At 41.1% G+C, this 57,671-nt stretch carries 54 protein-coding genes (2 of these 54 only partly in view); 38 read left to right on the forward strand and 16 right to left on the reverse strand.

Annotated features, from left to right (window positions below; genetic code table 11):
• Positions 1 to 896 carry the end of a DUF6449 domain-containing protein gene (locus ABC374_RS05630; protein ID WP_413016438.1) on the forward strand. 1,072 nt of this gene lie to the left of the window's left edge, so only the last 896 of its 1,968 coding nucleotides appear in the window; its start codon lies beyond the left edge, outside the window; its stop codon occupies positions 894 to 896.
• Between the two features lie 81 nt (positions 897 to 977).
• Here ABC374_RS05630 and ABC374_RS05635 read toward each other — a convergent pair whose 3' ends face one another.
• Entirely contained in the window at positions 978 to 1,181 is a 204-nt protein-coding gene (locus tag ABC374_RS05635; protein WP_061462203.1) for a cold-shock protein, read from the reverse strand.
• An 882-nt stretch (positions 1,182 to 2,063) separates the two neighbouring features.
• Between ABC374_RS05635 and ABC374_RS05640 the strand changes: the two genes are divergently transcribed.
• On the forward strand, positions 2,064 to 3,638 hold the full coding sequence (locus tag ABC374_RS05640) for a peptide chain release factor 3 (RefSeq protein WP_350301856.1): 1,575 nt from the start codon (positions 2,064 to 2,066) through the stop codon (positions 3,636 to 3,638).
• 1,378 nt (positions 3,639 to 5,016) lie between these two features.
• Positions 5,017 to 6,396 (forward strand): Na+/H+ antiporter NhaC, encoded by a 1,380-nt coding sequence (gene nhaC, locus ABC374_RS05645; RefSeq protein WP_413016440.1) that lies wholly within the window; start codon positions 5,017 to 5,019, stop codon positions 6,394 to 6,396.
• 111 nt (positions 6,397 to 6,507) lie between these two features.
• Here nhaC and ABC374_RS05650 read toward each other — a convergent pair whose 3' ends face one another.
• Entirely contained in the window at positions 6,508 to 7,701 is a 1,194-nt protein-coding gene (locus tag ABC374_RS05650; protein ID WP_350301858.1) for an FtsW/RodA/SpoVE family cell cycle protein, read from the reverse strand.
• Positions 7,702 to 8,326: 625 nt separating this feature from the next.
• Between ABC374_RS05650 and ABC374_RS05655 the strand changes: the two genes are divergently transcribed.
• The 4 genes from ABC374_RS05655 to ABC374_RS05670 all read left to right on the forward strand — a co-directional run bounded on the left by ABC374_RS05655 (position 8,327) and on the right by ABC374_RS05670 (position 13,511).
• A complete protein-coding gene (locus ABC374_RS05655; RefSeq protein ID WP_413016441.1) occupies positions 8,327 to 9,886 on the forward strand; it encodes an aldehyde dehydrogenase family protein in 1,560 nt (519 codons plus the stop codon).
• 259 nt (positions 9,887 to 10,145) lie between these two features.
• Positions 10,146 to 10,928 carry a TerC family protein gene (locus tag ABC374_RS05660; protein ID WP_350301860.1) on the forward strand — a complete coding sequence of 261 codons (783 nt, stop codon included), beginning with the start codon at positions 10,146 to 10,148 and terminating at the stop codon, positions 10,926 to 10,928.
• A 580-nt stretch (positions 10,929 to 11,508) separates the two neighbouring features.
• Positions 11,509 to 12,252: an RNA polymerase sigma factor SigI gene (sigI, locus tag ABC374_RS05665; RefSeq protein ID WP_241590486.1), complete on the forward strand. Its 744-nt coding sequence runs from the start codon at positions 11,509 to 11,511 to the stop codon at positions 12,250 to 12,252.
• Positions 12,249 to 13,511, forward strand: coding sequence for an anti-sigma factor domain-containing protein (locus tag ABC374_RS05670; protein WP_413016442.1), 1,263 nt, complete (start codon positions 12,249 to 12,251; stop codon positions 13,509 to 13,511). The genes sigI and ABC374_RS05670 overlap by 4 nt, the downstream gene beginning before the upstream one ends.
• 56 nt (positions 13,512 to 13,567) lie before the next feature.
• On the opposite strand, the gene ABC374_RS05675 is transcribed toward ABC374_RS05670, so the two are convergent.
• Entirely contained in the window at positions 13,568 to 13,759 is a 192-nt protein-coding gene (locus ABC374_RS05675) for an alpha/beta-type small acid-soluble spore protein (protein ID WP_034314196.1), read from the reverse strand.
• Between the two features lie 234 nt (positions 13,760 to 13,993).
• On the opposite strand from ABC374_RS05675, the gene ABC374_RS05680 reads away from it, so the two are divergent.
• From ABC374_RS05680 to ABC374_RS05745, 14 genes are all read left to right on the forward strand, one after another.
• Positions 13,994 to 15,346 (forward strand): TrkH family potassium uptake protein, encoded by a 1,353-nt coding sequence (locus tag ABC374_RS05680; RefSeq protein ID WP_350301862.1) that lies wholly within the window; start codon positions 13,994 to 13,996, stop codon positions 15,344 to 15,346.
• Positions 15,347 to 15,543: 197 nt separating this feature from the next.
• On the forward strand, positions 15,544 to 16,866 hold the full coding sequence (locus tag ABC374_RS05685; RefSeq protein WP_350301863.1) for an ATP-binding protein: 1,323 nt from the start codon (positions 15,544 to 15,546) through the stop codon (positions 16,864 to 16,866).
• 103 nt (positions 16,867 to 16,969) lie between these two features.
• Positions 16,970 to 18,199 carry an acyl-CoA dehydrogenase family protein gene (locus tag ABC374_RS05690; protein ID WP_413016443.1) on the forward strand — a complete coding sequence of 410 codons (1,230 nt, stop codon included), beginning with the start codon at positions 16,970 to 16,972 and terminating at the stop codon, positions 18,197 to 18,199.
• Positions 18,196 to 18,969, forward strand: coding sequence for an SDR family oxidoreductase (locus tag ABC374_RS05695; protein WP_350301865.1), 774 nt, complete (start codon positions 18,196 to 18,198; stop codon positions 18,967 to 18,969). Before ABC374_RS05690 ends, ABC374_RS05695 begins: the two co-directional genes overlap by 4 nt.
• Positions 18,970 to 19,006: 37 nt before the next feature.
• Positions 19,007 to 20,617, forward strand: a complete 1,611-nt coding sequence (locus ABC374_RS05700) for a long-chain-fatty-acid--CoA ligase (protein WP_350302820.1) — start codon at positions 19,007 to 19,009, stop codon at positions 20,615 to 20,617.
• A 72-nt stretch (positions 20,618 to 20,689) separates the two neighbouring features.
• The gene (locus ABC374_RS05705) at positions 20,690 to 21,253 is read left to right on the forward strand and encodes a TetR/AcrR family transcriptional regulator (RefSeq protein ID WP_350301866.1); all 564 of its coding nucleotides are present in this window, start codon (positions 20,690 to 20,692) and stop codon (positions 21,251 to 21,253) included.
• A gap of 43 nt (positions 21,254 to 21,296) precedes the next feature.
• On the forward strand, positions 21,297 to 22,184 hold the full coding sequence (locus tag ABC374_RS05710; protein ID WP_413016444.1) for a 3-hydroxyacyl-CoA dehydrogenase family protein: 888 nt from the start codon (positions 21,297 to 21,299) through the stop codon (positions 22,182 to 22,184).
• The gene (locus ABC374_RS05715; protein WP_413016445.1) at positions 22,181 to 22,960 is read left to right on the forward strand and encodes an enoyl-CoA hydratase; all 780 of its coding nucleotides are present in this window, start codon (positions 22,181 to 22,183) and stop codon (positions 22,958 to 22,960) included. The genes ABC374_RS05710 and ABC374_RS05715 overlap by 4 nt, the downstream gene beginning before the upstream one ends.
• A 16-nt stretch (positions 22,961 to 22,976) precedes the next feature.
• Positions 22,977 to 23,378 carry an acyl-CoA thioesterase gene (locus ABC374_RS05720; RefSeq protein ID WP_350301869.1) on the forward strand — a complete coding sequence of 134 codons (402 nt, stop codon included), beginning with the start codon at positions 22,977 to 22,979 and terminating at the stop codon, positions 23,376 to 23,378.
• A 19-nt stretch (positions 23,379 to 23,397) separates the two neighbouring features.
• Positions 23,398 to 24,459, forward strand: a complete 1,062-nt coding sequence (locus tag ABC374_RS05725; protein WP_350301870.1) for a phosphotransferase family protein — start codon at positions 23,398 to 23,400, stop codon at positions 24,457 to 24,459.
• A 4-nt stretch (positions 24,460 to 24,463) separates the two neighbouring features.
• Positions 24,464 to 25,222, forward strand: coding sequence for a 2-phosphosulfolactate phosphatase (locus tag ABC374_RS05730; RefSeq protein WP_413016446.1), 759 nt, complete (start codon positions 24,464 to 24,466; stop codon positions 25,220 to 25,222).
• Positions 25,223 to 25,250: 28 nt separating this feature from the next.
• A complete protein-coding gene (locus ABC374_RS05735; protein ID WP_350301872.1) occupies positions 25,251 to 26,030 on the forward strand; it encodes an SDR family NAD(P)-dependent oxidoreductase in 780 nt (259 codons plus the stop codon).
• A gap of 17 nt (positions 26,031 to 26,047) precedes the next feature.
• The gene (locus tag ABC374_RS05740) at positions 26,048 to 26,827 is read left to right on the forward strand and encodes an enoyl-CoA hydratase/isomerase family protein (RefSeq protein WP_350301873.1); all 780 of its coding nucleotides are present in this window, start codon (positions 26,048 to 26,050) and stop codon (positions 26,825 to 26,827) included.
• A gap of 16 nt (positions 26,828 to 26,843) precedes the next feature.
• Positions 26,844 to 27,821: a quinone oxidoreductase family protein gene (locus ABC374_RS05745; protein ID WP_350301874.1), complete on the forward strand. Its 978-nt coding sequence runs from the start codon at positions 26,844 to 26,846 to the stop codon at positions 27,819 to 27,821.
• Between the two features lie 59 nt (positions 27,822 to 27,880).
• On the opposite strand, the gene ABC374_RS05750 is transcribed toward ABC374_RS05745, so the two are convergent.
• Positions 27,881 to 28,216, reverse strand: a complete 336-nt coding sequence (locus tag ABC374_RS05750; RefSeq protein WP_350301875.1) for a DUF3905 domain-containing protein — start codon at positions 28,214 to 28,216, stop codon at positions 27,881 to 27,883.
• A gap of 123 nt (positions 28,217 to 28,339) precedes the next feature.
• On the opposite strand from ABC374_RS05750, the gene ABC374_RS05755 reads away from it, so the two are divergent.
• Both ABC374_RS05755 and ABC374_RS05760 read left to right on the forward strand, forming a co-directional pair.
• On the forward strand, positions 28,340 to 28,498 hold the full coding sequence (locus ABC374_RS05755; protein ID WP_094246584.1) for a hypothetical protein: 159 nt from the start codon (positions 28,340 to 28,342) through the stop codon (positions 28,496 to 28,498).
• On the forward strand, positions 28,498 to 28,644 hold the full coding sequence (locus ABC374_RS05760) for a hypothetical protein (RefSeq protein ID WP_350301876.1): 147 nt from the start codon (positions 28,498 to 28,500) through the stop codon (positions 28,642 to 28,644). The genes ABC374_RS05755 and ABC374_RS05760 overlap by 1 nt, the downstream gene beginning before the upstream one ends.
• 37 nt (positions 28,645 to 28,681) lie before the next feature.
• Here the strand turns inward: ABC374_RS05760 and ABC374_RS05765 are convergent, their stop codons facing one another.
• Both ABC374_RS05765 and ABC374_RS05770 read right to left on the reverse strand, forming a co-directional pair.
• On the reverse strand, positions 28,682 to 30,442 hold the full coding sequence (locus ABC374_RS05765; RefSeq protein ID WP_413020280.1) for a B12-binding domain-containing radical SAM protein: 1,761 nt from the start codon (positions 30,440 to 30,442) through the stop codon (positions 28,682 to 28,684).
• A 194-nt stretch (positions 30,443 to 30,636) separates the two neighbouring features.
• Positions 30,637 to 31,662: an acyltransferase family protein gene (locus ABC374_RS05770; protein WP_413016447.1), complete on the reverse strand. Its 1,026-nt coding sequence runs from the start codon at positions 31,660 to 31,662 to the stop codon at positions 30,637 to 30,639.
• A gap of 267 nt (positions 31,663 to 31,929) precedes the next feature.
• Here ABC374_RS05770 and ABC374_RS05775 point away from each other — a divergent pair, with 267 nt between their 5' ends.
• Positions 31,930 to 34,089 (forward strand): PAS domain S-box protein, encoded by a 2,160-nt coding sequence (locus ABC374_RS05775; protein ID WP_413016448.1) that lies wholly within the window; start codon positions 31,930 to 31,932, stop codon positions 34,087 to 34,089.
• A gap of 632 nt (positions 34,090 to 34,721) precedes the next feature.
• Positions 34,722 to 34,961, forward strand: coding sequence for an aspartyl-phosphate phosphatase Spo0E family protein (locus ABC374_RS05780; RefSeq protein ID WP_413016449.1), 240 nt, complete (start codon positions 34,722 to 34,724; stop codon positions 34,959 to 34,961).
• A gap of 304 nt (positions 34,962 to 35,265) precedes the next feature.
• Here the strand turns inward: ABC374_RS05780 and ABC374_RS05785 are convergent, their stop codons facing one another.
• The 3 genes from ABC374_RS05785 to ABC374_RS05795 form a co-directional block, all read right to left on the reverse strand.
• Complete coding sequence (locus tag ABC374_RS05785) at positions 35,266 to 35,997, reverse strand: ZIP family metal transporter (protein WP_350301879.1); 732 nt, start codon at positions 35,995 to 35,997, stop codon at positions 35,266 to 35,268.
• A gap of 114 nt (positions 35,998 to 36,111) precedes the next feature.
• Positions 36,112 to 37,335, reverse strand: coding sequence for an MFS transporter (locus ABC374_RS05790; protein WP_413016450.1), 1,224 nt, complete (start codon positions 37,333 to 37,335; stop codon positions 36,112 to 36,114).
• A gap of 141 nt (positions 37,336 to 37,476) precedes the next feature.
• The gene (locus ABC374_RS05795) at positions 37,477 to 38,970 is read right to left on the reverse strand and encodes an ATP-binding protein (RefSeq protein WP_413016451.1); all 1,494 of its coding nucleotides are present in this window, start codon (positions 38,968 to 38,970) and stop codon (positions 37,477 to 37,479) included.
• Between the two features lie 156 nt (positions 38,971 to 39,126).
• Here ABC374_RS05795 and ABC374_RS05800 point away from each other — a divergent pair, with 156 nt between their 5' ends.
• The 3 genes from ABC374_RS05800 to ABC374_RS05810 all read left to right on the forward strand — a co-directional run bounded on the left by ABC374_RS05800 (position 39,127) and on the right by ABC374_RS05810 (position 42,780).
• Positions 39,127 to 39,564, forward strand: a complete 438-nt coding sequence (locus ABC374_RS05800; RefSeq protein WP_034314147.1) for a MarR family winged helix-turn-helix transcriptional regulator — start codon at positions 39,127 to 39,129, stop codon at positions 39,562 to 39,564.
• A gap of 217 nt (positions 39,565 to 39,781) precedes the next feature.
• Positions 39,782 to 41,476 (forward strand): M3 family oligoendopeptidase, encoded by a 1,695-nt coding sequence (locus tag ABC374_RS05805; protein WP_413016452.1) that lies wholly within the window; start codon positions 39,782 to 39,784, stop codon positions 41,474 to 41,476.
• A gap of 263 nt (positions 41,477 to 41,739) precedes the next feature.
• A complete protein-coding gene (locus ABC374_RS05810) occupies positions 41,740 to 42,780 on the forward strand; it encodes a YkvI family membrane protein (protein ID WP_350301883.1) in 1,041 nt (346 codons plus the stop codon).
• Positions 42,781 to 42,832: 52 nt separating this feature from the next.
• Here the strand turns inward: ABC374_RS05810 and ABC374_RS05815 are convergent, their stop codons facing one another.
• Both ABC374_RS05815 and ABC374_RS05820 read right to left on the reverse strand, forming a co-directional pair.
• Entirely contained in the window at positions 42,833 to 43,447 is a 615-nt protein-coding gene (locus ABC374_RS05815; RefSeq protein ID WP_413016453.1) for a hypothetical protein, read from the reverse strand.
• Between the two features lie 191 nt (positions 43,448 to 43,638).
• Positions 43,639 to 43,815: a YkvS family protein gene (locus tag ABC374_RS05820; RefSeq protein WP_064505160.1), complete on the reverse strand. Its 177-nt coding sequence runs from the start codon at positions 43,813 to 43,815 to the stop codon at positions 43,639 to 43,641.
• A 454-nt stretch (positions 43,816 to 44,269) separates the two neighbouring features.
• Between ABC374_RS05820 and ABC374_RS05825 the strand changes: the two genes are divergently transcribed.
• Entirely contained in the window at positions 44,270 to 44,464 is a 195-nt protein-coding gene (locus ABC374_RS05825; RefSeq protein WP_352921687.1) for a hypothetical protein, read from the forward strand.
• Between the two features lie 49 nt (positions 44,465 to 44,513).
• On the opposite strand, the gene ABC374_RS05830 is transcribed toward ABC374_RS05825, so the two are convergent.
• Entirely contained in the window at positions 44,514 to 45,005 is a 492-nt protein-coding gene (locus ABC374_RS05830) for a sigma-70 family RNA polymerase sigma factor (RefSeq protein ID WP_413016454.1), read from the reverse strand.
• Between the two features lie 1,047 nt (positions 45,006 to 46,052).
• On the reverse strand, positions 46,053 to 46,838 hold the full coding sequence (locus ABC374_RS05835) for a thermonuclease family protein (protein WP_413016456.1): 786 nt from the start codon (positions 46,836 to 46,838) through the stop codon (positions 46,053 to 46,055).
• A gap of 180 nt (positions 46,839 to 47,018) precedes the next feature.
• Between ABC374_RS05835 and ABC374_RS05840 the strand changes: the two genes are divergently transcribed.
• The 7 genes from ABC374_RS05840 (at position 47,019) to ABC374_RS05870 (ending at position 53,066) form a co-directional block, all read left to right on the forward strand.
• Positions 47,019 to 47,648 carry an ABC transporter ATP-binding protein gene (locus ABC374_RS05840; RefSeq protein ID WP_413020282.1) on the forward strand — a complete coding sequence of 210 codons (630 nt, stop codon included), beginning with the start codon at positions 47,019 to 47,021 and terminating at the stop codon, positions 47,646 to 47,648.
• A complete protein-coding gene (locus ABC374_RS05845) occupies positions 47,648 to 48,433 on the forward strand; it encodes an ABC transporter permease (RefSeq protein WP_413016458.1) in 786 nt (261 codons plus the stop codon). Before ABC374_RS05840 ends, ABC374_RS05845 begins: the two co-directional genes overlap by 1 nt.
• 214 nt (positions 48,434 to 48,647) lie before the next feature.
• Positions 48,648 to 48,914 carry a phosphocarrier protein HPr gene (locus ABC374_RS05850; RefSeq protein WP_034314127.1) on the forward strand — a complete coding sequence of 89 codons (267 nt, stop codon included), beginning with the start codon at positions 48,648 to 48,650 and terminating at the stop codon, positions 48,912 to 48,914.
• On the forward strand, positions 48,914 to 50,632 hold the full coding sequence (ptsP, locus tag ABC374_RS05855; protein ID WP_413016460.1) for a phosphoenolpyruvate--protein phosphotransferase: 1,719 nt from the start codon (positions 48,914 to 48,916) through the stop codon (positions 50,630 to 50,632). Before ABC374_RS05850 ends, ptsP begins: the two co-directional genes overlap by 1 nt.
• A gap of 310 nt (positions 50,633 to 50,942) precedes the next feature.
• Positions 50,943 to 51,728: an SDR family oxidoreductase gene (locus tag ABC374_RS05860; RefSeq protein ID WP_413016462.1), complete on the forward strand. Its 786-nt coding sequence runs from the start codon at positions 50,943 to 50,945 to the stop codon at positions 51,726 to 51,728.
• 38 nt (positions 51,729 to 51,766) lie between these two features.
• On the forward strand, positions 51,767 to 52,636 hold the full coding sequence (locus ABC374_RS05865) for an NAD(P)-dependent oxidoreductase (protein ID WP_413016464.1): 870 nt from the start codon (positions 51,767 to 51,769) through the stop codon (positions 52,634 to 52,636).
• Between the two features lie 64 nt (positions 52,637 to 52,700).
• Positions 52,701 to 53,066 carry a hypothetical protein gene (locus tag ABC374_RS05870; RefSeq protein ID WP_034314117.1) on the forward strand — a complete coding sequence of 122 codons (366 nt, stop codon included), beginning with the start codon at positions 52,701 to 52,703 and terminating at the stop codon, positions 53,064 to 53,066.
• Positions 53,067 to 53,159: 93 nt separating this feature from the next.
• On the opposite strand, the gene ABC374_RS05875 is transcribed toward ABC374_RS05870, so the two are convergent.
• A complete protein-coding gene (locus ABC374_RS05875) occupies positions 53,160 to 54,308 on the reverse strand; it encodes an aminotransferase A (protein ID WP_413016466.1) in 1,149 nt (382 codons plus the stop codon).
• Between the two features lie 157 nt (positions 54,309 to 54,465).
• Between ABC374_RS05875 and corA the strand changes: the two genes are divergently transcribed.
• Positions 54,466 to 55,440 (forward strand): magnesium/cobalt transporter CorA, encoded by a 975-nt coding sequence (gene corA, locus ABC374_RS05880; protein ID WP_350301893.1) that lies wholly within the window; start codon positions 54,466 to 54,468, stop codon positions 55,438 to 55,440.
• A gap of 354 nt (positions 55,441 to 55,794) precedes the next feature.
• Positions 55,795 to 56,700, forward strand: coding sequence for a chemotaxis protein (locus ABC374_RS05885; RefSeq protein WP_413016468.1), 906 nt, complete (start codon positions 55,795 to 55,797; stop codon positions 56,698 to 56,700).
• A 53-nt stretch (positions 56,701 to 56,753) separates the two neighbouring features.
• Here ABC374_RS05885 and ABC374_RS05890 read toward each other — a convergent pair whose 3' ends face one another.
• Both ABC374_RS05890 and ABC374_RS05895 read right to left on the reverse strand, forming a co-directional pair.
• Complete coding sequence (locus ABC374_RS05890) at positions 56,754 to 57,260, reverse strand: YkyB family protein (RefSeq protein WP_413020283.1); 507 nt, start codon at positions 57,258 to 57,260, stop codon at positions 56,754 to 56,756.
• Between the two features lie 290 nt (positions 57,261 to 57,550).
• Positions 57,551 to 57,671, reverse strand: partial view of a hypothetical protein gene (locus ABC374_RS05895; RefSeq protein ID WP_350301896.1) — the 3' end only. 245 nt of this gene lie beyond the right edge of the window; 121 of the gene's 366 nt are visible here — the last part of the coding sequence; its start codon lies beyond the right edge, outside the window — the gene reads right to left on this strand; its stop codon occupies positions 57,551 to 57,553.

Genomic DNA, 57,671 nt, shown 5'->3' on the forward strand with positions numbered 1-57,671 from the left:
CTGATGAAAAGATGATTAGCCAAATTTATATTGGCAATTCTCCTTTATTTTTTGAAGATGGTGACACATCGGATAACGCTTCAAATTATCTTAAAGAGAAGGAAAATATTGAGGCGATCAGGTTATTGCATCAGGAAATAATCGATAAGGGTAAAAAGGTTTCCATAGGTGAATTGAATGATGGACAATCCGTATTCCTGATGTATGAACTCAAGAATGGAAAACGGTTAGCGAGGGAGTATCATTTGCAAAACTACGACTCATACAAGCCGCTATTGGCGAAAATTTATGAGTCGAATGAATATAAAAAAATGGTTAATGAGTTATTGAATGTTACTGCTGGAGACGTATCAAAAATCAAGATAACGGCGAGCGGACAAGTGGACAAATCAATAACGATCACGGACGGTCAACAGCTGGAAGCAGCCGTAAAGGCATTGTCGGAGGATCTGAATAATCAATCGTTCGACCAAATGACATCTTCTTTTGGTGATTATGCCTCCATCGACATTCTCTTACATAATGACAAAACCATTTATATGAATTGGGACTCTTCATATACTCAGTTTTCAAAATGGATGGAAAGTACAGGACAATCGGAAAAAGCAAGGTTAATGGTTGATGATGTCTCTTATATACTGGTTGCGAAGACCGATTCAAAAGTTTATCATTCGTATTCTGAAAGTGAAATCGCACAGCAGATTGAACAACAGCCAAACCGTTTGAAAATTAAGACCGCTTCGGAAATCGAGACGGCCATTGATAATGCCCAAATCGATTGGGGCGGGGAGTACTCAGCTGCCTTTTATTATAAAGAAAGCAGAGATGTGGACATCAAGAGTTTTTCTGGCGAACATGTTCCCGGCTTCATTTTGGATCATTTTAATGAAAGATAACGTGAATAAATGAAAGGATGCCGCCCAATCTGGGCGGCATCCTTTTTCCATTGCCTATCAATATGTTTGTGTATCTATGCTTTAGAGTTTTACGACGTTTTTAGCTTGAGGTCCGCGGTTTCCTTCTTCGATTTCAAATTCAACCTCTTGACCTTCATCAAGGCTCTTGAAACCTTCTCCTTGAATGGCGGAAAAATGTACGAAAACATCGTCTTCGTTTGGTACTTCGATAAATCCAAATCCTTTGTCACTATTGAACCATTTCACTTTACCTGTTACTGTCATTCGATGAATCCTCCTAAAAAGTTAAAAAATATTAATGGTGATGATTTTACCGTGATGGAAAAATCAATTTCACACATTATCCAGCACCCTCATTCAAGTTAAAATTATCATACGAAGATGCTTGATAAAATGTGAAAGCCTACAGGAAAAATTAACCCACTCCTTTGGGGCAATTTCCATTTTTTTAGTATATACCCACCTTTATAAAGGATAAAACAAATGGAATTAATTTATACATTCCCATTTAGGAAAATATTATTAGACAGGTTTTATACGGGGAAGCATAACGGTATTGTCGCACAGGAGTTTCCTGGATTGAAATTTGACGGGGCCAATTGGAAAAGCCTTTAGAGTTGAGATTAGGAAAACAATTTGGCATTAAAGTTTTTCACGAAAATAATCGGGTATAGGATAAGAAAGAAAGGACTGATGAATAATGAAGAAATTATTAAAAAGGGCCCTCATTTTTGCTGCTCCAATCATATTCAAGGAAGTAAAAAAACGCTGGAAAAACAAGCGGAATCAAAAAGCGATTAAACCTGCAAGGTAATAAGTTAAACCATGAATAAATGAACGGTAACCATATGGATTAGATAAGGGGCGCTGATTAAGCGTCTTTTGTTTTGCCATTTGAACAAATCCCCTAATGGTGATGCATTCACCTCTACATCTTTCCTTCATATCGTGTTAAAATAGAAAGGTTGATTGAAAATGAATGATGAGTAGCCAATGCTTAAGCCTTATGATATATTTCTTCTTACATATATTGTGTATGATCAGGATTTTTGCATACAAAGAAAGGTTGCCATTCCAATGTAAAAAATACAGTAAACCTCTATAAATTTTTTTTATTGATGACTCCAATAATGAAAGGAACATATTATGACTAATTTAAAAGACGAGGTTCAATCCCGACGGACCTTCGCAATCATCTCTCACCCGGATGCCGGGAAAACGACTTTGACAGAAAAATTATTGCTGTTTGGCGGCGCGATCCGAGATGCCGGAACAGTTAAAGCTAGAAAAACAGGGAAGTATGCAACAAGTGACTGGATGGAGATTGAAAAGCAACGGGGAATTTCCGTTACATCTTCAGTCATGCAATTCGATTATGATGATTTCCGTGTCAATATTCTCGATACACCAGGCCACCAAGATTTCAGTGAAGACACATATCGTACACTGATGGCTGTTGATAGCGCCGTGATGATCATCGACTCGGCAAAAGGTATCGAGGATCAGACGGTTAAATTATTCAAAGTATGCCGGATGAGGGGTATCCCGATTTTCACTTTTATCAATAAAATGGACCGACAAGGTAAAACGCCGCTAGAATTGCTTGCCGAACTCGAAGAGGTATTAGGTATAGAAACATATCCAATGAATTGGCCGATTGGGATGGGAAAAGACTTCGTGGGCATTTACGACAGGTTCAATAATCGGATTGAACAGTTCAAAACGGAAGGGGAAGAGCGTTTCCTTCCATTGAATGACGAAGGTGAACTCGAAGTGGATCATAAACTTAAGGATTCCCAGTTATATGAGCAAACTTTGGAAGAAATCATGCTGTTGACGGAAGCGGGTAACCAATTCTCTGAAGAAAACATTGCGACTGGAAAACTTAGTCCCGTATTTTTCGGGAGTGCTTTAACGACGTTCGGTGTTCAGACGTTTTTGGATGCTTATCTGAAATTTGCACCAGCTCCACAAGCGCGGATGACAACGTCAGGTGAAATGGACCCTGTCAGTAATGATTTTTCCGGTTTCATTTTCAAGATCCAGGCGAATATGAACCCAAAACACCGTGACCGGATCGCTTTCCTTCGCATTTGCTCCGGTAAATTCGAACGTGGGATGAGCGTCAACCTGAGCAGGACAGGAAAACCAATCAACCTTTCTTCTTCTACTCAATTCATGGCTGATGATCGGAACACCGTAAATGAAGCGGTAAGCGGAGATATCATCGGTTTATATGACACCGGTAACTACCAAATTGGCGATACGATTACAACAAGCAAAGACATGTTTCAGTTTGAAAGGCTGCCTCAGTTTACACCGGAACTATTCATGAGGGTAACAGCTAAAAACGTCATGAAACAGAAACATTTCCATAAAGGAATTAACCAACTTGTACAAGAAGGGGCAATTCAGCTCTTCAAAACGGTTCGGATGGAAGAATATCTGCTTGGTGCGGTTGGGCAACTTCAATTCGAAGTATTCGAGCATCGTATGAGGAACGAGTACAATGTTGAAGTCGTGATGGAGCGCATGGGCAGCAAGATTACACGCTGGGCTGAAGATGAAAAGCTTGATGAAAATCTTCATAGCTCAAGAAGCATTCTTGTTAAAGACCGGTTTGATAAATATGCATTCTTATTTGAAAATGAGTTTGCACTTCGTTGGTTCCAAGATAAAAATCCTGATGTGGAATTATATAATCCAATGGATTTGAAATAATGAAGAAGCCCGTGTTATATACACGGGCTTTCAGACTGTAGACAAACTCGATGAAAATCGAGTTAAGTCTACAGTTTTTTTGGCTTGTACAAATTTGGACGTTGATTGGAACGTAGAGCACTCGCTTTCCGCGGGCGGTCCGGGAGCCTCCTCGACGCCTTTGCGTCTGTTGGGTCTCCCTTGGAGCGTTTTCCCCGCAGGAGTCTCGCACCATCCGTTCCAATCTACTTTGTCTTAAATTTTAGATAGAACCTCATTTGTCTACAATTTTTTTTGGTGTGCAAAAACTCGAACGTTGATTTCCACTACAGGCACTCGCTTTCCGCGGGCAGTCCGGGAGCCTCCTCGACGCCCTTGCGTCTGTTGGGTCTCCCTTGGACTCGCTATTCCCGCAGGAGTCTCGCACCTTCCGTTCCAATTTACTTTGTCTTAAATTTTAGATAGAACCTCATTTGTCTACAGTTTTTTTTGGTGTGCAAAAACTCGGACGTTGATTTCTACTACAGGCACTCGCTTTCCGCGGGCGGTCCGGGAGCCTCCTCGGCGCACTTGCGCCTGTGGGGTCTCCCTTGGACGCGTTTTCCCCGCAGGAGTCTCGCACCTTCCGTTCCAATCTACTTTGTCTTAAATTTTAGATAGAACCTCATTTGTCTACAGTTTTTTTGGGTGTGCAAAAACTCGAACGTAGATTTCCACTACAGGCACTCGCTTTCCGCGGGCAGTCCGGGAGCCTCCTCGGCGCCTTTGCGTCTGTTGGTCTGTTGGGTCTCCCTTGGAGCGTTTTCCCCGCAGGAGTCTCGCACCATCCGTTCCAATCTACTTTGTCTTAATTTAGATAGGCCCCCTTTTGTCTACAAACTCGAACCCCTAGTGTTATGAATACAAGGGATTTTTTCATTATCTGGAGATATTTTAATGCTACTATAACTATCGCTTTCCTTACGGGTGAACTTATATACAGCGAATGAATAGTGCCGAAAGCCTCCTGATGGCCTCAGCAGACTTTTCTCGTGGGAATGTGGGGTAATTTATTCAATTAAAGAAGAAGCTCTGCTCAGGAAACCAGGCTACATAGTCCTGATTGATCATTATGAGAAAAAACTGTTTCATTATTTTTCACATAAAAGTCATTATCGTGGAATTAATTTACAAATGTATCTATCGGAAGGAGCTTGGTAATGGTTTGCGTTGTATCAGTGGAGAGAAGCATCACTGATAAAATCGAATTATACTAAAATATTCCTTTGACAATCTCCTGAAACTACTATATATTTAGCTAGTACTTTAGTGCTTAAAAGCGTTTCAGTAATTGTGAGGAGTGAAAAGGTCCTAGCCTTACCTCAGAGTATATACAACATTGAAAGCGGGGAAATACATCATGCGTCTTGAAGATGCAAAGCTAAAACTCTCCTTACTTGAAGCAATTGGGGTTTCGGCCATTCTATTCTTAATCATTGCAACTGGAATCATACATTATGGACTTGCCCCCCATATTCCAATAATAGCGGCAATCCTTTTCTTATTTGTTTATGGGAAGATCAAGAAGCTGCCATTTTCAATTATGGAGGCGGCTATAGTCAAAGGTGCAGGTACTGGTATGGGAGCCATTTATATATTCTTTTTCATTGGAATGCTGATTTCCATCTGGATGGCAAGCGGGACGATCCCTACCATCATGTACTATGGGTTTGACTGGATTTCTGGTGAATATTTCTATGCGATCACATTTCTGGTGTGTTCGCTAATTGGGCTCTGTATCGGGAGTTCACTTACAACATCAGCCACTATCGGCGTTGCTTTAATAGGTATGGCGGCGGCGATGGATTTATCGTTGGCGATTACAGCCGGTGCAATCATTTCCGGTGCATTTCTTGGGGATAAAATGTCTCCATTATCCGACTCTACCAACCTTGCATCGGGAACGGTTGGAGCACCATTATTTGAACATATTAATAATATGCTTTGGACTACGATTCCAGGTTTTTTAATATCGCTTATCATCTTTTACCTCCTTTCACCGAATGTCAAAGTTGCTCGTGTTGAGGAAATCGAAGCCATGACCAAAGCGCTGGAAATGGAAACGAATATAAGCATATGGAGTTTGATTCCGTTTGTCATCGTCCTAATCATGGCTTTGAAAAAGGTGTCAGCCATTCCGACATTGTCGGCAGGAATCATTTCGGCAGCCATCATCGCTTTCATTCAAACGCCTAATTTGACGGTAGCAAAACTGGCGGATATTTTATACGGCGGATTTGTCCTCAAGAGTGGAATGGATCAACTTGACTCAATCTTATCACGGGGCGGCATTGAAAGTATGATGTTCTCCGTTTCGATGGTGTTGTTGGCATTGGCCATGGGCGGACTATTGTTCGAATTGGGGGTCATCCCTTCTATTTTAAAAGCAATCCAGGATTCATTGACGAGTGTAGCGAAAGTGATTTCCGCTACTGTATTTGCAGGAATCAGCGTGAACTTCCTGGTGGGTGAACAGTATTTGTCAGTTATACTGCCTGGGAAAGCCTTTCAGCAGAAATATGAAGATTTAGGCTTGCAGCCCAAAACGCTTGCGAGGGTACTTGAAGATGCGGGAACAGTTGTGAATCCTCTGGTTCCTTGGGGTGTCTGCGGTGTATTCCTGACACAGGTATTGGGTGTTTCAACCCTTGAATATGCCCCATTTGCATTCTTCTGCCTGCTTTGTCCTTTGCTCAGTCTGATTTCTGGCTTTACGAAAATCGGTATCCATTATAAATGAAAAAAACAGGCGGTCGGTTTTGACTGCCTGTTTTTTTATGTGAACTTACATAACCTTATAGAGAAGGGAACCCCCTGACATGAACAGAAATGTCAGGGGGTATTTGATTGATTATTTTGAAGACGCGATCTCATCTTTTGGGATGGACACGACCTTTTCTTTCTGTTCAAGCAAGTTCATTCGCATGACGACATTTTGGAATATGCCCATTGAAAGCATGAGCAGCAGTAAGGAAGATCCTCCATAACTGATGAATGGAAGGGTGATCCCTGTGATAGGGATAAGTCCAGTCACTCCGCCAACGTTGATGCCGACTTGAATGCCGATCATGGATGAGATGCCGATCAATAAAAGGCTTCCAAATGGATCCTTGCATTTTGCTGAAAGTACAAATCCCCTTAAAACGATAAAACCTAGTGTCAATAGAACGAACCCCACTCCGAATATTCCGAGCTCTTCCGCAATGACAGACATGATGAAATCAGTATGCGATTCAGGCAGGTACCCGTATTTTTGTACACTGTCACCAAGTCCCACTCCAGTAAGGCCGCCGGATCCTATTGCGAATAAGGAATTCACGAGTTGATACCCGCTTTCTCCTGCCTTTCCGAAAGGGTCTGCAAACCCCGTAAAACGAGACATCTTATTTTCAGAAAGAACGGCTGAGAAATTACCTGTCACGAGTACCCCTAATGCAAAAATGGCAACGAATATCGCAGTGATCAAAGAGAGTTTGAATATACTCTTAAAAGACATCCCGGATGAAATGATCATGGTACTTGAAATCAGGAAAATGACCGCTGCCGTTCCATAGTCAGGCTGTATTCCGATTAAAAAGCAGATGAATACCAGAAAGAAAATCGGTGGGATGACGGCTTTATCAATACTATTGATTCGATCCTGCCTTTTTCCGTAAATGGCTGCCAGATAAATGATTATGGCTAACTTGGAAAATTCAGCGGGTTGGATCGATTTTGTCCCTAATTTGAACCAGCTTGTGGCATTTCCTGCTGTATGGCCGAAGATAAAGAGCAGCAAAAGGATACCGGCCATTCCAAACATCATAGACATCAAGAACATTTTGTTTTTGTACATCTTATAAGGAAGGATCATCGTGACGATCATTGCCACGAATGAAATGAGAAAAGCCGTTTTTTGCTTCTCAAAGAAGTAATCCATGGGCCAGCCGTATCGAGCGACAGCAGTGATCATGCTCGAACTGTAAATCATGACTAAACCAAACAAACAGAGTAATACGACAGCGATGAAAATAGGGAAGTCGTATGCTTTAATTATTCTTTTCACTTGTGCGCTCACCTCAAATATGTATGCGCGAAAAAATCGCCTTCTTATATAGTAACGGAAAATCGGTTATATAGATAATAATTTTTATTCAATAATATGAATTTATCCTACATAAACCAATATTAAACACTAAAACCGAGAAACTTGGTCTGCCGGATTTCCTTTTTGCTTATAGCCGAATTCGGATTCCTATACATTACCTTCGATAGTAAACGTGAATACTCCTTTTAATAACGGGAAAATTTTTACTATATATTCCATTTGGCGGTGCTGTTATGTCTGGAAGATTACTATTTAAGGTTAAAACTTGATGTGATGCAGTGGATACTGAAAACGAATTTGTTAGAGTAACTCATCTTAAGAGGTATACTTATTTTAGCACCGGTTATGTGGCACGGAATCGGGCAGGGATTTTATGAAGAGAGGGAACCCGTTATGGACTTGGTTCCAATCGATTATATTATACAGGCTGCTGCGTCTCTGGCATTATATAAAGAGGGTTGACGCGAAAAACCTCGTATGTTTAGTGAATTAGGGAAGGCGTACCTCCTTGGTCGATCTTAATTAAAAGCATAAATATGATAGGAAGTACCAATGAAAATAAGGTAAAGCAAGGGGAGTAGTTATGGAAGAAATACAAGACAAGCTGGAAGTGTTTTCTCCGGCAACAGGTGAGAAGATTGCGGAAATAGTCCCAACGCCATTGAAGGCGATTCCTCATATATATAAGAAATCAAGACATGCGTTCCAAGCATGGTCGAATCTTCCCATCAAGGAACGGCTGCAGTATTTAAAACGGCTTCGTTTATTGATGGTTGAAAAAATGGATGAAATAGCTGAAGTCATTTCAAAAGATACAGGAAAAGTGAAAATTGAAGCACTGGTTGCTGATATCATGCCAACGATTGATGCAATCAAGCATATCGAGAAACATGCAGTGAAAACTCTTTCCGGACGAAAGGTCACCACTCCGCTCATGTTAATTGGAAAAAAATCTTATATCCATTATATGCCCCGTGGAACGGTTCTCGTCATTTCACCATGGAATTATCCGCTGCAGCTTTCCATGGTACCCATTCTTAATGCGCTAGCAGCGGGAAATGCAGTCATCGCCAAGCCCTCAGAGGTAACTCCTTTAGTTGGGGTGTGCATTGAAAAGTTGTTTCTTGAAGCTGGTTTCCCGGACGGAACTATACAGTTTGCCCATGGAGGAAAAGAATTGGGTGCGGCATTAACTGAGCAAAAGCCAGATTATATATTTTTTACTGGATCTGTAAGGACTGGGAAAATGATTGGTGAGGTCGCAGCTAGACAACTGATCCCAACGACTTTGGAGCTTGGCGGGAAGGATCCAATGATCGTTCTGCGTGATGCCAACCTGGAACGGGCTGTGAACGGGGCCCTTTGGGGGGCTTTTACAAATAGCGGGCAGGTGTGCATGAGTGTTGAAAGGGTTTATGTGGCACGTCCTGTTTATAAGGAATTCCTCATGCTTCTTAGGGAAAAAACGAAGTCCATGAGGCAGGGGGTGCATTCGCAGGATGATATCGGTTCAATGACTTTCCTGGCACAAGTTGATATTGTGGCTGGACAACTGGAGGATGCACTGAATAAGGGGGCCGTACTTGAAGCCGGAATACCTCCGAAAGAGTGGAAAACGGGACAGACCCATTTCATTCCGCCGACGATTCTGTCCAATGTCGATCATTCCATGAAAATCATGAAAGAAGAAACGTTCGGACCCGTATTGCCTGTTGTGCCTTTCGATACGGAGGAAGAAGTGATCGCCCTGGCAAATGAAAGTGAATATGGGCTCAATTCCAGCGTTTGGACGATGGATAGGGAAAAAGCAAGCAAAATTGCGTCTCGGTTAGTAACAGGAGCGGTGACCATCAATGATGTGCTGATAACGGTTGCTAATCATCATTTACCATTTGGCGGTGCCAAACAAAGCGGAGTTGGCCGGTATCATGGCGAGCATGGATTAAAGATTTTCTGCCATGAAAAAGCGATCATGATCGATAAAGGTAAAAACAATACAGAAATACAGTGGTATCCATATGAAGGGAAATACACGAGTTTTTTATCGCTGTTTCAGAATTACTTTTCTGCCAAACCGAACTGGATTCGTTTCGGCAAAGAATATTTGCGATTGATTAAATTATCCAAAGGGAACAGAAAATGAGATCCATTTATAAAAAAGATTGTTATTTTCATAACGAGCGCGTATACTATTAATATACTTAATAACTGATTTTCCTTTTCAAAGGGGAGTAGCGTTAGGGTTCGCCCTAAAACAAAGTCGTCATTACGTGAATGTTAAACATTCATCGGCTTTGTTGACATGATTTCATGTTCAGCAAGACCTTTGCCTATATGGCAGAGGTCTTTTTATTTTGCCAATGCCAGTAGGAAGGAAATACTAACTATTGGAGGTTGAATGCATGGAAGCATCAATATTATTGGAATATGGCTGGGTCCTTCTTATCTTGGTTGGATTAGAAGGGATACTTGCTGCGGATAATGCGGTCGTCATGGCTGTCATGGTTAAGCATTTGCCAAAAGAACAACAGCGAAAAGCCTTGTTTTATGGTCTGATGGGAGCTTTTGTTTTCCGCTTTGCAAGTTTATTCCTTATTTCCTTTCTTGTCGAGGTGTGGCAAGTTCAAGCAATCGGTGCGATTTATTTACTTTTCATTGCTTTTCAGCACATTTACAAAAAATACGCTGGTAAAGGTGAGAAGGAAATCACGAAACCTAAAAAGCAATCCGGCTTCTGGATGACTGTGGTAAAGGTTGAAGCGGCTGATATAGCTTTCGCAATCGATTCGATGTTGGCTGCCGTCGCACTTGCTGTTACACTTCCTGAAACAGGCTGGATGAAAGTCGGCGGTATTGACGGAGGGCAATTCGCTGTCATGTTCCTCGGCGGCATGATTGGATTGATCATTATGCGATTTGCAGCAAATGCGTTCGTGAAGTTGCTTCATAAGCGTCCTTCCCTAGAAACGGCTGCATTTTTGATAGTGGGTTGGGTAGGAGTGAAGTTGGCGGTACACACACTCGCACACCCTTCACTGGCTGTCATCGATCATCATTTCCCTGAATCAACTCTTTGGAAATCGATTTTCTGGGTTGTATTGATTGGAATTGCAGCAGGTGCATGGATCATTTCAAGCAAGAAAGAAAAAAAAGAAAAAGAAGAGAAAAAAATACAGGAAGCTTAAAAAAACAGGCGTGCTGGTCACGCCTAATTTGTAGACTAAAGGGGTTTTAACTAAAATTTCAAAACAAAGTTGATTGGAGTGGGTGTGCGAGACTCCTGCGGGAAAAGCGCGCCGAGGAGGCTCCCGGACCGCCCGCGGAAAGCGAGTGCCTGGAGTGGAAATCGACGTTTGGGTTTTATAAACCTTTATAAAACTGAGATAAACGATTTTATCGAGTTTGTCTACAGTCTGCAGGCGTGCTGGTCACGCCTATTTTTTTTGCTTTTTCATGTATTTATGGAGATGACCCTCAAAAGCGCAGGGGTGTTTACGAATGATATGTTAAAAGATGTGAATATTAAATTCCGGTTATAAAAATGACAATTGTCCCATTGTATCGGACGAAAATCAGGAAAAAGATAACTTACTGTAATTGCACTGTAATAAACGAGAAAAAACTAAGTATTTTATCATGTTGATATATTATGTGATTTCATTTTTAATGCAAAAATAGTTCTTTTGGTACTGTCTTTTAGACTCCCTCCGCTTAAGATAAGTATGTTGATGCGTATTTTATGTTCAACAGGAGCGAGGTGAGCAAATGCTTGGATTGTTGTTTACAGCATTCAAAAAAAAGCGTTCTTTAGAAGAAACCGTATTGAAAATTCAACAAGGCGATATTAGCCTTCGTAATGATACCATAGAGTCATTCAAACCTTTTATTGCGAAAACAGTGTCATCGGTTTGCAAACGTTACATATACGAATCAGATGATGAATTCAGTATTGGACTGATTGCTTTTAACGAGGCAATCGATAAATATTCCCCGGAAAAAGGCCGTTCTTTATTGGCATTTGCCGAAACCCTCGTTAAACGAAGGGTTATAGATTATATAAGAAGCCAGTCCAAACAAAAAGAAGTCCTATTGGATTTATCACTGAATGATGATAATGAGCAAAGCCATATATATATCGATAATGAAAATTCCATCAATGAATACGAGAAGCAGAAGGAATCGGAAAGAAGAAAAGAAGAAATTCTGCTTTATATAAGCCATCTAGAGGATTTTGGTCTGTCATTTGAGGATTTAGTTGAAAACTCTCCCAAACATGCAGATGCCAGGAAGGGAGCTATTATGATCGCTAAATTGTTAATGGAAGATGACGAACTGAAAGAAATCCTGTTTGCAAAAAAGCGGCTGCCCGTAAAACAGCTTGAGGGAAAAGTGGAAGTAAGCAGAAAAACGATTGAACGGAACAGAAAGTACATCATTGCTGTGGCAATCATAATAAACGGAGATTTCTTGTATTTGAATGATTATATAAAAGGGGCTATCGATGGATGAAAAAAGGAGTTATTCTTTCAGTTAATAAGCGATTTGTAACCCTATTGACCCCCGAGGGTGAATTTCTGAAAACCAAAAGGCAGGAACGGGTATATGAAGTGGGTGAGGAAATCACTTTTGCACCTGCTAAACAAAAGTTCACTTTAGCCTTTTCCAATTTTCATTCATCTTTCAAAAAAACGGCCGTGCTAAGCATTGCCTCCACCTTCTTGATTCTGTTTTCGATTCTTCCTTCTTATTTCTCCGGCCCTGTGTCGGCATATATGACGATAGATGTGAATCCAAGCATTGAATTGGAGCTTGACGATGATTTAGAAGTTCTCAAACTTACCGGTTTAAATGAAGACGGCAAGCTTGTGATTGGTCAGCTGAAGGCCTGGAAAGGCAAGGATATGAAGACTGTTACAAACCGGATCGTTGAAACGACGAAGCAACTTGGTTATTTGAAAGGAAATAAACAAATTGTGGTTTCCACAACGTTATTGGAAAAAGATAAAGAACTGGATAAGAATTTAAAAGAAGAGATAAAAGAAATTTCTGAGAAGGATAATGTTTCTAACACAAAAATGAAAGTGATCCAGGCAACAAAAAGCGATCGGAAGCAAGCACGGGAACAAGGCATATCCACTGGTAAGTATCTCGAAAAGAAGTTGAATGAAGATAAAGATAAGGTGAAAGTCAATAAGAGGGAGCCTGCTCCAGCACCAGAAAAAAAAGTCGAGGAAAGGGTTGTTATTCCGAAAGAGAAGAGCGTAACGCTGAGTACGGAAAACAAATCGGATGGAGAAAAGAAAAAAGAGAATAATGAAATTGAAATAAAGCAAAAGCCGGCCAATGAAGCCAAACCGAATGAACGGAAAAACGCGGGTATGGAAGTTGCCAAAATTAAGGAACAAACTGAACAGAAAGATACAATTGAAAAACGGGATGCAATAAATGGATACAAGGAAAAAAGCAACGAGTCAAAAGGGAAATCCGATAGCGACTACAGCAACCAATCAAAGAACAAGCAGAAAAATGAAAAGAATGATAAAAAGTTCGATGTAAAAAAAGTTTCATCAGCCAAAGAAAATAATAATGACGATCATATAAAGCACGAAAATAAAAATAAACAAGCTAACCAAGTGAAGCAGGCTAAACGGGATAAGCAAGATAAGCAAAATAAGCAAAATAAGCAAAATAAACAAGATAAGCAAGATTGGGATAAGTCGAAAAGGGGTAAAGGCAATAATGGAAACGGAAATGGACATAATGATTAAAAAGAGTCCAGCATGCAGCTGGACTCTTAGCCATGGATATTTAATTGTGTTAGGAATTATTGACCTTTAAGTTGAGACTGTGCTTGTTGTACAAGACGTTTCGTAATTTCTCCGCCAACTGAACCATTGGCACGTGCTGAAGTATCGGATCCTAATTGTACACCGAATTCAGATGCAATTTCATATTTGATTTGTTCTAATGCTTGTTCGATTCCAGGAACAAGAAGATTGTTGCTGCTGTTAGCCATTTTTGAATCTCCCCTTTACTTTTTCAACGGCTTTTGCCGCTGTAATGATAGTATAAGTAGAATGTCGAGTTTTACTTATATGAGCAGCATCAAACTTATTGGTAAACCTGCCTTTTTGTTGTAAGTAAGTCAGTATTAAAAGAGAATGGAAAAAAGAATGAAAAAAGGGTAAACTAGATTTTTAATGGTTATGTGATTCACATAACTATATAGGAGTAAGAAAGGAAACTCTTTATGTTTGCTATCAAAAAAATATTATCAAAGTTAACACCAGCTCAGCTTATTGTCGGTTATTATTTTTTGGCCGTCACTATCTCGACCGTACTGTTGAGTTTGCCGGTTGCTCTGAAGCCAGGCGTGGAATTTAAATTCATGGATGCTTTATTCACAGCCGTAAGTGCAGTTAGTGTGACAGGTCTGACAGTTGTTAGTTTGCCCGAAGTGTATAATGAGGTAGGCTATTTCATTCTAATGTTCGTTCTCCAATTTGGCGGTATTGGCATCATGACACTCGGAACCTTTTTCTGGCTTATAGTGGGCAAGAAAATCGGTTTGAAGGAAAGGCAATTGATCATGACTGATCAAAACCAATCGAATCTTTCGGGCCTTGTTAAATTATTGATCCAAATCATTCAGATATTTGTCGTAATTGAAATGATTGGAGCTCTCGTATTAGGCATTTACTTTCTGAATTATTTTCCAGACTGGAAAGAGGCCTTCTTAAATGGCTTATTTTTAGCCGTAAGTGCCACCACGAATGCTGGTTTTGATATTACCGGTATATCGATGATCCCATTTAAAGACGATTATTTTGTACAGTTCATTACGATTATCCTGCTTACCCTTGGCGCCATTGGGTTTCCTGTCTTGATTGAGCTGAAAGAGTTTTTGTCCAATAGGGCCCGTACTTATAAGTTTCATTTTTCTTTGTTCACGAAGCTGACCTCAGTCACTTTCTTTTCCCTTATCATTGGGGGAACGATCCTGATTTACCTCCTAGAAATAAATGGATTCTTTAAAAATAAGAGCTGGCATGAATCGTTCTTCTACTCTTTATTTATGTCCTCCAATACGCGAAGCGGCGGGTTAGCAACCATGAATGTGAGTGACTTTTCGGAACCTACCCTTTTATTGATGAGCATATTGATGTTCATTGGAGCATCCCCAAGTTCAGTCGGTGGAGGAATCCGGACAACTACACTGGCCATCATGATTTTATTTTTATGGAATTTCATGAGAGGAAGGCGTTCCATTAAAGTGTTCAAACGCGAGATTCATCCCGATGATATCCGAAAAGCGACGGCAGTTATGATCATGGGATCCCTCCTTTGCATAATGGCGGTCTTCATTTTATCAATTACCGAAAATTTTACTTTGATGCAAATCATTTTTGAGGTATGTTCGGCTTTCGGATCAGTCGGCCTCTCGATGGGAATCACGCCTGACCTCAGCAATACCGGTAAAATTGTCATTATGATCATTATGTTCATTGGCCGTGTCGGGATAACCTCCCTCCTGTATATCATAGGTCATAAAGAAGTTACGGAAAATTTCCATTATCCAAAAGAACGCGTCATCATTGGGTAAATGATTTAAGTTTAACAGTGACCTTTCCACCCGTGGAAAGGTTTTTTGTGTTGTTTGCAGGAATCTTTGATAAAATGTTGAAATTTACCTATAAGTGAGTTTTCCACCAATTCTATTTAAAAGTTATGCGAATTTGACCCCTTACTTGGAAATCAATCGGATGAAGTATAAATCATTTTGGTAAGGAGGTGGAAGAAGTGAAGAAATATACAGGAAGAATCATTGTCCCTACCCTTTTCTTCATATTGATACTGCCCTATATAGGGTGGCTGGGTCATGAAGAACGCAGGTTTTCCGCCTTTGCAGGAATATATTTAATCATAATCTTAACCATAGCCTGGTGTTTGGGTGCCATCTTTGATCATAAACGAAAAACGATTGCTTTATTGCAGGATAGCGAAGGGCGTTATCGCATTATCTCCAATTACTCCAAAGAACTGGTCAATAGCTTCAATGAGGTTATTTTCCAAACGGATAATAAAGGAAATTGGCTGTACTTAAACCCGGCATGGAAATCGATGAGTGGTGCAACCGTGAATGAATCCCTAGGGCTTCACTTTTCTAAACATATGGATAACAATTCTTATCAAGACGTATTAAAGGCCTTTGCGGACACCTTTCATCGGGGGAATAAATATTTTCGTGCGGACATCAAACTAAATGCGAAAAAGGGAACAAGTTGGGTTGAAGCATTCGTTAAACTAATTTATGATGACGCTGGGAAATTCATCGGGACGGCGGGCATATTATCGGAAATCAATGAACGTAAACATGCGGAGGAAAAGCTTGTGAGCTTAAACGAACATTTGGCAATCACATCAAGCAAATTATCAACGGCTGCCCAGCTTGCGGCAGGGATTGCACATGAGGTCAGGAACCCGATGACAGCGATAATGGGATTCGTGAAGTTGATTAAAGATGGCGGTGCCGAAAAGCAGGAGTACTATGATATTATTTTTTCGGAAATAAATCGAATTGAGCAAGTGCTGAATGAACTCTTGCTGCTATCGAAACCTGCTGAGGCGGTTTTTCTTGAGAAGGATTTAAAGGAAAGCTGCAACCATGTCGTGACGCTATTGGAGACAAACGCCGTACTGAACAATATTCAAATACATAAAAATTATGATTCGGAACCTATTTTTATGTATTTTGATGAAAACCAAATCAAGCAAGTACTAATAAACATGATAAAAAATTCCATAGAATCGATGCCGAATGGCGGGAATATTTTTGTGAGCATAAATGGGGAAAATGGGGAAGTTTTTTTGAGCATTTTGGACGAAGGGGAGGGTATTCCGGAAAACTCCCTGCAAAAAGTAGGAGAACCATTTTTTACTACAAAAACATCAGGAACGGGATTGGGTCTTTCCGTTTGTTTTAGAATCATCGAAAATCATGGCGGAAAAGTTTTCATCACAAGTGAACTGAAAAAAGGTACGAAAATCGTTTGTATATTTCCCACCGTCCAACAAAAGGAATATAGTGGGGACCAAAAGGTCCAGGTACAGGCCTTTGAATGATAAGAAAAAAATGATTTAATTGTTGAAAAAATCTGAATGTTGTGTATATACTTTAAAAGTAATAACATACTAACCGGTTAGTAAGTAAAAAGGAGGAATCAATTTGAACTTTGAACATACTCAAAAGGTGAAAAACTTGGAAAAGAAGTTAACGGAATTCATGGAAAAGCACGTATACCCAAATGAATCAATATACAAAAAGCAGCTCGAAGCACAGAAGAGCCGCTGGAGTGAAATACCCCCGATATTATCTGAATTGACGGCAAAAGCAAAGGAAGAAGGATTATGGAATTTATTTTTGCCTGATAGCAATTATGGCGCGGGTTTAACAAATCTAGAATATGCCCCGCTTTGTGAAATCATGGGAAGGTCGACGATAGGACCTGAAATCTTCAACTGTAATGCGCCGGACACCGGTAATATGGAAGTGTTGGTGAGATACGGTTCAGATGAACATAAGGAACGCTGGCTGAAGCCCTTGCTTGCTGGGGAAATCCGCTCATGCTTCTCGATGACGGAACCGGAAGTGGCGTCTTCCGATGCGACCAATATCGAATGCAGGATAGAAAAGGCGGGTAATGAGTATGTCATAAACGGCCGAAAATGGTGGTCTTCAGGAGCAGGCGATCCCCGATGCAAGATTGCCATCGTCATGGGTAAGACAGATCCTGAGGCGTCCAAGCATGAACAACAGTCAATGATTCTTGTACCGCTGGATACCCCGGGTGTCAAAATCGAGAGAATGCTCCCTGTGTTTGGTTATGATCATGCCCCGCATGGCCATGCTGAAATCACTTTTGAAAATGTGAGGGTCCCGGCAACGAATATTCTATGGGGTGAAGGTAAAGGATTTGCAATTGCCCAAGGACGACTCGGACCCGGAAGGATACATCATTGCATGAGGCTAATCGGCGCTGCTGAAAGAGCACTTGAAGAATTATGTAAGCGCATTCAATATCGTGTCGCTTTTGGTAAAACATTGGCGAGACAAGGTGTGATCATGGAGTGGGTTGCCGATTCACGGATTGAAATCGAACAAGCAAGACTTCTGACCCTAAAAGCCGCTTATATGATGGATACTGTCGGGAACAAGGAAGCGAAGGCGGAGATTGCCATGATAAAAGTGGTGGCACCTAATATGGCATTGAAAGTGCTGGACAGGGCCATCCAAGGCTTTGGTGCTGCAGGGATTTCCGATGATTTCCCTTTTGCTGCACATTGGGCAAATGCACGGACATTAAGGCTTGCTGATGGTCCCGATGAAGTTCACCGCTCACAAGTTGCTAAAATAGAACTTCGAAAATACCAACAAAAGCATGAGGTGAAAATATGAAAGTTACCGACTTATTCGATCTGACTGGAAAGACGGCGATCATAACCGGCGGAGGGAGAGGATTGGGAGCACAAATAGCGACCGGCTTTGCCGAGGCTGGGGCAAATGTCGTTCTTTGTTCAAGGAAGAAGGAGGCATGCGACGAAGTTGCTTCGCAAATCGAAAAGCTTGGAGTCAAGGCACTTTCCTTCAAGTGTGATATCACCAATCCGTCAGATGTACAGGAGGTTGTTAACGAAACTTACCGTGAATTCGGTGCCATAGACATTTTAGTAAACAATAGCGGGGCATCCTGGGGGGCACCGGCCGTCGACATGCCCCTTGAAGCATGGCAGAAGGTGATGAATGTCAATGTAACCGGAACCTTTATCATGAGCCAGACAGCAGGCAGGGTCATGATTGAGCAGGGACATGGGAAAATCATAAACATCGCTTCCGTCGCTGGATTAGGGGGGACAGACCCCAGGGTGCTCGATACGGTCGGATATAATACGAGTAAAGGGGCGGTCATTACTTTAACAAAGGATTTAGCTGTTAAATGGGGTCAGCATAATATTAATGTAAATGCAATCGCACCTGGATTCTTTCCGACAAAAATGACGAAAGGGGTTCTTGAGCAAGGGAAGAATCCTATCTTGGATTCCACGCCGCTAAAAAGATTTGGGAGTGATGATGATTTAAAAGGGGCAGCGGTTTTCCTGGCCTCGAAGGCATCTGATTTTGTGACTGGAAATATCTTGATTGTCGATGGGGGTTCACATGCAAAGTAATGAAAGGTAAGTAAATATGGCTGGAGGGTATGAAATGATGAATGAAAAAAAATGGCTGTCCGTTTATCCTGATTCAATTTCAAAGGAAATAAAAGTCCCTGAGTTTCCGATGCAAAGAATCCTTCAAAATGCATGTCAGTCCTATCCAAACAATACAGCTATTACTTTTTATGACCGAAAGATATCTTATCAGGAACTTTTTCATGCGTCGCAAGCCTTTGCTTCAGCCCTGCAAAAAAAAGGTGTTCAAAAAGGCGACCGTGTCGCCATCATGCTGCCTAACTGTCCGCAATACGTCATTGCGTATTATGGTTCGTTGACAACAGGAGCCATTATCACCCAAATCAACCCAATGCTGGTTGAAAGGGAGCTGCAGCATATTTTACAGGACTCCGGTGCAGAAACGATCGTGGTATTGGACGGATTATATCCGAAAGTGAAAAGTGTTCAGCAACATGCAAACCTGAAAAATATTATCGCCGTAAGCCTTCAGCCTTCGGAAGCAGATTTCCAGCCTGATGCTTCTTTTGACCAATTCATGAAGACAGGAGACGGGAAAATCAATCCAGTATCAATCGATCCGGAAAATGATATAGCCGTTCTTCAGTACACAGGTGGGACGACAGGCCGTTCAAAAGGGGCGATGCTGACTCACAGCAATATTCTGGCCAATGTCGTTCAATCGTATGAATTCTTCAAGCATGAATTAAAAATGGGCTCTGAAAGAACGCTGTCGGTCATCCCGCTTTTTCATGTTTTTGGAATGACATCCGCAATGAATTTATCCGTGTATATCGCGGGTGACTCGATCATGCTGCCACGATTTGAAATAGAAGAAGTGCTGGAAACGATAAAGCGTGAACAGCCGACCACTTTTCCTGGTGTACCTACCATGTATGTAGCGTTGACGAATCACCCGAAGGCAGAAGAATATGGAATGGGCTCAATTCAGGTCTGTAACAGCGGAAGTGCACCGATGCCCGTGGAACTGCTGCGTGAGTTCGAACGAAAATCAGGTGCAAAGATATTGGAAGGCTACGGTCTTACGGAAGCTTCGCCAACAACTCATTGTAACCCGGTATTTGCTAAAAGGAAGCCGGGGAGCGTCGGGATCGGAATCCCTTCGACTGAATATAAAGTGATGGACCTGGGAGACGGGACAAAAGAAGTGGCCACTGGCGAAATGGGGGAATTGGTCGTCAAAGGACCCCAAGTGATGAAAGGGTACTGGAATATGCCCGAGGAGACGGCGGTAACCCTTAGGGATGGTTGGCTTTATACGGGTGATATCGCCAAAGTTGATGAAGACGGGTATCTCTATATTGTCGACAGGAAAAAAGATTTGATCATCGCAAGTGGTTATAATATATATCCGCGAGATGTGGAGGAAGTGCTTTATGAACATCCTGCTGTCCAGGAAGCGGTTGTCATCGGCGTTCCGGATGCGTACCGAGGGGAGTCGGTAAAAGCGGTGCTTGTACTTAAAAATAATAAAACGGCAAATGAACTGGAAATCATCGATTATTGCCGTGCCAACCTATCGGCCTATAAAGTTCCGCATTTCGTTGAATTTCGTGAAGAGTTACCGAAAACAAATGTCGGAAAGATTTTAAGGCGGGCTTTAAGAGAAGAACTTTCCAGGAAATAAGAGGGCTTTGATAGTACGAAAGCGTATGATATCAATTCAGCTGAAATTTTAACAGATTGCGAGGGTGCTTACATGAAAGAAAAAATGACAGAACATAGCATACGCTTATTTGAAAAGAAGGGCTTTAGTGAAACGTCGATTTCTGACATCGTCGAATCGGTCGGGGTGACGAAGGGAACGTTTTATTATTACTTTACGAGCAAAGAGCAATTACTTATGGATATTCATCTCGCTTATATAGACGAGTTGCTTGGTGAGCAGGAAATGATCATTTCGGAACCTGGGAAAAGCTGTAAGGATAAGCTTTTCGATATGGTATATATGCTTTTAAAAAGCATCAAAACCAAAAAATCCAGCGCAACGGTCTTTTTCCGTGAAATGAAAAATCTAAGTGACGAAAAACTTGCACAAATCCTTCCTAAGCGGGATGAGTTCCGTAATAAAATCGAGCAAGTGCTGATTAGCGGCATCGAGAGCGGAGAACTGCGTTCCAATCTCGATGCATCCATCATCTCTTTTGCTATTTTGGGTGTAGCCAATTGGAGCTATCATTGGTTCGACCCAGAAGGTGAAAAAACCGAACAGGAAGTTGCATCCATTTTTATGGGGATGATTCTGCACGGAATTGAAGCGTGACCAGGACACATACTAACCAGTTAGTAGAAGGGAGATAGAAGGCATGGCCAACAAGCAAATTCAATCGATAACCGTAATTGGGGCCGGGCAGATGGGGCATCAAATTGCGATGCTTGCTGCACTTGGAGGTTACGAAACGATTCTTCAGGATGTTCAGGAAAACGCGTTGAATGCAGCCAAAGAAAAATTGGACGTCATTTTGACTAAATGGGTTCAAAAGGGAAGATTGTCTGAAGATCGTAAATTGGCTGCTTTTAGCCGTCTTCAATATACTTCCGATCTTGAGAAAGCTGCGAGTGGAGCTGATCTGATCATTGAAGCGGTAGTTGAAAAACTTGATGTGAAACAGGAAGTCTTCGCTAAACTTGAAGAATTCGCCCCCGCGGAAACCATTTTTGCAACGAATAGTTCAACGATCGTCAATAGCCTGCTTGCAAGTGTGACGAATCGTCCGGATAAGTTTATTAATATGCATTTCTTTTTTCCGCCTCTAGTAATGGATTGCGTTGAGGTTGTCATGAGTGATCAAACATCGGAGGAAACAGCCAAGCTTGCGATGGAAGTGACAGAGAAAATGAATAGGACAGGAGTTTTGTTGAGGAAAGAGATATCGGGATTCGTAGCCAATCGAATTTTGGGAGCGTTACAGCGTGAGGCCTTATATTTGTATGAAGAAGGAATTGTGGATTATAAGGATATCGATTTAATTTGCAGGAAAGCTTTAGGCCATCCCATCGGCCCTTTTGAACTGATGGATCTATCAGGTATTGATGTAGGATATTTTGTCATGCAGCAGCGATACAATGAAACTGGAAATCCAGAAGACAAGCCAAATGCTTGTATAGCAGAAAAGGTGAATAAGGGACATTTAGGAAGGAAAACAGGAAAAGGCTGGTATGATTATCCAAATCAAGGAGTGAAGAATCGATGACAAAATTAATTAGAGTGGTTAAGGAAAATAAGCTTGTGGTCATCACCATCGATAATCCTCCATTAAACGTAATCAGTAAACAGGTATTCAGAGACTTGGGAGAAACATTCGATGAACTTTCAAAAGATAATGAAACTGTTGCGGTACTCATAACAGGTGCAGGCAATATCGCATTTGCAGCTGGGGCTGATATAAAAGAATTCCCTAGCATGATGGGGAACCCGAATATGAAGGAAATGGTAAAGGAAGGTCATGCCGTCCTAACCAAAATCGACCAGTTTCCTAAACCTACAATAGCTGTATTAAACGGCCTGACTTTGGGCGGCGGATGTGAACTGGCTCTGGCCTGTGATTTGCGAGTGGCTGAAACACAGGTTCAAATTGGTCTGCCGGAAGTGAAATTAGGCTTATTTCCTGGAGCTGGCGGTACACAGCGTTTGTCCAGACTTGTCGGAAACGCAAAGGCAAAAGAGATTATATTTACCGGTGATCCGCTAGGTGCCATAGAAGCGGAAAAGATCGGGCTTGTCAATAAAGTCGTCGAGCAAGGCTGCGGCTTATCGGAAGCGAAAATCTTGGCCTCACGAATGACAAGGCACTCACTTCAGGCACTTTCGAGAATCAAGAAGGCGATTAATGAAGGAAGTGAAGCCACGCTTGAACAAGGTCTGGAGATTGAAACGAATCTTTTTGAAGAAATCTTCCAAACTGAAGATGTTAAAGAAGGGGTTTCCGCTTTCTTGGATAAACGTAAACCTGCTTTTGTACATCGTTAATTCAAGGAGGGGTCTTATGCATGAATTGGAAGTCGACGTCCGTTTTTCCGAAACGGATGCTTTGGGCCACATCAATAACACAAGCTATTTCATTTACCTCGAAGAAGCACGCATGAAATTTTTTGAAGCTTTGGGCTTAGCGACGAATGTCGAGTCATGGAACTTTTTGTTAGCCTCCACTAAATGCGACTTTATTGCTCAGGGATATTTCAATCAACTCTTGACCATTCGTACATCTTTGACAAAGGTAGGTACGAAAAGCTGTGATATGGTACATGATATCCTCTGCTCACAAACTGGGGAAATCATTGCTAAGGGAAGTGCAGTTTTAGTTTGTTTTAATTTTTTGAATCAAAAAAGTGAACCTATTCCTGAAATGATTAAAGAAAAACTCATTTCACATCTTGTTCATAATTAGAATGAAGGAGTGGAAGAACATGGTTGACGATACGATTCCCGTTCGGCCCGGCGAGGAACTGAATATTGGTGCATTAGAAGGTTTCCTAAGAAAAAATATATTGGACCTTCCAAATGAACCGTTAGAATTGCAACAATTTTCAACGGGCTATTCCAATTTGACCTATCAGCTGAAAATGGGTGAGTGGGAGGCTGTTCTCAGAAGGCCTCCGCTTGGTCCTGTTGCTCCAAAGGCACATGATATGAAGCGTGAACATCATATCCTTTCCTCAATCAACCCATATTTTCAAGCGGCTCCCGAGCCTATTCTGTTCTCGGATGACGAATCGATTGCCGGGGCCCCTTTTTTCCTAATGGAAAGGAAACATGGAATTGTAATAGATACCGAATTTCCCAAGGAAATCGAGCCAACTGTCGAAAAGTGCCGACAGCTTTCTCATGTCATGGTCAATCGGCTTGCTGATCTGCACTCGATTCCCTATGAGAAAACTGGGTTGGTGGAAATCTCCAAACCTGAAGGGTTCATTGAAAGACAGGTGCGCGGATGGATTTCCCGCTATGAGAGAGCAAAAACTGATGAAATCAAGGAAATACGACCGCTTACCGATTATTTTCAACATAATATCCCGAAACATAGCCAGACTTCTATTATCCATTATGACTATAAGATCAATAATGCCATGTTTAACCAGGACCTTACAGAGATGGTTGGTTTATTTGATTGGGAAATGTCCACCGTTGGTGATCCGTTAGCCGATCTAGGAGTGGCTTTAAGCTACTGGACGGAAAGCGGTGATCCGGAACTTATCAAAATCGGTGTGGGTAAAGCGTCCGTCACGACTTTAACTGGTTTTCCGACACGAAGGGAATTTATCGAGATGTATGCAGCAAGAAGCGGCAGGGATGTTTCCAACGTCGATTTTTATTTAACATTCGGTTACTTTAAGTTGGCTGTCATTCTTCAGCAAATCTATTATCGATATAAAAAAGGCCAGACTAATGATCCCCGTTTTTCCAATCTCGGAAAAACGGTTAAAAGCTTACTCACTCATGCAGCAAATGTAGCTGCGAAGGAAGTTTAATACAATGGAATATATACAAAACATTCATTTGCTGCTAAAAAAAGAAGAGATAGATGGGAAAAAGCTTCAAGAAGGGGAGAAAGTCGCGGTCGTACTTGATGTGTTATTAGCAACCACTACGATTATTTCAGCACTTCATGAGGGAGCACGCCAGGTGATACCTGTCATGGATCCAGTGGATGCCTTGGTGAAAAGCCAGGAATTGGACCATGGGGATGTAGTAGTGGCAGGGGAACTAAAAGCTAAGCCGGTTGATGATTTAATGTACCCGAGTCCGACGCTATTGAGTAAGTTGGTACGCGACAAAACATTAATACTGTCCACGACTAATGGAACGGTTGCGTTGAGAAATTCAGCCGCTGCCCAAAAGGTTTATATCGCTTCTTTGTTGAATAATCCGTCGGTTGCGGAAAAAATAAAAAAACATCATAAAACAGAAACGATCATCATCGTTTGCTCGGGAAACTCAGGTGAATTCAGTCTGGAAGATTTTTACGGTGCAGGCCATTTGATAGATTGCCTGATTGCTGGATCGCAAGGCTCGTTCATCCTCAATGATGCAGCAAAGGCTGCCCATGCACTTTATCGCACGAATAGCGAAAATGCCTTTGATATCCTGAAATCATCGTATGTCGGAAAGCTGTTTGACAAACATAGTTTGATCGCCGATTTGGAATTGGCGGCGCAAAAAGGTTCGTTGGATCTTGTGCCGGAGTTGGTGGATGGAAGGATCGAGGCTGAATTGAAAAGGCAGGAATCGTAGTTCAAAATCCAGTTAAGGAGTGAAGGGGATGAGGTTTTCACAATCAATAGCGGTGGTGACAGGTGCAGGCTCCGGTATTGGGAAAGCTACAGCGATGCGCCTATCGGACGAAGGGGCAAAAGTGTTATTGGTAGGGCGGACGAAAGGAAAGCTGGAGGAAGCGGCTGCAGAAATCAATGCCAGGCATACGATTCCCGTGGCCGACATTTTCCCTGCAGATGTTACCGTCGAGGAGGATGTAAAAGAGCTGGCCATGTATGTAAAGGAACAATATCGTGACCTTCACATTTTAATCAATAACGCAGGTGGATCAAAGTCCTCGAAGCTTTTGGATACATCTGCAGCTGATTGGGATATGATTCAGCATGTCAATTTGAAAAGTGTCTTTCTTGTTTCCAAGTACTTGGGGAAAGTGATGGAAGAAGGAGCGGGCACTGGTAATGAAGGCTCCGCCAATCGGGCAATCGTGAATGTGGCTTCACTGTCAGGGCATCAGGCAGGGGCATTCATCCCGCATTACAGCTCTGCTAAAGCAGGTGTCATCAGTTTAACTAAATCATTGGCACTGGAACTCGCTGCAGTCGGCATTCGGGTCAATTCCGTATCACCTGGATTCATTGAAACTCCATTAACGGAGGGTGGATTGCAAAATGAAAAATTCGTAAAGTCCATTCAACGGAACACTGCACTGGAAAGAGTGGGGAAAGCGGAGGAAATAAGTAATGTCATTACCTTTGCTGCTTCCCCGGAGGCTTCCTATATGACTGGGACGGATTTATTGGTGGATGGCGGCTGGTTGATCAAATAGAAAAAGGGGATGGGTAAATGTTAAAAGAACACTTAGTGACTGAAGTAATCGATAATGTAATGATCCTGACTTTGAATCGTCCTGAAAGCTTGAATGCGTTTAGTCCGGATATGATTGCAAGCTTAACGAAAGCGATTAAGGATGTAAAACATACACCACATATAAGGGCCGTCATCATCAAAGGGGCGGGAAGGTCGTTCACTGCAGGAGGAGACGTAAAGTCGATGGGGAAGGCCTCTGCAGGTCAATTGTATGATCATGTCGGCAGAATGAACGAATGCATAATGGCTCTGGATGCTTCTGAGGTTCCCGTAATCGCTGCCGTCCATGGATTTGCGGCAGGGGCAGGATTCAATTTGGCACTCGCTTGTGATTTGATCGTTGCTTCCGATGATAGTCAATTTGCCATGAGTTTTTCACAGGTAGGTCTGATTTCTGATGGAGGGGGTTCTTATTTTTTACCTAAATTAGTAGGGCCCCATCTTGCAAAGCAGCTCTTCTTTTCTGCTGAACCGATTTCTGCGGAGCGCTTATACCAGTTAGGTGTCATTAATTATATTTACCCACTCAATCAACTTGAAGAAGAATCATTGAAACTTGCGGAAAAGCTGGCAAATGGACCGACAAAAGCTTATGGAATGATGAAAAAGCTCGTTAGTCATTCATTTACGGCTACACTTGATGAAATACTCGAACAGGAGCGCATCACGCAAACCTTGATGGCTTCAACAGAAGATCATCTGGAGGGAGTTGCAGCATTCAAAGAAAAGAGAAAACCGGAATTTACTGGGAATTAATAGGGGAGGGATAAAGATGAGAGCCATTCATTTTGAAGAATACGGCGGACCGGAAGTACTGAAATTGACTGAAATGGAAAGACCAGTGCCAACTGGGCATGAAGTTCTGATTGAAATCGATTGTGTCGGCGTCAATTATGCAGATACAGCCAGAAGGGAAGGGCAATATGTAGTACCTACGCCGCTTCCGTTCATTCCAGGTGCGGAAGTGGCGGGCGTTGTGGTGGAAGTTGGTGGAAAGGTGACTAAAATCAAACCTGGTACAAGGGTCGTGAGTTTAATTGAATCAGGTGGATATTCAGAATATGCCCTATCTGATGAATTCTCGGCCATTCCGCTTCCTGATGCCATTCAGTTCCATGAAGCTGTTGCCCTGCCCCTGCAAGGCCTGAGCGCCTATCATATTTTAAAGACAATGGGACGCATGCAACAGGGGGATACGGTATTGGTCCATGCTGCTGCAGGTGGAGTAGGAACGATTGCTGTCCAGCTAGCCAAAATCTTCGGAGCTGGAAAAGTGATTGCCACAGCCAGCACAGTGGAAAAGTTGGAACTGGCTAAAGAGATGGGGGCAGATGAACTCATCGATTACACGAAAGAAGGATGGGAAATGGAAGTCCGTGAGGTCACGGGAGGAAAGGGAGTCGACGTGGCGCTCGAAATGGCTGGAGGGGATATTTTCAATAAAACATTGAAATGTTTGGCACCATTTGGACGTCTAGTTGTTTTTGGTAATGCCAGCCGTAAGCCTTATACGATGAACCCGCAGCAATTAATGAGGCGCAATCAATCCGTCGTAGGTTTTTTCCTGCCACAGATCATGAAACACCCAGATTTACTGTTGCCCAGCATTCAAGAACTTTTTGCATACGTCGCGTCTGGGGAACTTAAGCTAACCATCGGCGGAATCTATCCAATTGAAAAGGCAGCAGCCGTCCATGAGGAAATGAACGCCCGTCAAACAAAAGGGAAGTTGATTTTGCAGGTTAAATGAGAAGAAGGGGTGTGATGCACCCCTTGTATGATAATGGATTTTTGCCCTTCTGGAACGACTCAATCCGTATCGGTGCTGACATCTTTATCGGGATGCATGAAAGGCGGCTGCGGTGCTCTTTTAGCCTCTAACAATTCACGGTTTTCAGTTGAATTCCAGCCTATATCATTGGTGGGGTGTATCCATTCGTCTCCAGCCATGATTTCCGGATCTGTATCTTCATTCCAATTTTCAAGTGGTGAGTTTTCGGATGCATATTTACTGTCGCCGATGACGACTCCATAATCATTAACGAATGGAGCCTGTGGTTTTATGCCGGTTCCTTTAAAGCTTGGTGCGTTAATTTGGTGTGGTTGTGTATCGTCGATAATTGGTGAATCCAATTTTTTTTTCATATAGCGTCTCCCTTTCCGTTTTACGGTTATTTTTCTCGTCTGTCCCTATATTATCCCTGAATAATTTCCGGCATTTTTACCCCATTCTAAAGATGTAAACTATATTAAAAAGGGTGGATGAAAATGAAACGGAAAGCCAATGTGGATGGTGCTGTCAAAGCAAGTAAAACGCCAAAAAGAAACCAAGCTGAAAATGAATTTTCCAATGAGTTCGCAATGGAGGAAAACGCAATGAAAGGTGCCAACCGCAATTCAAAGCAAGGCAGAAAAGGAAGAAGTTAATGGATAAAGAAAAACGAGACAGCAGGGAAAAGATGGGGGAACATGTACGAACGGAATTTGGAATCGAATTCAGCGGCGATATGAACGCAACAAAAATTTATGAAATTTTGGCAAAAGAAAATAAAAAACGTGAAAGTGATAAGTAAATAAGGACGGACCCAATTCTTGGGTCCGTCCTTATTCTTAAAGCATGATGCTGCCAGATTTTGAGAGAGGGAAAATTGTTGATCCCTTACCACTCGGATCAAAATAGGCAAGCATGAACGATGGTTTATCGACGATTGTTCCCTCAGCTAAATACGTTTCCAAATCAAAGGGAAGTGCCTCGAGCAATGTGTGTTTGTGTATTTCCTTTTCATTAAGGGCCAAAGCTGTGAAAGAGGAACCAAGCTGTTCAGGGTTATTCAGAATATCTTCATATATCTCTTTCCGCCCATTTTTATCTAATGAAGCTTCCCACCAAGGTTTACGTGGTTTGTATTTTTGATTCATGAAATAATCCAATTTCATGAGTCCGATAATGTTTTTCAGTTCGGCAGATTCCCGGGAAGCCAAAAACTGCTGTAAACGTCTGAATAAGTCTTCAAGCTGATGTCCGATTCGTGACCACCCTTGTTCATCCCAATAGGTACCGAAATCTTGAAAGAAGTCGAACGGTGATTGAAATACCGTTTGGACAAGATATTCCGTGGTATGGTCCATTCTATGATCGTTCCAGTATTTTTCAAGGACATCTTCAACTTGTTTAATGCGGACAATGTCATCGAAGGATAAAACATTATTCCCCAGGATTTCATAGGGAGCATGTTCGCTGTATATATATTGGTGTTCATCGGCACGTATCCTTAAGCCAGTGCCACGAAGCATCTTTAAGAAACCAAGCTGCATCTCTTCGGGTCTGAGCTCGAAAACATCATTGAAGGTCTTTCTGAAAGAATGATAATCTTCTTCTGGTAAACCGGCAATAAGGTCTAAATGCTGATCAATTTTCTGACCTTCTTTTACCATGGTTACGGTCCTTGTTAGTTTTTCGAAATTCTGCCTTCTCATAACTAGATCATTCGTATGATCATTCGTCGATTGTACCCCTATTTCAAAGCGGAACAAACCTGCGGGGGCATTATCGTTTAAGAACTGGATAACTTCCGGACGCATGATGTCCGCCGTGATCTCGAATTGGAAAACCACACCGGGAAGATGTTCATCGATTAAGAATTGAAACATTTCCATGGCATAGCTTCGGCTGATATTGAAGGTTCGGTCAACGAACTTAATGGTCTTTGCACCATTAGACATTAGGTACCTGATATCTTCTTTAATCTTTTCACGATCAAAATACCTGACACCCACTTCAATCGATGAAAGGCAAAATTGGCAGCTAAAAGGGCAGCCTCGGCTAGTTTCGATATAGGTGACACGTTTAGATAGGTCGCCACGGTCTTCCTCCAAACGATATGGAGTAGGGAGGGATTTCAAATCTACCTTGCCGTTCTGAGGCTGGATGATTTTTTTCCCATCCTGCCGATACGCAATGCCGCCGACCTTCTTATAGTCATTCGAACCTTCGATTTCTGATAAAAGGGCCTTAAAGGTGACTTCACCTTCGCCAATTACGATGAAATCAGCACCGGGAATCTGATCAAGCCATTCCCCAACATCATAGGTGACTTCAGGTCCGCCCAGGATGATAACCAATCCTGGATTGATCTTCTTCAGCATGGCTACGACCTTCATTGTTTCCTCGATGTTCCAAATATAGCAGCTGAACCCGATTACATCAGGTTTTTTGGAATGAAGGTCACCAACTATGTTCATAATCGGATCTTTTATTGTATATTCTGCCAGCTGTACATCATAATCTGGCTGGGCATAAGCTTTTAAATATCGGATGGATAGCGATGTATGGATATATTTTGCATTAAGAGTACTGATTATTATATTCATGTTAAAGGGCGTAAAGTAAACGCCTGACTCCTTTCGTGTACATGTCTTTTTAAGCCAACAAGCACTAACGAGTAATTTTACCATAGCGTGCTTCATTTGAAAAATGAGTTATTGCATTGAAGGGGAATCTTTTCACCTTGAAGGTCGATATGAATTAAAAACGGATAAAGCAGAAAATGCTTCATCCGTTTTATTTAAAAAGCTTGTTTAATATATTCTTTTGTTTTAGTCATGAAACGTTTTGTTTTAGTCGTCTTCAATTCGATGATCGGCTGTGCCATCGTAGCGATCATTTCACTTGATAATAACACCGTAATCAAGAAAGAGAGGCCGGCGAGCATGATGAAGCTCTCTGTATTGCTGAAGTATTCCTGTATGGTGCTTTCACGGAAGAACCGAATGAAGAAACCATGCAGCAGATAGACATAAAGGGTTTGTTTACCCCAATTCGTAAAGAAATATTGTCCGCGTGGGATGAATGAAAGAAAGCTGAACACTGAAATGATGCTCAATCCATAAAATCCTAGGCGTTTGAACATGGACACGATTGTCGCATCTTCGAGTTCGGCATATGGTTTCGAACCGAGCAGCCATTTATAATTGATATCGGTATTTAAATAAAAACCGATAAAAATCACTAACATGACACTAAGTGAAGCCAAACGAATTTTGGGAGTGAATAGTTTTTTTAAATGGTCCTTGCTTAAATGGTATCCGATCAAGAACATCGGGAAAAAAACGAATGTCCTGGAGAGACTAAGGTAATTGGAAATATTGTCAATATATCCAATCAATAATGCGATTAAAATAGATAAACCTATGCCTACTGATGGCTTTAGCTTTGAAAAACCAAGCAGCATGATGTTCCAGCAGAATAAACTGATCAAGAACCATAGCGACCATTGGGGATCAAGCAGGTCTACAGTGATGGCAGAGCGTTCATATAAGAAATAATAGTAAACGGTATATATCAATTGGAAAATGATGTAGGGTAAAATCAGTTTTTTAGTAATTTTACCTAGATACCCTTTTTGATAAAAACCTTTCGCAAAGAAGCCTGAAACCAGGATAAAGGCAGGCATGTGAAAGGAATAAATGGTTTTATATAATGCATAAATCGTTTCACTGTCATGTATATACGTATTCAGCAAATGTCCAAAGACGACAAAAGCCATGAGAATGAACTTCGCGTTATCGAAGAAAAAATCACGTTGTTTCATTATTGCCTCCATTTAATAAATTTTTAAGGTAGCTAGAAAGCATTGTTATTTCTTATACCCTAAATACCTTGTACGAAATCAATATTTATTAAATTTATTATAAAAATCTTAAATTAAGCTTAACGCTAAGTTTTATAGTATTCAATATACTATAGTTTGATATATAGGATAATTTTGGAATCTTATCGATTTTTGGAAATACCGAGGAAAATCAAGATGGATGTCGAATAAAGTTGGTAAGTAGGGGTTTTGATGAGGGGGGTTTATATGAATATCGGTTATGAGAATGAGACGGGATATAAACAGGAAATTATAAAATTGAATAAACAAATAGAAGGGTTTTTGAATATTTTCAATTCAATGTCAGAGCCTTATATTAGGGTTGATGAGGAACTGCGTATCACTTTTGCCAATGATGCCTCATGTGCCCTGCTGGAATCATCGAAAGATCAGCTGGAGTCCATGAAGATAACAGATTTTCTCGATGTCATCCCTTTAAATAATCAGGAAGTGTCAAGTTCCCTAAAAACCTCGAATGCATCTCAAAGGCAAATTATCCAGCTTCATACCGGAGCCCTTAAGCAAATAGAGTTTATACGTATAGGCGATCTTTCCGAAGGGCAGCAGTTCTATCGTTTGGGGGATGTGACATTGGATGTTTCTTCGTCAAGAGAAACAAGGATGTCAAGGCAGATGTTTTTGGACATTTTTGATACAGCCATAGAAAGTATCGTTCTATTCGACAGTTCAGGAATAATCATGGAAGTGAACCATGCCTTTATCCATGTCATGGGCATCCCGAAAAAAGAGATTGTCGGTAAAAATATGAGGGACCTCATATCCCCTGATTATCGGGGATATTGGGATGAGAGCATACAAAGAGCCTGTTATGAGTCGAACTTCAAAGGAGAGGTAGAGATTAAGGTTGGGGATGAACTGCATCACTTTACTTTTTCCATAAGTTCAACGGTAGGAAATGAATTATACATGTCAGTGCTTCGAAGAATTACAGAATCAAATATAATAGAAAAAAAGTTAGAGACGAGCGAACGGATTTTTGCGGAATTATTCGACCAGTCCATGGATGCGATCATATTCTGGAATGATGATGGAATCATTTTTCGGGTCAATCATTCAGCATGTAAAATATTCGAATCCAGCAGAGAGGATTTGATAGGCAGTTATATCTGGAAATACGTGTACAGCAATACTAACCATTTTGGTCAGATGATGGAAACATTTGAAAGAGACACCCAAGTTCGGGGCGAGCTGATTTATAAAATGCCTAATAACCAAATTAAATTGCTTGAATTGACTGCCAAAAAACATGAAGGTGACGGGTATAACGTAACGATATTTCGAAATGTCAGTGAGCGCTGGCTGATTGAGAAGGAATTAAGGGATAGTGAGAAGAAGTTCAGGAAGATTTTTGAGGGAACATTAGACGGCTTGATTCTCTGGAACCATGAAGGGTTCACGGATATTAATGAAGCGGGTCAAAAAATATTGGAGATTTCAAAGCGTAAACTGCTTTCTTTATCTGTTAAGGGATTCATCAAAAAAATTCCTGAAAATGCTCCTGTCTTGAACACTCACATTGAAAATGTTTATAAGCATGAGGTCTACTCATCCATCATTCCAATAACATTCGAAGATGGAAGAGTGAAGCATATTGAATTTTTGACAAGGAAAAATTTATATTCGAACCTGAATTTAAGCATTTTCCGAGATGTGAGTAAAAATCTCGAAATGCAGGAACAGATCAGGAAATCGGATACTTTGAATGTCGTTGGTGAACTGGCGGCCGGAATTGCTCATGAAATCAGGAATCCAATGACAGCCTTAAAAGGTTTTATCCAGTTGCTTGAGGATGGTGTCAAGGGGGAGTTTTCCACATATTTTCATGTGATTACATCCGAAATTAAGCGAATCGAATCTATTATCACGGAATTTTTGGTACTGGCAAAGCCGCAGGCGCTAAAAATTTTCAAACAGGATGTTCATACAATATTGAGAGAGACACTAGAATTACTGGCCGCTCAGGCACTATTGGAAAATATTCAATTCGAGACAGATTTTGAAGAAGATGAATTTAAGGTTTTATGTGAAGCGAACCAGTTAAAGCAAGTGTTCATTAACATCATCAAAAATGCATTGGAAGTCATGCCGGATGGCGGATCTGTTCAAATTAAAACAAGCCGGTTTTCAGAGAAATACGGTTGTATCTCAATTACCGATAAAGGCATGGGGATTTCAACGGAAATGCTAAAAAAATTGGGTGAACCTTTTTATACGACGAAGGATAGGGGAACCGGACTCGGGCTCATGGTCAGCTATAAAATCATTGAAGAGCACAATGGCTATATAGAAGTCGAAAGCGAGGTGGGAAAAGGGACGAGCTTTCATATTTATTTGCCTTTCGAGTAGAAGATATTTGCGACATTACTGCCTAATAACTGGCTAGCCGAGACACCGCTAGATGCCTGCTTTGATGCTGCTTGGCAGGCAGTCGGCGGAAAGGGAGCGGCTTTCTGAAAATAACTGAAACGTTTTTCGCGAAAATAGGTTCTATCTAATTTATTAAACAGAGGGATTGGAACGGAAAGCGAGTGCTTGGAGTGGACAAAATGGTACTTATCCTAAAAAACTGCAGGCAAACTGGCTTTTCTTCGAATTTTCTACAGTCTGGGGAATCCATTATTGGATTCCTTTTTTTAGTCCTTCATTATTATCATGGAACCACAATTAAGCTCAATAAAAATGTTGTGCTTTCATTAAAGGGAAGCTGCCGAAATAATTAAGCGGAAACTTATAATCCCCTCAAATTGGTGAACTTTCGAATCATTTTTCGGAGCTGGCTTCATATGATTTCTTCCTGATCATTATAAGAGTTTTATGGTTAGAAATTTCCGTCATATCCTGTCTGCTAGTGGGTAAAGCTTTATCGCAATTTAAGAAGTTTTGTCTTTTTTTGCGAATCTATTTACATATAAGGCATATTTTGTAATACTTCTTTATTATAATGTAACTTTAAAAGGGCAGGAGTAGTGAATGTAGTTATGAATTCTAGGTGTGCAATGGAAATTTGTTCTGAGATTCGGATGAAGCGTTGGGAAATGATGGAGTTGGCCAAAATGTATGGACTAGGTCATGAGTATCCCCTTCGCCAAAGTGAGCAGCTTGATAAACTAATAAATGAGTATTTGATCCTTCAACATCATTCATCGGAAGTGAGAAATAAGCGGGAAGAAATGGTTGTTATAGTGCAGCAGCCCTTTAATGATGACATAACCTTTTAGAGGGAACTGAATGCATGCATGACTTTTTAAATTGGCAGGCAGGGAGACAATCCCCTTTTTGCGATTTCTCATGAACGAACCTCAACATATCATTTAAAACAATTAAAGAAAGACTTATATACACAAGAATATATCTTTGGAATTTTCATGGGCTTGGGGTATATATCGGGGGAGGTCACCAGAGGGTGTCCTTCATGCATCGGGCTTGGTTTAGAGGACTTACTTTTTCTGAATGGATTACACTGATAAATAAAAAGTAAGGGCTGACTCACTTGATGGAGCCAGCCATGGCAGGTGTGGGAAATTACAATACTTCCAATAATATTACCATGAACAAAAGGCCGACAATGAAGGAATAGGTAGATGTGCGTTCATTACCATCCCCATGGCTTTCAGGAATCAATTCCTTATAAACGATGAAAAGCATGGCCCCGGCGGCGAAAGCTAGGCCGTATGGAACCAGGAACCCAATGTAAGAGGTTAAATAATAACCCAATAACCCTGTAATTATTTCGATGGTACCGGTTAAGGTTGCTATCAGGAACGCTGTGAGTTTACCGATTTTTTGATTAATTAAAAACAAGGCTACCAGTAAGCCTTCCGGAGCATTTTGCAGGCCGATGGCAAAAGCGATCAAGTTACCTGTATCAGCTGTATCAGAGGCATAACTGACCCCGACCGAAAGACCCTCAGGAATATTATGAAGTGTAATGGCAGTGATGATGAGCAAAGCCTTTTCATCGAACTTAATGCCACTTTTCGTATGGCTGAGATCGATATGAGGAATGTTTTTTTCCATGATCGTTAATGTCAATACCCCGAGAAAAACTCCAATGACTAGCTGAATATACCCTCCGGTGGCCAGAGACTCCGGGATCAGGCTCAATAACGAAGCAGCCATCATGATTCCAGCGGTGAATGCCAGAAGCGTATCTCTGAATCGATGTGTGATTGAACCTTGAATGAACAAGATTGGTAACGCACCAAACCCTGTAGACATAGCAGATAGGATGCTGCCTAATAAAACTCCACTCATAAATTTCTCCTTTGTATGGTACTTATCGTTACTTATTTGTATAATTTTGGGTGGAACAATAATTTATTGTATTTAGACATAAAGAATATGTTCCAGTAAATGGCAATTATGCAGTTATTCTTCTGCATACCATTTTTTCAATGTTTGATCAGTCGGCAGCGACATGCTGATGATCCCCAGCAATGGCAGGAATCCCACTAGCTTAATCATGGATTCGATTCCAATTATATCGGCAATGGCTCCCAATGAAACGGATCCAATGGCACCCATTCCAAAGGCTAACCCTACAGTCAAGCCTGCCATCGTTCCGACTTTCCCCGGGACCAATTCCTGTGCGTATATTACAGTGACGGAAAAACTGCTCATTATAATGAATCCCGCCATCAATAATAAGATAAAAGCGGCTGTAGGAGGTACGAATGGTAAAAGTGCGGTTAGTGGCATGCTGGCAGCGAATGAAAAGAAAATGACATTTTTGCGCCCGAATTTATCAGCAAGCGGACCTCCGAAAAACGTACCTACAGCACCAGCGGCTAAAAAGGCAAATAGGAAAAATTGTGCGGATTTTATCGTGAATGAATATTGCTCGATCAAATAAAAACTATAAAAGTTCGTCATGCAAGATACATACCAGGAACGGGCAAAAATAATGAATAAAATCAATACCAGGGCTTTTGCCACTTTATGGGACCGCTCTTTATTGATTACTTTTGCAGCCAGCTTTTTAGGCTGGAAGTGAACCAATTTTTGTGAATACCACTTGGCAATATACACTAATAGGAAAACGGCCATTAAGGCAACCAGGGCAAACCAGAGTGCGCCTTTTTGTCCAAAAGGAACAAGTACGATGGCTGTGATGAGCGGGGCAAGTGCCTGCCCGCTATTCCCTCCGACCTGATAAATTGATTGTGCCAGGCCTCTCTTTGGTCCGCCTGCCATGTAGGCAACCCTGGAGCCTTCCGGATGGAATATGGCTGACCCTAAGCCCATCAAGATGACCGCACCAAGGATAATGGTATAGTTTGGGGCAATTGCAAGAATGATGACCCCGATTAAAGTACTGGTCAACCCAATGGGCAATGCATATGGAAAGGGCCTTTTATCCGTATAGAACCCAACTGCCGGCTGCAGAAGCGATGAGACGATATTCAGGCAGAATGCAATCATCCCCAGCTGTGTATACGTTAACGACATTGATTTTTCGAGGATTGGGAACATGGCCGGTACGACAGCCTGTAGAGAATCATTCATTAAATGGCATATGCCTATGATGATCATGATTTTAAGAGTCATATCCTGTTTTTGCGGCTTTGTTTTAATGGCAGCGATACTTCCCATCTGTTTATTTCCTTCTTCCTGATTAAGATTTTTACCTATTCATAAATAGATTCAAGAGGCATGCAGCGTATGCATGACGTCTTAAAATAAATCGGAATCGTTTATAGTCTTCATAAAAAAATGAAACCCTTCAAAGTATTGCTATGAATGTTTTATCAGCGGTAAGCTGATTGTAACGGTTGTACCGTTTTGAGGTTTACTTGAAAACTTGATGGTACCGTTAAAAGATTCAATTATTCGTTTACACACAAATAGCCCTAATCCGGTTCCTTCCTTTTTCGATGTATAGAAGGGATCGAACACTTTATCTATATCTTTTTCATTCAGTCCTTGCCCGGTGTCGATGATCCTGATTTTAGCCCATTCATTTTCATGGTGAATTTGAATCCTTAACTTTTTCCCAACTTCCATGGCCTCGAAACCGTTTTTGGCAATGTTGAGAATGACTTGTTTGAGTTGGTCCTTTGTACAATGAACCCGGATCGGCTCCTTTATGATATTCCATTCCACTTCAATATTGAAGTGACGTGCTTCTGATTCTATTATTGGTCTCAATTCAGCAATGATACTGCGAATATCATATAAGGATAAAGTCTGGGCCATTGGCTTCCCTAAAATCAAAAATTCGCTGACGATGCTATTGATCCGTTCAATTTCCTTCATGATGACAGAGTAATAGAACTGATCTTGTTCTTCAGGGTGTTTTTCAACCAATAATTGCACTAGCCCCTTTATGCCGGTAAGTGGGTTTTTTATTTCATGTGCAGTACTGGCAGCTAATGTACCGACAAAATCTATTTTTTGGCTTTCGTTTAGTAACTTTTGATTTTTAATATTCCTGCCAACGATCAGTTCCTCCACGATGATATAGATCATGTGAGTAAAAAAGAAGGTGAAAAAGACAAGCATTAAAAAAACATTCATGTTATTTGTGTTAATCTTGTCGGGCGCTTTGACAGACAGTGTCCAATCGACTTCGGTCAAAGGGACATCCACCCACGTTGAATGTCCAGTGAATCCTTCGGCATTTATATCTAAAATTCGGGTTTTGTCCTTTGTTTCCAATTTAAAGGTATGACCGGGGATCAGGATCTTTAATCTTTTTTCCAAATGATCCAGCCTGATATGTGCCAATAAAAACCCTTGCACTTTTCTATCTTGATCAAGAATGGGAGCAAAAATGGAAAAATAATTAAAATCACGGTTATGTAGCTTTTTTGTTCCTGCAACAAACGATTTTTGAGTTTTTACGGCACGCTCAATATCATTCTGTTCAATTAAATAGTAATGATGGAAATTCTTATTCGTCCCTAAAATGGATACACCGTCGCGATTTAGCCAATACACTCCTGCATACCTGGGATCTGTATCTTTGATCCATTTCAAAAGAAGTTCGGTTTTTTTGTCATCCATATAAAGCACGGAACTGCTAAGGCTAAGCAGCTCAAGGCTTTCCTTCGTTTCACTGATAACTTGATCTATGTATTCTTGATAAACCGTTCCCGCCCATTTAGCTTGTTCCTGTCTTTCTTTTTGAATGGAACGTTCTAAATGCATCCAATAAATGATAGAGAGAAAAATTAATGGTAAAATAACAATAAGTAGATATGTGGTGAATTTATGCCTTGTTTTCATGTTTGTCACTACTTTAGCTTTTTTTTCAAGTATATCAAAATGATTGATTAAACAATAGTACATACTAACAGGGCAGATTGACAAAAAAGTCTTTATGTCATATAATAACTTTTAATTCAAGATATTTTAATTAAAAATTTTTAAGGTTGTGAAGTTATGGAGAATAATAACATCCAACAGTCTTTGAAACTGTTCATTGTGATGTCTAGAGCTCATCGATCCATCAATGATGTGGTAAATAAACATATAGCTGAAGAGGGTTTGAATCCAACTGAGTTTGCAGTACTGGAATTACTTTATCATAAAGGGGATCAGCCTCTTCAGCAAATAGGCGGAAAGATCCTGCTGGCGAGCGGCAGCATTACCTATGTCGTGGATAAACTTGAACAGAAGGAATATCTACAGCGAATAGCATGTAAAGAGGATCGCCGTGTAACCTTTGCAAAAATAACGGATAAAGGAAAGGCCTTCATTGAAGGAGTATTTCCTGAGCATGAAAAAAGAATCGATGATATCATGAGTGTACTTACGCAAGATGAAAAGGCCACCGTGATCGAATTGCTTAAAAAGATTGGGTATTCCGCTCAAAATTAACTAAAGAACCAGCACCCGGATTTAACTGCAGGTGCTGGTTTTTTATGTCTGATAAAACCTGAATTTGTTTTGGGGACATAGAGGTTTTTAATAAAGGTGTGGCGAATTAAATTATATTACGATAACCGCAATAATGATGAATGTGACCTGGGTTGGAAAATGTTACTCTGGCTTATACAGGAAAAAATGTTTTTATATCGTGAAAAGGAGCGTACATATGAAATTTAATGAGTATGAATATAAACGTCCTGAAATGGATGAAATTAAAACACGGTTCATGAAAGCTTTGGAAAAATTTACTGACGCTGCTAATGCCGATGCACAAATAAAAGCCATGGAAGAAATAAATGAAATTCGAAATTATGTAGGTACGATGTTTAATTTGGTCTATATACGGCATTCCATTGATACCAATGATGATTTTTATAAAGCGGAGAATGATTATTTAGATGACTTCTCCCCTGAAATGGAAGAGTTAACCTCCAAATTTTACAATGAACTCGTTCGCTCGAAATATCGCAAGGAGCTTGAGTTGAAATGGGGAACTCAACTATTTGACCTGGCAGAGGCCCAACTCAAAACTTTTTCGCCGGAAATCATACCACAGCTGCAAAAAGAAAATAAATTATCAAGTGAATATTCACAATTGATTGCCTCTGCAAAAATCCCCTTTGATGGAAAAGAATTAACACTAGCGCAGCTTCAGCCTTTTATGGAGTCCTCGGACCGTGAATTAAGGAAAAATGCAAGTGAGGCATATTACGGTTTCTTTGAAGAAAAGCAGGAGGAATTGGATCGTATATTCGATGAACTTGTCAAGGTGAGGCATGGAATTTCAACAGCGCTCGGTTATGGGAATTTCGTGGAACTTGGGTATTATCGAATGACAAGGACTGATTATGATGCTGAAATGGTTGCTGCATTCCGCAAGCAGGTGAAAGAGGAAGTGGTACCGCTTGTCACACGGCTGAAGGGACGTCAACGCGAACGTCTTGGATTGGAGAACCTGAACTATTATGATGAGAATTTTCATTTCAGAACGGGTAATGCCATTCCAAAAGGCGATGCAGAGTGGATCATCGAAAACGGGAAAAAGATGTACCAGGAGCTTTCGCCTGAAACGAATCAGTTTTTCAACTATATGATAGATAATGACCTGATGGACCTTGTGGCGAAGAAAGGAAAAGAGAGCGGAGGCTATTGTACTTTTATAGAAGACTATAAGGCTCCATTCATCTTTTCCAATTTCAACGGTACTTCCGGGGATATAGATGTTTTGACACATGAGGCAGGTCATGCATTCCAAGTGTATCGCAGCCGTGATCTTGACATTCCTGAGCATTATTGGCCCACATATGAAGCATGTGAAATCCATTCGATGAGCATGGAATTTTTAACTTGGCCTTGGATGGAGCTATTTTTCAAGGAAGATACGGAAAAGTATAAGTTTTCCCATTTAAGCGGTGCCCTCATATTCCTTCCGTATGGGGTGGCTGTTGATGAATTTCAGCATTTTGTCTATGAAAATCCTGATGCCTCACCAGTTGAAAGAAAGCAGGCTTGGCGTAAGATCGAGATGGAATATTTGCCGCATCGCGATTATGAAGAAAATGAATTCTTGGAGAATGGCGGGTATTGGCAGCGGCAAAGCCACATTTATCAATCACCTTTTTATTATATCGACTATACATTGGCCCAGATTTGTGCTTTCCAATTCTGGAAAAGGTCGACAGAAAAAGATGATACGGCTTGGGAGGATTATTTGAATCTGTGCCAACTTGGAGGCAGCAAGTCTTTCCTTGATCTCGTTGAATCTGCAAATCTGAAATCCCCATTTGATGACGGGACTGTAGAGTCCGTTGTGAAGGTGATAGACGAATGGCTCTCCACTGTAGATGATAAGGCATTATGAAATATTAGGCTGTATGATACGAAACGGATACTAGAAAGAACGCTTGGAGATTATTCCAAGCGTTCTTTTTAATCTTTCATACGTTTGAAATGTTGGGCATGAAAAGTTCTGTTTGAAGCCTCACGGAGAAATGCATAGGGGGGTCAGTTTTACATTAATGAGAGAATGTTAGCACAGTAAAAAAACAGCCGACGAAAGGAATATTGCTCGGCTTGTCTTAAATGTCTCTTCCTTACATATAAATGTAGGGAGGAGGGGAGAGTATGCTGTCAAGGTGGTCAGGAAGTTTTCAGATTGCAGCGGTTTATGTAGGCACGGTCGTCGGTGCAGGCTTTGCAACTGGAAAAGAGATTGTCGAGTTTTTTACCCGTTATGGCTTTTATGGCTTTATCGGGATTTTAATAGCAGGTTATATTTTCATTTTCACTGGAACGAAAATCATGCTCATTTCCGCAAGGATCAGAGCATCTTCTTATGAAGAGTTCAATCAATTTCTTTTTGGCAGGAAAATAGCAGGAATAATCAACATCTTCTTCCTTATCATGCTGTTAGGGGTGACGGCTGTCATGATTTCGGGTTCAGGAGCCGTTTTCGAAGAACAACTTGGCGTGTCTAAAAGTATAGGAAGTTGGTCTACGATCATACTGGCATCCTTGGTCCTGATGATGGGCATGCGCGGTGTTTTCACTGTGAACTCGTTTGTTGTACCAATCATGATCTGTTTTAGTTTGATCCTTTTTTTCTCGACCTTGGGTAATGGGGATTTCTTTAAGACCCTTACAAAAGTTCCTGATGAAGTAATCACCGTGAAAATGATTTTGTCACCATTTGCCTATACAGCCTTTAACCTTGCTTTGGCACAGGCTGTGCTGGTTCCGGTTGCGTATGAAGTTCGAGATGAGAAGGTCATAAAACATGGTGCAATCCTTGGAGGGATATTCCTAACGATCATTTTATTGACGGGGCATTTTTCACTTATGACACTTCCTGACGTGAATGGTTATGAAATTCCTTCAGCAGTTATTATGAGAACGGCAGCCAGTCAGTTATATTGGATGTTCATTTTGGTGATTTACGGGGAGATATTCACTTCGGTCATCGGAAACATATATGGATTACAGAGGCAAATCAGCAGTTATATTAAATTGCCAAGCATGCTGATCATAGCGGTGATTTTTTTAATAGCTTTGATCATTAGTGAATTCGGCTATGGAAGGTTACTAGGATATATTTATCCGGTTTTTGGATACATAAGCCTCCTTTTTTTAATGCTTGTCTGGAAAAGCAAGGCGGGGAAGGAGTGATGAAGAACGGGGGGCCTGAACTTAGCCCTCCGTATCAGGGGGGAATCAATGTTCATCCTTTCATCAGCGTCTTAGCCATCTCTAGAAAAGCATCCCGGTAATCTCGATCTTTTTTTGTGAACATAGTTAAGCGGACGGGTGCTTTTTCATCCTTGAGCAATATGGAAGTGATTACATCATCCCCACTTTCCACTTCAAATCCCGTGCCGCTCTCGATATCAAGTGAAGGATCCCTAATCGTTTCTGAAATGCTTTCCAGCTGGGATTGAACATTTTTTTCAACCTCATCCCAATTGACATCCGTCTTCAATAATTCTATTCTCATATAAATGGAGTCATCTTCAGTCAGGAAAACAATATCCTTTCCAGGTTCTTCGGCACTTAATCTGAATTGTTGCAAAACGTAAAGGCTGAACGGTTGATTATCACTTTTTTTTAGGAACGCTGTTTTTTCTTTTGCTTCCCCGTTAATTGAATATTGCAGGTTTTGCTCCATCAGTCTTACTTTGTTATTGCGATTATCTCCTTGAGAAGTATTGCTTTCGTTCCCCTCTTTTACTGAACCTTCTTGTGGCTCATCTGCATTTTCGTCTGTGGTCGTACCGCAGCCAGTCAGCAGAAAAGCGGCGAATGTGACACAGCCAATATAACGTGTCCAACGAGTCATTTGTTTCCCTCATCTTTCTGATAGAAATTCCAATCTGAATCATGATATTTTGCATCACATACAAGTGTTTTGCCCTTTAATGAATTAGACGGAGTAAAATGGAAATGGTTACAAAAAACTGGAGAATCAATTCGTACACTTGCTAAAAAAGTGAAAAACGGAATGGTATTGAGAAACCATCCCGTTTTGAATTAACCTATGATTTTATAATTTTTATGGTTGACGACGGTTTTCTGTTCAAGTTCCAAATCACGATAATTTTCCATATACGTGACGTCCACGATTACTGAGTTCTCGTTCACTTTCTCGACGATTCCTTTTAAGCCTTCTCTAAATTCAATGATATTTCCAACTTCCGCTTTCTTCATGGTAATCATCCTTTCCCATTTTGTTTCCAATGATCAAAAAGTAACTATGGAGTAATTGGATTATTCGAACATCTTGCCGTTTAGATTTTGACGTGGGAAGTGCCAGTAAGAGAATTAGTTATCTCTTATGTCGGTACAGTAAGCTAAACTTTTAAAGGGAGGTGCGATTCTTGAAATGGAGCAGCTGCAATGATGTGGCATAATTTGGTATATCTTGCAAACGCAGTTATACGTACCAGTATGTAATTCTATGTACAAAATATGCCAATCATTTTACATTATGATATTTTACTATACAGTTTGCACTATTTTAAAGCATACGTAAAGAATAATGTAGCAAGAGGGCCTCAAAAAATTCTGATTTATATTTAGTGGCATGCTTATGTTAAAATGAAAACGGAATTTCTCCTGTCTGAATATGAAGGGACATTTGATAATTAAGGGGGATAATATGATGAATGCAGATGAAGCAAAAGATGTACTCGATAAACTGGCAAATCGGGAAATGGATGAATTCAGGATAACAAAGGAAGAATTTTTGGCTTTTCGTGAGGTTCTTGTTAAAAGGGAAGACTTTAAACATTTTCGGGGGAATGCCCAACATAACGGTGTGATAATTTATACGTATTTAGAAGAAGCGAGAAGTTAATCGATGTAAATAATTAGGGGTGGCTCATGATTGAGCCACCCCTAATTATTTACAATGGAAAAATCACTTGTTTCCTTAATTTATTTAAAGCGGACTTTCTCCATGATTTGACGGCTGCTGCAGTGACTTGATAGACCTCAGCGATTTCAGACACCGTTTTATTTTCGAGGTATGTCTGTAAAAGCCAGCGTTGCTGATTCAGTGTTAATCCTTCCATGTAGGTTAAGATATTATCGATGGCAAAGGCCTCTTCATGCATCGAAAAAGGATCCTTAATCTCTAATATGAAGGAATCAAAGGGTTCGGTACGGATCTCATATTTATGATGATGCTTTAATTCGTTCAGAATTTTGCCTTTGATTACCGTATAGGCATAGTTGGAGAATTTTCCGTATTCCTCATTGAAATTCCCTAATGACTCCCATAAAGCAATCAAGCCTACTTGAAAATATTCTTCCTTATTTTTATAGATGGAAAGTGAGCGGATAATATGATGGATCATCGGGGTGAATTCCTTCGTTAGTGCTGAGAAATCTTCCATTAAGCAAGTCACCTTTAGAAAGTGCACTTTCCTGTATTCCCGGGTGCTTCTACCATAAATAAATCGATCATATATAGCCAAAAAGCGTAACGGAAAAATGGAGGGGAAAAAAGTGGGGTTTAAGGGAGCTAAAAAGAACCTTATCGAAGGGAAAAAAGGGAGATTCAAGTTATCTTGAATGTGGGGAGACCAAATGAAAAGTCATATACACATGAAGATGTGTTCAGTTTGTCTGCAAAAGGAGGTTCGGAATGTTCTCAACCCGATCCATGATTATATATCCTTAATGTTTTTTTACTGTAATCCTTATTGGATTGAAGAAATTTGCGACACTCCTGACGAATAACTGTCTAGCCGAGACCCCACAGGCGCTTGCTTTGATGAGGCTTGGCAGACAGTCGGCGGAGGGAGCGGATTTCTGAAATCAACTTGAAATTTTTAAAAGGAAAAAAACTGTAGGCAAACTGATTTTTCATTAAGTTTGCCTAGAGTCTGAAACCACGGAGATGGACTCCACGGTTTCAGTTTGACGACAAAATGGGTTTCGGAGGCAAATAGTGAGGTGAAGGTCGAAAAAAATCGTGAACGGTCGAATAATGTGCGGGGTAGGTCGAATATAGTGCCTCAACGGTCGAATACAGTACGAGGTAGGTCGAATAATGTGCGTGAACGGCTGAATAAAGTGTGGTTTAGGTCGATAAACTGCGTCAACGGCCCAAGACAGTGCAGCGGGGCGAATAAAGTGCTCCGGTATTTAGTTTTTTTACTGTAATCCTTATTGGATTGAAGAAATATGCGACACTCCTGCCGAAAAACTGTCTAGTAGAGACCCCACAGACGCTTGCTTTGATGCGGCTTGGCAGACTGTCGGCGGAAAGGGAGTGGATTTCTGAAATCCGATGGATCTTTTTTAATAAAAACTGCAGGCAATCTGATCTTTTTTTAATTTGCCTGCAGTCTGTACATATAAAGATGTGTTATTTTGCAAATCATCATATAGTTATTAAAAAAAACGGAAGCGGGCATATTGATAAACCGTTGAATTTGTTAACTTTGCGATTTTCGGAAACCGGCATCCTGTGCGTCCTGTTCGGTACAAAACATTTCTTCTGGTTTAGTAATTTCGTAATATTGGCCCGAAGGAATGTGATATATTTTATTGCCTTTAGAGTTTATATTCCCTTTAATTTCCGGGTTACTGCAAGATCCAGTCGGCTTTTCCACTGATACTTCTTTTGACTGGGAATCATCAAACCCATTTGAAGTTGCATAGTTTTCAAGAGACCAAATACCGATTTCGTCTCTTTGGGCTTGTTTCTGAATATCTTCCAATTCATCAAGGTATTTCGTGTTCGGTGCATAAACGTAGGCTACCCTTGCCAGTCCTTTTTCAAGCAGGAGTTTATTCACCATTTTACCATCAACATAAAAATAGGCCAGCAGCCGGCCGTATTTATCCCTTTCACCTATGCCGGTTTCTACTTCCACTTCAGAGCCCGCAGGCATGAGTTCCTTGGCGAACTTGCTTGCTTCAGGTCCAAAAGGCTGAACGGGCTTGGATGGGTGCACGGTTTCAGGAGTATCTACCAAAAGGAGCCTGACCGTTTCTTCATTTCCATTAGCCATTTTGATTTTTACTGTATCTCCGTCAACAACTTTGATGATCTCGGCTGTGAATGTCTTGCCTTTTTCTTCATTTGAAATTGAATCTTCCTGTTTGGATTGATTAATCTGGTTATCTGATGCTGCCTGGCAGCCAGACAACGTAATCAGGCAAAGTGCAGTCAGGAGAAAAACATTCAGATAAGAATGTAACAAGGAATTTCCGTTCATGATAAGTCCCCCCATTTATTAAGGTGTTTTCCACGTCCGTCATGGATATATTCGGCAGGACTAATACTAACCCATTAAAAAGCGAAAGAAAATGAAAATTTTTACATGCATCGCTACCCCATATCATGATAGTTTCTTATAATGATATGGTGGAGTAAGGGAGGCAGGGGGTACAAAATGATATTTAGGCTTGAAAATATTAGGTATAAAGGGATTTTGAAAATTGATGATTTGAAAATACCCGCTTGTATGGTCACTTGCTTGACTGGGGAAAGCGGTGCAGGAAAAACCTCACTGCTCCGATTATTGAACAGGATGGATGACCCGGATAGCGGTTCGATCTATTATCAGGATCAGCTGCTGGATAAATTCAACCCGATAGAGCTCCGGCGTAAAGTCACAATGCTTTCTCAGACACCGTTCACTTTACCGGGTACGATTGAAGAAAATCTGCAGATTGGCCTGGAATTGACAGAACGGGAAAAAAAGGATAAAGCCGAATTGGTTAAAGCACTTGAAACCGTCCAGTTGCAGAAGTCTTTAGACGAGGGGGCGGAGAATCTTTCTGGCGGGGAGAAACAGAGGCTGGCACTGGCGAGGCTACTATTATTGAAACCCGAGGTGTATTTACTGGATGAGCCGACCTCGGCTCTTGATGAGGAAGCCGAGCTGACGGTCATGAGCCGTTTTTTAGAAGAAGTAAAGCGGGAAAAAGGAACGGTCATCATGATAACACATTCAAAACAGCTTGCGGACATCTGTGCTGAAAAGAGGATCGTTCTGGAAAAGGCGAAGGATGGTGACTATTAATGGAGGCGAATGGGATAATAGATATTGAGTTCTGGCGTCTTTGTGCAGCCTACGTGTTTGTAATAATCCTGCTCATAATCGTGAAATGGCGCGGGATTTCACGGGAGAAGCAAATCATGCTCGCTACGGTACGGATGACGGTCCAGCTCATTCTCGCCGGTTATGTTTTGACATATATCTTTGAAAATCCGCACCCTTTACTTTCTTTGGGATTTTTATGTGCGATGTCCCTGTTTTCCATCCATAATATTTTTAAGCAAGTGTCCCATACACTTAATAAGAAAATCAAAAGGATGGTTATCCTAAGTATGTTGTCAGGTCCCATGGCTGCCTTGTTTTATTTTAATGTGGTCGTGATTCATTTCACTCCATGGTATGAACCCAGGTATTTCATTCCAATTGCAGGGATGATCGTGGGAAATGCGATGACAGGAGTGACATTGGCGCTTAAAAACCTCCATGATGGGATTAGCAGTAATCGTGAAAAGGTAGAAGCGATGATGATGCTTGGAGCGACTCCAGCGAGGGCTGTGAAGAAATATGTGGATGCTGCATTCGACTCGGCAGTGCTCCCGACTTTGAACAATATGCTCGGGATGGGGATTATCTTCCTTCCAGGAATGATGACAGGGCAAATCCTGTCGGGGATAAGCCCGCTTATCGCTATTGAGTACCAGATTGCGATACTAATCGGGATTCTCGGAAGTGTTTCATTAACGGTGGTTCTTTTCATTATGCTGAGTTTTAGGGCTTTTTTTACCAAAAATGCACAGCTGTCCATTTAATCATTGAAGAATCTGAAAAGTAATAGTTGCAGTTCCTTCTATATTTTTGTACTATTTTGTAGGTACCAATAGTTTTGGTTTGTTTGTTGGGAATGATAATGCTATCCTGATAAGGAAAAGGGCATTTCTTTTTTTCGTTTCTTTCCTGATTGGATGGAGAAAACCCCCTTACATAACCTATTTTGTTAATTTATCTTAAAGGAGATTGATTTATATGGTAGAAAAAACATTTACAGTAACTGCAGAAACAGGAATTCACGCTCGTCCGGCTACATTGCTTGTACAAGCTGCAGGAAAATTTGATTCAGAAATAAACCTTGCTTATAAAGAGAAAAAAGTGAACCTTAAGTCCATTATGGGTGTAATGTCTCTAGGTATTGGCAAAGGGGCGGAAATTACGATTTCTGCTGAAGGAAGCGATGAAAATGATGCACTAAACACACTTGCTGAAACGTTGAACAGAGAAGGATTAGCAGAATAATGTCCACTTTGATTAGTGGAATAGCAGCTTCAAACGGAATAGCCATCGCTAAAGCCTATCGACTGACTGAGCCAGATTTATCGATTGAAAAAAGAAGCATAGAAGATGTCGGGGCTGAAATATCCCGTTTTAAGGAAGCTATTCAAAAGTCAACAAATGAATTGGAGATAATAAGGGATAAAGCCGAAAAGGATTTAGGGGCCGATAAAGCCGCTATTTTTGACGCACACCTGCTTGTTTTGGCTGATCCGGAACTTATCACTCCAATTCAGGATAAAATACAATCAGAAGGCGTCAACGCTGAGTTTTCCTTAAATGAAACCGCAAGCATGTTCATTACGATGTTTGAACAAATGGATAATGAATACATGAAGGAACGTGCGGCGGATATCCGTGACGTCACGAAACGGGTGCTGTCACATCTTTTAGGTGTTCATATTCCAAATCCGAGCATGATTGCTGAAGAAGTAATCATCATTGCGGAGGATTTGACACCATCCGATACAGCACAGTTGAATCCGGCATATGTTAAAGGATTTACGACCGATATCGGTGGACGTACATCCCATTCAGCCATAATGGCACGTTCATTGGAAATTCCAGCAGTCGTTGGAGCGAAGTCAGTGACCTCGTCCATTGAAAATGGTGACTTGGTCATTATTGACGGGTTAAAGGGTGAAGTTCACATCAATCCTACTCCTGAGCTCGTGAAACGCTACGAAGAGGAGCAGGAAGCCTATGCTAGGCAAAAGGCTGAGTGGGCGAAATTGGTTCATGAAAAAACCGTTACAAATGATGGCCATCATGTGGAATTGGCAGCCAATATTGGTACGCCGAAAGATCTGGAGGGCGTGCATCAAAATGGCGGTGAAGGCATCGGGTTATATCGTACGGAATTTCTTTATATGGGCAGAAATGACTTTCCAAGTGAAGAAGAACAGTTCGAGGCATACAAAGCGGTGCTGGAAGGAATGTCAGGTAAGCCTGTAGTCGTCAGAACGCTTGATATAGGCGGGGACAAGGAGTTGCCTTATTTAGAGCTTCCTAAGGAAATGAATCCTTTCCTTGGATACCGTGCGATTCGCCTTTGCTTAAATGAGCAGGAGATTTTCCGGACTCAGCTCCGTGCCCTGCTTCGTGCAAGCATTTACGGAGATTTGAAAATCATGTTCCCGATGATTGCCACGCTTGCTGAATTCCGCGAAGCTAAAGCCGTTTTGGCTGAAGTTAGGCAGGAATTGCTTGATAATGGTGTTCAAGTAGCCGAAAAAATTGAAGTCGGAATCATGGTTGAAATCCCTTCAACTGCAGTGATGGCGGATATATTTGCTAAGGAAGTCGATTTCTTCAGCATAGGCACTAATGACTTGATTCAGTATACGATGGCCGCTGACCGAATGAATGAGAGAGTATCCTATTTATATCAACCATACAATCCAGCGATATTACGCCTGGTTAAAATGGTCATAGATGCAGCTCATAAAGAAGGGAAATGGGCCGGAATGTGCGGGGAAATGGCTGGAGATGAAGTGGCTATACCGATTTTGATCGGATTGGGCCTTGATGAATTCTCAATGAGTGCCACTTCGATTTTAAAAGCACGTTCTTTAATTAGCCAACTTTCGCTTGAAGAGATGAAAAAACTATCTCAGGAAGTTTTAGGGCTGGATACGAATGATAATGTGAAAGAAGCGGTTGTTAACGCTTTGAAGAAATAATTAAATCAGGAAAAACGCACCCCCATCCATAAGAACCTTCGGATGGGGTGCTGTCCTGTAATTCTTTCTTGATACTTTGAGATAAAATGTTTATTGCTTTAAAATGGGGGTAAATAAAAAGCAAGCACAGTTGTTTAGCTCTATTAGGGCAGCTGACATTCTCATTTCCCCCTTTGACGCCGGTTGGGTTATCCAACCGGCTATTTTTTTGTAAATAAAAATCATAAGAATGATTATTCAGATTTTTCACTTTACGGTTATGACGATATAATGGAATTATGATTTTATGAAAATGGAGGTTAAATATTATATGGAATTACATTTGGAAAAGAAAACTGCCTTGATTTTAGCTTCAAGTCAAGGTTTGGGGAAGGCTATGGCAGCTGAATTGGTTAAGGAAGGAGCAAATGTCATGCTGGCAAGCCGTGATGGAGAAAAGCTTGCCGCCGTACAAAGGGAATTATCGCAGCTTGGGACGGGTAAAGTTTCTTATAAGGTGACGGATATAACAAAAGCTGAAGATATTAAAAGCCTGGTTGGGCAAACTGCTGAGGAATTCGGCGGTATCGACATTCTTATTAATAACGCTGGAGGTCCTCCAGGGGGTTCATTTACAGATTTAAATGATGAAGAATGGCAACAATCCTTTGAACTTAATTTACTAAGTTTCATAAGGACGATCCGTGAAAGCTTGCCACATTTAAAAAAACAGGGCGGGAAAATCGTTAATATTGCTTCTTCATCCATTAAGGAACCGATTCCAGGATTGATATTATCGAATACATTCCGGACGGCAATCGTTGGATTGTCAAAGACGTTAGCTTCAGAATTGGCACCGGACCGGATTTTGATCAATACAGTCGGTCCAGGAAGAATCGCAACAGACCGCGTTCAGCACCTTGATGAAATGAATGCGGAGAAACTAGGCGTCACTCCTGAGGAGATGACTGAACAATCGATTAACAAAATCCCTCTTGGCCGTTATGGGGAACCCGAGGAATTTGCAAAGTTCGTTACTTTCCTTGTTTCAGGCGCTAATACATATTTAACGGGCCAGTCGTACTTAGTTGACGGAGGAATGATAAAGTCCATTTAAGACAGTTTGAAACAAAATAATTGGGAGGAATCTACAATATGCAATCGAACAAAGTGATCGGCTTCATAGGTTTAGGAGTTATGGGAAAAAGCATGGCCGCAAATCTTCTTAAGGCGGGATTTGAGGTGTTTGTTTATACAAGGACGAAAGATAAGGCAAGTGAACTGCTCTTACAGGGTGCGAAGTGGTCATCTGCACCAAAGGAAATTGCGCAGAGAGCTAATGTGATCATTTCCATGGTGGGATACCCAAGTGATGTGGAAGAAATCTATCTTGGGGAAAATGGGCTTATCGAGAACGGAAAACAAGGAACCTATTTAATCGATATGACGACATCCACTCCATCTTTGGCAGTGAAAATTGCAGAAGAAGCCAAGAAAAGGGGCATGGAATCATTGGATGCACCGGTTTCCGGAGGAGATATCGGTGCTCGTGATGCGAAGCTTACGATCATGGTCGGCGGGTCTAGTGAGGCATTTGAAGCTGTCCGTCCCATTTTTGATATCATTGGCAGCAATGTTGTCCATCAAGGCCCGGCTGGCTCAGGACAGCATACGAAAATGTGCAATCAAATCGCCATTGCATCCAATATGATCGGAGTGACTGAAGCGATTTCCTATGCCAAAAAGGCTGGGTTGGATCCGGCCCGGGTTTTAAGGAGCATATCATCGGGTTCTGCCGGAAGCTGGTCACTGTCCAATCTTGTGCCGCGAATGGTTGAAGGGGATTTTGAACCTGGTTTTTATATCAAGCATTTTATCAAGGATATGAAGATAGCACTTGATGAAGCGGAAAGAATGGGAATGGACGCTCCAGGATTAAGCCTGAGCAAATCCCTATATGAGGGGCTGGCAGAAGTTGGCGAGGAAAATAGCGGCACACAAGCATTATATAAACATTATAATTAGTGCTAGCATTTCTATATCATGAATAAGCTGATAGCGACAGCCTTTACAAAAAGGAGTGAAAGCTATGGGCGAATTCGATGATATCAATATGAAATTCCAGGAATTAGAAGATGGTCGATATATTGTAAGGATTGAAGGTTTTAAGCGAGAAAAAACCATTCATCAAACAAAGCCCATTCGTTGGGATCTGAAATTAATGAATGAAAGTCCGCTGATACTGCCGGTGAAATTCAGTCATATCGAAACGAATGCCGGTTTTCAGATCCTGATGCGCGAATTGAAGAGTTTAGGTTTTTCAAAGCCGCGATCCGCAAAGGAATTTGAAGAAGTGATGGCTGATTTACTTGGGTCAATCGTTGAAGTGAGCCTTACCACGACAAATAAGGAAGAGGGATATCGGGAAATTCGTTTCTTACGGAGGTTGTATTAGTTGACTGACTTGGTGAAAATCTTCGTATGACATCTTTGAAAATAGGAAAATGGCCTTCAATTGTTCATTCAATTGAAGGCCACTTTTTTTCGGTTATTTTATAGTTAAAAAAGCCTCAATACGGTCCAAAGCCGTTTCCAGGGTTTCCATGGAATATGCATAAGATATCCTGAAGTACCCTTCACCAAGGGGAGAGAATGCATCTCCAGGGACCACTGCCACTTTTTCCTGTTGAACAAGCTTAAGGCAAAAATCAAGCGAAGAGGCATAGCCTTCAGGCAGCTTTATAAAGAAGTAAAAGGCCCCGTTTGGTTTGACTACTTCCAGATTCATCGCTTGTAAGCGGCTGAATACGTATTCCCGTCTCCGTGCATACTCAGTCTTCATGGGGATTGCATCATCTCTGCCTGCCGTCAATGCTGCCAAGGCAGCTCTCTGCGATATGGAGGCGGCACAGGTCACATTGTATTGGTGAACCTTCAGGAGATGCTGAGAGATGGCTGCAGGCGCAAACAGAAGGCCGATTCTCCACCCGGTCATGGAATGGGACTTGGACAATCCGTTCAGGACGATGGTTTGTTCTTTTAAGAAAGTGGCAATCGAAACATGCTCCTGATCGAATACCAGTTCACTGTATATTTCATCAGCCAATATGAAGATGTCCTTGCCCCTAACAAGTTCGGCAATGTCCAGTAATTCTTCGGCAGATAATGTAACCCCGGTCGGATTCGATGGATAGGGCAGAACGATGCACCGAATATGCTCAGTTATGTATTTTTCAAGTATATCTGCAGTCAAACGAAATCCATTTTTTGTTGTATCGGCATATACAGGTGTTGCCCCGCACATCTTAATGATGGGTTCGTATCCCGGATATACCGGACCCGGTAATATTACTTCGTTTCCGGGGATGAGGATCGTCCGAAAGGTTATGTCTATGCCTTCGCTGGCACCAGAGGTCACTATCACTTCATTCGCCGGATCATAGTTAAGCTTGTATTTATCCTTTACATAAGTTGAAGCGGCTTCCCGTAATTCCAAATAGCCCGCATTGTGAGTATAAACGGTATAGTCATTATCGATGGCTTGTTTTGCCGCTTCTTTAATATGCATCGGAGTTGGAAAGTCAGGCTGTCCTATCGTTAAGGAAATGGTGCCTTCGATATCAGCGACCATATTGTAGAATTTACGGATTCCTGATATTTTAACGTCTTTTACTAGAGGGTTTATTAAATGTTCCATCTATGAATATCCTCCCTTTTCTAACTATATGAATTATGTACTATGTTTGACTCATTCATTCTATTTTATCATTTAGTTTGGAGGGGGGAGAAAAATTTTTGAGATTAATGAATTAAAGGTATAATGTATGATAAGAACATTTTGAGGGTTGATACATATGATAAGGACTTGCGCAATAACTTCTAATCATGAAGTCAGTTTTGATTTACCGCTAACCGAAATGAATAATCCGGATATCGAGTGGTACTGGGTGGATTTTTCCAACCCGACAAACAAGGAAATCGAACTTTTAACCAATCATTTTCACTTTCATCCGCTGGCAATTGAAGACTGTCTGGATGATTTTAACCAACGTCCCAAAATGGATTTTTATGAGGGCTACCAATTTCTTGTGATACATGCTTTAAGGGAGAAGGTATTTAAAGCAGTGGAATTGGATATGTTTGTTGGTGAAAAATGGATAGTCAGTTTTCATAAGGAAGAGATGCTTGAACTGGAAAAAGTATGGGAAGAAATTGCTGGTAATAAAATGTTGAAGCAAAGTCCCTTTTTCTTGATGCATAGGATAATTGACAGGATCGTCGATGAATTTTTCCCGCCTGTTTATAAAATTGAAAGCGAATTGGGCGGCATTGAGGAAAATACTGAAAATGACACGATTAACGAATTGATGGATCAGCTTTTCGATTTACGTACAGATATGTCCAGGCTCCGTCGGACCATATTGCCGATGCGTGATTTATTGTACAGAATGATTTCATCAGAGCGTCTGAATTACTTGAAAGATCAGCACCTTTATTTTAATGATGTGTACGATCATCTTCTTAAATTGACTGAAATGCTTGAATCGTATCGAGATTTTTCATCCGATATCCGAGATAGCTATTTGTCTGTGAACTCTAATAATATGAATTCAACGATGATGACATTGACTGTCATCACTACCATTTTCATGCCGCTGACCTTCATAGTGGGCGTATATGGGATGAATTTTGAATATATGCCGGAATTAGATTGGCATTATGGCTATTTCCTCATTCTTGGAATGATGGGCGGAATTGCCTTGATGATGTTTTTATTCTTTGTTAAAAAAGGTTGGCTCAATCCAAAGAAAAGGTCGCGAAGGAGATGAAAGACCCAACTGACCTGCTATTTTAAGTGGGTTTGGAAGGGCGGCAAGGCGTCATTTGGCTGATCGCCCAATCATGGAGGGGTTTTATCGAAGAGACAGCCTTACGAACGATATGATGGCCGGAATGGCAGTGGTGAAAAATGAGCTTGGAAAAAGGGGACTCTGATGGGTCCCTTTTTAGTTTGGCATTAATAAATAATCCCTTCTTGATTCTTTTTTTAGCTGTGCTCTAAACAAAAGAAATATTTAACCGAATTATTAGGTATGAGTTCATTGATGAAACCATGATATTTCCCTAGCGGTTAAATGATTTATGGATTATGAAATGAAAAAGCAGAAGGGCGAGATGAAACAATGGAAGCAAATAAAGGAATATTACTTGAAAGTGGAACGAATGAGCTTGAGATAGTGGAATTCGGTCTCGGAAAGAATAAATTCGGCATTAACGTAATTAAGGTGAAGGAAATCATCAATCCTGTCCCCATCACGCTTGTCCCGCATTCGCATCCAAATGTGGAGGGGATCATTGAGCTTCGCGGAGAAGTCCTGCCAGTTGTGAATGTGGCGGATGCTTTAGGATTTCCGCCATCTGAAACTCCTGAGCAGGATAAATTCATAGTGGCTGAATTCAATCAGCAAAAAGTGGTTTTCCATGTACATACCGTAACACAGATCCACCGTATTTCCTGGTCACAAATCGAAAAGCCTTCGGATATGTATCAAGGCCTTGAAAGTCAGATTATCGGAGTAATAAAATTAAATAGTGAAATGTTGCTGTTACTCGATTTTGAAAAAATAGTGGTCGAAATCAATCCAGAATCAGGAATAAACATCCAACAGGTTAAAAAGCTTGGTATCCGGCAAAATTCAGACAAGAGGATCCTGATCGCAGAAGATTCTCCATTACTGAGAAAGCTGCTGTTTGATACATTGTCAGAAGCTGGATTCAAGTACTTGGAGTTTTATGAAAATGGACTTGATGCATTTAATTATCTGGAGAATTTAATTGAATCAGGAAAAGTGATTGAAGAAGAAGTGCAACTGGTGATTACCGATATTGAGATGCCTCAAATGGATGGGCATCATTTGACTAGAAGAATAAAGGAAAACGGGGAACTCGCTGGATTGCCGGTGATTATTTTCTCTTCTTTGATTACGGACAGCCTGCGTCATAAAGGTCAGGTCGTAGGGGCTGACGCACAAATCAGCAAGCCAGAAATTGCAGAGCTAATAAAGTTGATAGACAGATTGGTATTATGAATGTGAAACGGGCCTGTGAGCATTACCTCACGGCCCGTTTGGTTTATCAATGATTAATACTTGGAACCTTTTCCTAAAAAGGAGGATGGGAATGGATTGTGGAAAGGTTGCTTGACCGACCCACGCCCGTGAGCCCTTTTCTCGTTGTTGGGAGGGTTCGGTTGTTTTTCACCTGCTTGTCCAACGTAAGATTGCAGGATCTGTTTTGCCTTGGATAATGACAATGCGGCTTTAGGGTTCCGTATGGAGGCTGCCCGGCTGCCGAGGTGGGGTAGTTTTTTCAAATCTTCCTTAGTGGGAGGTAAATGAAAAACATATGATCCGCATTCGACAATGACGTCGGATTGTTGTGCTGCAAAGCGAGGGTTATCAGAGAAATGAAGTCCAATCTTCTTCGCTTTTCCTTCTTGCATAAGCTTGCTTAATGCGAGCCGTTTTAAATTATATAAATTTTTGGGCTCCAATGCAGTCTTTGCATGTTTATTGACAATAAACACGGCTTGGGCAATGGAGTTAATCGAAAACTCATCCCTTTCAGAATGTCCTTTCGTTTGGTTCATCATGGAAACTCCTTTTCTTAATAAGGTTAGAAGGACGTTACAAACAGACGTCCTTCAATCAAAACCTGTTCTTATATATTGGTTGAAATAGAGACGTGTGTGCAACCAGGCAGAAACAGTGAAAAAACAATGCATGTACATCTCTAGGGTATGACCATCATTTCCTAACACTTTACCATCTATTCATTTTCATATTATACCACTTCAAAATATATAGGGAAGTAAAATTCAATCTGACGGCTTTTGGTCCAAGAAAAAGAAGGCGTTCAATGTCGCCTTCTGTGCAATCCTTATCGAGTGTATATATTGATATTTTCGGATACCCCAGCCTGTGCGCCGAATTGTTGTTGCTGGTAACCCTGAAAGCCTTGATAAGCAGGATAAGCTGGATAAGCAGGGTAAGGAGGGTAA

The organism is Peribacillus phoenicis (genome assembly GCF_047238085.1).
GTDB lineage: Bacteria > Bacillota > Bacilli > Bacillales > DSM-1321 > Peribacillus.

Excerpts from the sequence above, each read along its gene's own strand:
- ABC374_RS05635 (WP_061462203.1), bottom strand. The coding sequence starts at position 1,181 with ATGACAGTAACAGGTAAAGTGAAATGGTTCAATAGTGACAAAGGATTT.
- ABC374_RS05640 (WP_350301856.1), top strand. The coding sequence starts at position 2,064 with ATGACTAATTTAAAAGACGAGGTTCAATCCCGACGGACCTTCGCAATC.
- nhaC (WP_413016440.1), top strand. The coding sequence starts at position 5,017 with ATGCGTCTTGAAGATGCAAAGCTAAAACTCTCCTTACTTGAAGCAATT.
- ABC374_RS05655 (WP_413016441.1), top strand. The coding sequence starts at position 8,327 with ATGGAAGAAATACAAGACAAGCTGGAAGTGTTTTCTCCGGCAACAGGT.
- ABC374_RS05660 (WP_350301860.1), top strand. The coding sequence starts at position 10,146 with ATGGAAGCATCAATATTATTGGAATATGGCTGGGTCCTTCTTATCTTG.
- sigI (WP_241590486.1), top strand. The coding sequence starts at position 11,509 with ATGCTTGGATTGTTGTTTACAGCATTCAAAAAAAAGCGTTCTTTAGAA.
- ABC374_RS05670 (WP_413016442.1), top strand. The coding sequence starts at position 12,249 with ATGAAAAAAGGAGTTATTCTTTCAGTTAATAAGCGATTTGTAACCCTA.
- ABC374_RS05675 (WP_034314196.1), bottom strand. The coding sequence starts at position 13,759 with ATGGCTAACAGCAGCAACAATCTTCTTGTTCCTGGAATCGAACAAGCA.
- ABC374_RS05680 (WP_350301862.1), top strand. The coding sequence starts at position 13,994 with ATGTTTGCTATCAAAAAAATATTATCAAAGTTAACACCAGCTCAGCTT.
- ABC374_RS05695 (WP_350301865.1), top strand. The coding sequence starts at position 18,196 with ATGAAAGTTACCGACTTATTCGATCTGACTGGAAAGACGGCGATCATA.
- ABC374_RS05700 (WP_350302820.1), top strand. The coding sequence starts at position 19,007 with ATGAATGAAAAAAAATGGCTGTCCGTTTATCCTGATTCAATTTCAAAG.
- ABC374_RS05705 (WP_350301866.1), top strand. The coding sequence starts at position 20,690 with ATGAAAGAAAAAATGACAGAACATAGCATACGCTTATTTGAAAAGAAG.
- ABC374_RS05710 (WP_413016444.1), top strand. The coding sequence starts at position 21,297 with ATGGCCAACAAGCAAATTCAATCGATAACCGTAATTGGGGCCGGGCAG.
- ABC374_RS05715 (WP_413016445.1), top strand. The coding sequence starts at position 22,181 with ATGACAAAATTAATTAGAGTGGTTAAGGAAAATAAGCTTGTGGTCATC.
- ABC374_RS05720 (WP_350301869.1), top strand. The coding sequence starts at position 22,977 with ATGCATGAATTGGAAGTCGACGTCCGTTTTTCCGAAACGGATGCTTTG.
- ABC374_RS05725 (WP_350301870.1), top strand. The coding sequence starts at position 23,398 with ATGGTTGACGATACGATTCCCGTTCGGCCCGGCGAGGAACTGAATATT.
- ABC374_RS05730 (WP_413016446.1), top strand. The coding sequence starts at position 24,464 with ATGGAATATATACAAAACATTCATTTGCTGCTAAAAAAAGAAGAGATA.
- ABC374_RS05735 (WP_350301872.1), top strand. The coding sequence starts at position 25,251 with ATGAGGTTTTCACAATCAATAGCGGTGGTGACAGGTGCAGGCTCCGGT.
- ABC374_RS05740 (WP_350301873.1), top strand. The coding sequence starts at position 26,048 with ATGTTAAAAGAACACTTAGTGACTGAAGTAATCGATAATGTAATGATC.
- ABC374_RS05745 (WP_350301874.1), top strand. The coding sequence starts at position 26,844 with ATGAGAGCCATTCATTTTGAAGAATACGGCGGACCGGAAGTACTGAAA.
- ABC374_RS05750 (WP_350301875.1), bottom strand. The coding sequence starts at position 28,216 with ATGAAAAAAAAATTGGATTCACCAATTATCGACGATACACAACCACAC.
- ABC374_RS05755 (WP_094246584.1), top strand. The coding sequence starts at position 28,340 with ATGAAACGGAAAGCCAATGTGGATGGTGCTGTCAAAGCAAGTAAAACG.
- ABC374_RS05760 (WP_350301876.1), top strand. The coding sequence starts at position 28,498 with ATGGATAAAGAAAAACGAGACAGCAGGGAAAAGATGGGGGAACATGTA.
- ABC374_RS05765 (WP_413020280.1), bottom strand. The coding sequence starts at position 30,442 with ATGAATATAATAATCAGTACTCTTAATGCAAAATATATCCATACATCG.
- ABC374_RS05770 (WP_413016447.1), bottom strand. The coding sequence starts at position 31,662 with ATGAAACAACGTGATTTTTTCTTCGATAACGCGAAGTTCATTCTCATG.
- ABC374_RS05775 (WP_413016448.1), top strand. The coding sequence starts at position 31,930 with ATGAATATCGGTTATGAGAATGAGACGGGATATAAACAGGAAATTATA.
- ABC374_RS05780 (WP_413016449.1), top strand. The coding sequence starts at position 34,722 with ATGAATTCTAGGTGTGCAATGGAAATTTGTTCTGAGATTCGGATGAAG.
- ABC374_RS05785 (WP_350301879.1), bottom strand. The coding sequence starts at position 35,997 with ATGAGTGGAGTTTTATTAGGCAGCATCCTATCTGCTATGTCTACAGGG.
- ABC374_RS05790 (WP_413016450.1), bottom strand. The coding sequence starts at position 37,335 with ATGGGAAGTATCGCTGCCATTAAAACAAAGCCGCAAAAACAGGATATG.
- ABC374_RS05795 (WP_413016451.1), bottom strand. The coding sequence starts at position 38,970 with ATGAAAACAAGGCATAAATTCACCACATATCTACTTATTGTTATTTTA.
- ABC374_RS05800 (WP_034314147.1), top strand. The coding sequence starts at position 39,127 with ATGGAGAATAATAACATCCAACAGTCTTTGAAACTGTTCATTGTGATG.
- ABC374_RS05805 (WP_413016452.1), top strand. The coding sequence starts at position 39,782 with ATGAAATTTAATGAGTATGAATATAAACGTCCTGAAATGGATGAAATT.
- ABC374_RS05810 (WP_350301883.1), top strand. The coding sequence starts at position 41,740 with ATGCTGTCAAGGTGGTCAGGAAGTTTTCAGATTGCAGCGGTTTATGTA.
- ABC374_RS05815 (WP_413016453.1), bottom strand. The coding sequence starts at position 43,447 with ATGACTCGTTGGACACGTTATATTGGCTGTGTCACATTCGCCGCTTTT.
- ABC374_RS05820 (WP_064505160.1), bottom strand. The coding sequence starts at position 43,815 with ATGAAGAAAGCGGAAGTTGGAAATATCATTGAATTTAGAGAAGGCTTA.
- ABC374_RS05825 (WP_352921687.1), top strand. The coding sequence starts at position 44,270 with ATGAATGCAGATGAAGCAAAAGATGTACTCGATAAACTGGCAAATCGG.
- ABC374_RS05830 (WP_413016454.1), bottom strand. The coding sequence starts at position 45,005 with ATGGAAGATTTCTCAGCACTAACGAAGGAATTCACCCCGATGATCCAT.
- ABC374_RS05835 (WP_413016456.1), bottom strand. The coding sequence starts at position 46,838 with ATGAACGGAAATTCCTTGTTACATTCTTATCTGAATGTTTTTCTCCTG.
- ABC374_RS05845 (WP_413016458.1), top strand. The coding sequence starts at position 47,648 with ATGGAGGCGAATGGGATAATAGATATTGAGTTCTGGCGTCTTTGTGCA.
- ABC374_RS05850 (WP_034314127.1), top strand. The coding sequence starts at position 48,648 with ATGGTAGAAAAAACATTTACAGTAACTGCAGAAACAGGAATTCACGCT.
- ptsP (WP_413016460.1), top strand. The coding sequence starts at position 48,914 with ATGTCCACTTTGATTAGTGGAATAGCAGCTTCAAACGGAATAGCCATC.
- ABC374_RS05860 (WP_413016462.1), top strand. The coding sequence starts at position 50,943 with ATGGAATTACATTTGGAAAAGAAAACTGCCTTGATTTTAGCTTCAAGT.
- ABC374_RS05865 (WP_413016464.1), top strand. The coding sequence starts at position 51,767 with ATGCAATCGAACAAAGTGATCGGCTTCATAGGTTTAGGAGTTATGGGA.
- ABC374_RS05870 (WP_034314117.1), top strand. The coding sequence starts at position 52,701 with ATGGGCGAATTCGATGATATCAATATGAAATTCCAGGAATTAGAAGAT.
- ABC374_RS05875 (WP_413016466.1), bottom strand. The coding sequence starts at position 54,308 with ATGGAACATTTAATAAACCCTCTAGTAAAAGACGTTAAAATATCAGGA.
- corA (WP_350301893.1), top strand. The coding sequence starts at position 54,466 with ATGATAAGGACTTGCGCAATAACTTCTAATCATGAAGTCAGTTTTGAT.
- ABC374_RS05885 (WP_413016468.1), top strand. The coding sequence starts at position 55,795 with ATGGAAGCAAATAAAGGAATATTACTTGAAAGTGGAACGAATGAGCTT.
- ABC374_RS05890 (WP_413020283.1), bottom strand. The coding sequence starts at position 57,260 with ATGAACCAAACGAAAGGACATTCTGAAAGGGATGAGTTTTCGATTAAC.